Source organism: Actinomycetes bacterium (assembly GCA_024222295.1).
Lineage (GTDB): Bacteria > Actinomycetota > Acidimicrobiia > Acidimicrobiales > Microtrichaceae > JAAEPF01.
The window spans coordinates 1-57,671 of sequence record JAAEPF010000025.1 but is presented as its reverse complement, the minus strand read 5'-3'; the positions used below and the strand labels follow the sequence as shown (position 1 = coordinate 57,671).

General features: G+C 67.5%; 50 protein-coding genes and 5 tRNA genes. 38 read left to right on the top strand and 17 right to left on the bottom strand.

Annotation, left to right across the window (positions count from 1 at the left end):
- Positions 1-787: 787 nt before the first annotated feature.
- Complete coding sequence (locus tag GY812_09915) at positions 788-1,705, top strand: glycosyltransferase family 2 protein (protein ID MCP4435791.1); 918 nt, start codon at positions 788-790, stop codon at positions 1,703-1,705.
- Here the strand turns inward: GY812_09915 and GY812_09910 are convergent.
- Complete coding sequence (locus tag GY812_09910) at positions 1,695-4,670, bottom strand: DUF1349 domain-containing protein (protein ID MCP4435790.1); 2,976 nt, start codon at positions 4,668-4,670, stop codon at positions 1,695-1,697. The genes GY812_09915 and GY812_09910 overlap by 11 nt on opposite strands.
- Before the next feature lie 365 nt (positions 4,671-5,035).
- Here GY812_09910 and GY812_09905 point away from each other — a divergent pair, with 365 nt between their 5' ends.
- Positions 5,036-6,544 carry a lipopolysaccharide biosynthesis protein gene (locus GY812_09905; GenBank protein MCP4435789.1) on the top strand — a complete coding sequence of 503 codons (1,509 nt, stop codon included), beginning with the start codon at positions 5,036-5,038 and terminating at the stop codon, positions 6,542-6,544.
- Between the two features lie 163 nt (positions 6,545-6,707).
- Positions 6,708-8,177: a hypothetical protein gene (locus GY812_09900; protein MCP4435788.1), complete on the top strand. Its 1,470-nt coding sequence runs from the start codon at positions 6,708-6,710 to the stop codon at positions 8,175-8,177.
- 9 nt (positions 8,178-8,186) lie between these two features.
- Here the strand turns inward: GY812_09900 and GY812_09895 are convergent, their stop codons facing one another.
- Positions 8,187-9,098: a glycosyltransferase family 2 protein gene (locus tag GY812_09895; protein MCP4435787.1), complete on the bottom strand. Its 912-nt coding sequence runs from the start codon at positions 9,096-9,098 to the stop codon at positions 8,187-8,189.
- A gap of 40 nt (positions 9,099-9,138) precedes the next feature.
- The gene (locus GY812_09890) at positions 9,139-10,086 is read right to left on the bottom strand and encodes a glycosyltransferase (GenBank protein MCP4435786.1); all 948 of its coding nucleotides are present in this window, start codon (positions 10,084-10,086) and stop codon (positions 9,139-9,141) included.
- 105 nt (positions 10,087-10,191) lie between these two features.
- Here GY812_09890 and GY812_09885 point away from each other — a divergent pair, with 105 nt between their 5' ends.
- Positions 10,192-11,370 carry a glycosyltransferase family 1 protein gene (locus GY812_09885; GenBank protein ID MCP4435785.1) on the top strand — a complete coding sequence of 393 codons (1,179 nt, stop codon included), beginning with the start codon at positions 10,192-10,194 and terminating at the stop codon, positions 11,368-11,370.
- 1 nt (position 11,371) lies between these two features.
- Here GY812_09885 and GY812_09880 read toward each other — a convergent pair whose 3' ends face one another.
- Entirely contained in the window at positions 11,372-12,244 is an 873-nt protein-coding gene (locus GY812_09880) for a glycosyltransferase family 2 protein (protein MCP4435784.1), read from the bottom strand.
- 26 nt (positions 12,245-12,270) lie between these two features.
- Positions 12,271-12,993 (bottom strand): class I SAM-dependent methyltransferase, encoded by a 723-nt coding sequence (locus GY812_09875; protein MCP4435783.1) that lies wholly within the window; start codon positions 12,991-12,993, stop codon positions 12,271-12,273.
- Between the two features lie 186 nt (positions 12,994-13,179).
- Between GY812_09875 and GY812_09870 the strand changes: the two genes are divergently transcribed.
- The 3 genes from GY812_09870 to GY812_09860 all read left to right on the top strand — a co-directional run bounded on the left by GY812_09870 (position 13,180) and on the right by GY812_09860 (position 16,234).
- Positions 13,180-14,340, top strand: a complete 1,161-nt coding sequence (locus GY812_09870; protein ID MCP4435782.1) for a methyltransferase domain-containing protein — start codon at positions 13,180-13,182, stop codon at positions 14,338-14,340.
- Positions 14,341-14,386: 46 nt separating this feature from the next.
- Entirely contained in the window at positions 14,387-15,520 is a 1,134-nt protein-coding gene (locus tag GY812_09865) for a glycosyltransferase family 4 protein (GenBank protein MCP4435781.1), read from the top strand.
- 117 nt (positions 15,521-15,637) lie between these two features.
- Positions 15,638-16,234 carry a hypothetical protein gene (locus GY812_09860; GenBank protein MCP4435780.1) on the top strand — a complete coding sequence of 199 codons (597 nt, stop codon included), beginning with the start codon at positions 15,638-15,640 and terminating at the stop codon, positions 16,232-16,234.
- Positions 16,235-16,375: 141 nt separating this feature from the next.
- Here the strand turns inward: GY812_09860 and GY812_09855 are convergent.
- Positions 16,376-16,448, bottom strand: a tRNA-Lys gene (locus GY812_09855).
- 70 nt (positions 16,449-16,518) lie between these two features.
- Positions 16,519-16,596 (bottom strand) — tRNA-His (locus tag GY812_09850).
- A 37-nt stretch (positions 16,597-16,633) separates the two neighbouring features.
- On the opposite strand from GY812_09850, the gene GY812_09845 reads away from it, so the two are divergent.
- The 4 genes from GY812_09845 (at position 16,634) to GY812_09830 (ending at position 19,879) form a co-directional block, all read left to right on the top strand.
- Positions 16,634-16,707: transfer RNA gene (locus tag GY812_09845), tRNA-Arg, on the top strand.
- A 1-nt stretch (position 16,708) separates the two neighbouring features.
- Entirely contained in the window at positions 16,709-17,827 is a 1,119-nt protein-coding gene (locus GY812_09840; protein ID MCP4435779.1) for a hypothetical protein, read from the top strand.
- A gap of 7 nt (positions 17,828-17,834) precedes the next feature.
- A complete protein-coding gene (yaaA, locus tag GY812_09835) occupies positions 17,835-18,632 on the top strand; it encodes a peroxide stress protein YaaA (GenBank protein MCP4435778.1) in 798 nt (265 codons plus the stop codon).
- 44 nt (positions 18,633-18,676) lie between these two features.
- Positions 18,677-19,879 (top strand): site-2 protease family protein, encoded by a 1,203-nt coding sequence (locus tag GY812_09830; GenBank protein ID MCP4435777.1) that lies wholly within the window; start codon positions 18,677-18,679, stop codon positions 19,877-19,879.
- Between the two features lie 13 nt (positions 19,880-19,892).
- Here GY812_09830 and GY812_09825 read toward each other — a convergent pair whose 3' ends face one another.
- Positions 19,893-20,666, bottom strand: coding sequence for an SDR family NAD(P)-dependent oxidoreductase (locus tag GY812_09825; GenBank protein ID MCP4435776.1), 774 nt, complete (start codon positions 20,664-20,666; stop codon positions 19,893-19,895).
- A gap of 61 nt (positions 20,667-20,727) precedes the next feature.
- Here GY812_09825 and GY812_09820 point away from each other — a divergent pair, with 61 nt between their 5' ends.
- Genes GY812_09820 through GY812_09795 form a run of 6 tightly spaced genes read left to right on the top strand, consistent with a single transcriptional unit; the run spans position 20,728 to position 26,634 of the window.
- Positions 20,728-21,813 carry a hypothetical protein gene (locus GY812_09820; protein ID MCP4435775.1) on the top strand — a complete coding sequence of 362 codons (1,086 nt, stop codon included), beginning with the start codon at positions 20,728-20,730 and terminating at the stop codon, positions 21,811-21,813.
- A gap of 39 nt (positions 21,814-21,852) precedes the next feature.
- A complete protein-coding gene (locus GY812_09815) occupies positions 21,853-23,325 on the top strand; it encodes a dihydroorotase family protein (GenBank protein ID MCP4435774.1) in 1,473 nt (490 codons plus the stop codon).
- Positions 23,326-23,341: 16 nt separating this feature from the next.
- A complete protein-coding gene (gene msrB / locus GY812_09810) occupies positions 23,342-23,737 on the top strand; it encodes a peptide-methionine (R)-S-oxide reductase MsrB (GenBank protein MCP4435773.1) in 396 nt (131 codons plus the stop codon).
- A 4-nt stretch (positions 23,738-23,741) separates the two neighbouring features.
- Positions 23,742-24,494 (top strand): hypothetical protein, encoded by a 753-nt coding sequence (locus GY812_09805; GenBank protein MCP4435772.1) that lies wholly within the window; start codon positions 23,742-23,744, stop codon positions 24,492-24,494.
- Positions 24,495-25,634, top strand: coding sequence for a DUF1214 domain-containing protein (locus GY812_09800; protein MCP4435771.1), 1,140 nt, complete (start codon positions 24,495-24,497; stop codon positions 25,632-25,634).
- 16 nt (positions 25,635-25,650) lie between these two features.
- Complete coding sequence (locus tag GY812_09795) at positions 25,651-26,634, top strand: sulfotransferase (GenBank protein ID MCP4435770.1); 984 nt, start codon at positions 25,651-25,653, stop codon at positions 26,632-26,634.
- Here GY812_09795 and GY812_09790 read toward each other — a convergent pair.
- Positions 26,621-28,939, bottom strand: a complete 2,319-nt coding sequence (locus GY812_09790; protein ID MCP4435769.1) for an alpha-L-rhamnosidase — start codon at positions 28,937-28,939, stop codon at positions 26,621-26,623. The genes GY812_09795 and GY812_09790 overlap by 14 nt on opposite strands.
- Positions 28,940-29,036: 97 nt before the next feature.
- Here GY812_09790 and GY812_09785 point away from each other — a divergent pair, with 97 nt between their 5' ends.
- Both GY812_09785 and GY812_09780 read left to right on the top strand, forming a co-directional pair.
- The gene (locus GY812_09785) at positions 29,037-30,191 is read left to right on the top strand and encodes an epoxide hydrolase 1 (GenBank protein ID MCP4435768.1); all 1,155 of its coding nucleotides are present in this window, start codon (positions 29,037-29,039) and stop codon (positions 30,189-30,191) included.
- A gap of 13 nt (positions 30,192-30,204) precedes the next feature.
- Entirely contained in the window at positions 30,205-30,678 is a 474-nt protein-coding gene (locus tag GY812_09780; protein ID MCP4435767.1) for a YceI family protein, read from the top strand.
- A gap of 9 nt (positions 30,679-30,687) precedes the next feature.
- Here GY812_09780 and GY812_09775 read toward each other — a convergent pair whose 3' ends face one another.
- Both GY812_09775 and GY812_09770 read right to left on the bottom strand, forming a co-directional pair.
- The gene (locus GY812_09775) at positions 30,688-31,902 is read right to left on the bottom strand and encodes an acyl-CoA dehydrogenase (protein MCP4435766.1); all 1,215 of its coding nucleotides are present in this window, start codon (positions 31,900-31,902) and stop codon (positions 30,688-30,690) included.
- 1 nt (position 31,903) lies between these two features.
- A tRNA-Gly gene (locus GY812_09770) sits at positions 31,904-31,977 on the bottom strand.
- Between the two features lie 27 nt (positions 31,978-32,004).
- Here GY812_09770 and GY812_09765 point away from each other — a divergent pair.
- Complete coding sequence (locus GY812_09765) at positions 32,005-32,454, top strand: hypothetical protein (protein ID MCP4435765.1); 450 nt, start codon at positions 32,005-32,007, stop codon at positions 32,452-32,454.
- 18 nt (positions 32,455-32,472) lie between these two features.
- On the opposite strand, the gene GY812_09760 is transcribed toward GY812_09765, so the two are convergent.
- Together GY812_09760 and GY812_09755 are read right to left on the bottom strand one after the other, a co-directional pair.
- Positions 32,473-33,426, bottom strand: coding sequence for a DUF1996 domain-containing protein (locus GY812_09760; GenBank protein ID MCP4435764.1), 954 nt, complete (start codon positions 33,424-33,426; stop codon positions 32,473-32,475).
- Positions 33,426-34,898, bottom strand: coding sequence for a hypothetical protein (locus GY812_09755; GenBank protein ID MCP4435763.1), 1,473 nt, complete (start codon positions 34,896-34,898; stop codon positions 33,426-33,428). Before GY812_09755 ends, GY812_09760 begins: the two co-directional genes overlap by 1 nt.
- A gap of 223 nt (positions 34,899-35,121) precedes the next feature.
- On the opposite strand from GY812_09755, the gene GY812_09750 reads away from it, so the two are divergent.
- On the top strand, positions 35,122-35,823 hold the full coding sequence (locus GY812_09750) for a hypothetical protein (protein ID MCP4435762.1): 702 nt from the start codon (positions 35,122-35,124) through the stop codon (positions 35,821-35,823).
- A gap of 19 nt (positions 35,824-35,842) precedes the next feature.
- On the opposite strand, the gene GY812_09745 is transcribed toward GY812_09750, so the two are convergent.
- Positions 35,843-35,916 (bottom strand) — tRNA-Pro (locus GY812_09745).
- Positions 35,917-36,038: 122 nt separating this feature from the next.
- Here GY812_09745 and tig point away from each other — a divergent pair.
- The 15 genes from tig to rpmA all read left to right on the top strand — a co-directional run bounded on the left by tig (position 36,039) and on the right by rpmA (position 51,909).
- A complete protein-coding gene (tig, locus tag GY812_09740) occupies positions 36,039-37,400 on the top strand; it encodes a trigger factor (GenBank protein MCP4435761.1) in 1,362 nt (453 codons plus the stop codon).
- A 34-nt stretch (positions 37,401-37,434) separates the two neighbouring features.
- Entirely contained in the window at positions 37,435-38,052 is a 618-nt protein-coding gene (locus GY812_09735) for an ATP-dependent Clp protease proteolytic subunit (protein MCP4435760.1), read from the top strand.
- Between the two features lie 66 nt (positions 38,053-38,118).
- Positions 38,119-39,393 carry an ATP-dependent Clp protease ATP-binding subunit ClpX gene (gene clpX, locus GY812_09730; GenBank protein ID MCP4435759.1) on the top strand — a complete coding sequence of 425 codons (1,275 nt, stop codon included), beginning with the start codon at positions 38,119-38,121 and terminating at the stop codon, positions 39,391-39,393.
- A gap of 5 nt (positions 39,394-39,398) precedes the next feature.
- Positions 39,399-40,706 carry a bifunctional folylpolyglutamate synthase/dihydrofolate synthase gene (locus tag GY812_09725; protein MCP4435758.1) on the top strand — a complete coding sequence of 436 codons (1,308 nt, stop codon included), beginning with the start codon at positions 39,399-39,401 and terminating at the stop codon, positions 40,704-40,706.
- Between the two features lie 9 nt (positions 40,707-40,715).
- Positions 40,716-41,123, top strand: coding sequence for a nucleoside-diphosphate kinase (gene ndk / locus GY812_09720; GenBank protein MCP4435757.1), 408 nt, complete (start codon positions 40,716-40,718; stop codon positions 41,121-41,123).
- Between the two features lie 115 nt (positions 41,124-41,238).
- Positions 41,239-42,273, top strand: a complete 1,035-nt coding sequence (locus GY812_09715; GenBank protein MCP4435756.1) for a rod shape-determining protein — start codon at positions 41,239-41,241, stop codon at positions 42,271-42,273.
- Positions 42,274-42,329: 56 nt separating this feature from the next.
- Positions 42,330-43,130, top strand: coding sequence for a rod shape-determining protein MreC (locus GY812_09710; protein MCP4435755.1), 801 nt, complete (start codon positions 42,330-42,332; stop codon positions 43,128-43,130).
- A gap of 10 nt (positions 43,131-43,140) precedes the next feature.
- Entirely contained in the window at positions 43,141-43,653 is a 513-nt protein-coding gene (gene mreD, locus GY812_09705) for a rod shape-determining protein MreD (GenBank protein ID MCP4435754.1), read from the top strand.
- Positions 43,654-45,792, top strand: a complete 2,139-nt coding sequence (locus GY812_09700; GenBank protein ID MCP4435753.1) for a hypothetical protein — start codon at positions 43,654-43,656, stop codon at positions 45,790-45,792.
- Complete coding sequence (locus tag GY812_09695) at positions 45,792-46,916, top strand: rod shape-determining protein RodA (GenBank protein MCP4435752.1); 1,125 nt, start codon at positions 45,792-45,794, stop codon at positions 46,914-46,916. Before GY812_09700 ends, GY812_09695 begins: the two co-directional genes overlap by 1 nt.
- A 31-nt stretch (positions 46,917-46,947) precedes the next feature.
- The gene (locus GY812_09690) at positions 46,948-48,879 is read left to right on the top strand and encodes a TIGR03960 family B12-binding radical SAM protein (GenBank protein ID MCP4435751.1); all 1,932 of its coding nucleotides are present in this window, start codon (positions 46,948-46,950) and stop codon (positions 48,877-48,879) included.
- Positions 48,876-49,685, top strand: a complete 810-nt coding sequence (locus GY812_09685; protein MCP4435750.1) for a DUF2344 domain-containing protein — start codon at positions 48,876-48,878, stop codon at positions 49,683-49,685. The genes GY812_09690 and GY812_09685 overlap by 4 nt, the downstream gene beginning before the upstream one ends.
- Positions 49,600-51,321, top strand: a complete 1,722-nt coding sequence (locus GY812_09680; protein MCP4435749.1) for an Rne/Rng family ribonuclease — start codon at positions 49,600-49,602, stop codon at positions 51,319-51,321. Before GY812_09685 ends, GY812_09680 begins: the two co-directional genes overlap by 86 nt.
- Before the next feature lie 12 nt (positions 51,322-51,333).
- A complete protein-coding gene (gene rplU, locus GY812_09675; GenBank protein ID MCP4435748.1) occupies positions 51,334-51,639 on the top strand; it encodes a 50S ribosomal protein L21 in 306 nt (101 codons plus the stop codon).
- Between the two features lie 9 nt (positions 51,640-51,648).
- A complete protein-coding gene (rpmA, locus tag GY812_09670; GenBank protein ID MCP4435747.1) occupies positions 51,649-51,909 on the top strand; it encodes a 50S ribosomal protein L27 in 261 nt (86 codons plus the stop codon).
- Here rpmA and GY812_09665 read toward each other — a convergent pair.
- Positions 51,892-52,968 carry an HD domain-containing protein gene (locus GY812_09665; GenBank protein MCP4435746.1) on the bottom strand — a complete coding sequence of 359 codons (1,077 nt, stop codon included), beginning with the start codon at positions 52,966-52,968 and terminating at the stop codon, positions 51,892-51,894. The two genes, rpmA and GY812_09665, sit on opposite strands and share 18 nt — an antisense overlap.
- A gap of 103 nt (positions 52,969-53,071) precedes the next feature.
- Between GY812_09665 and obgE the strand changes: the two genes are divergently transcribed.
- A complete protein-coding gene (gene obgE, locus GY812_09660) occupies positions 53,072-54,385 on the top strand; it encodes a GTPase ObgE (protein ID MCP4435745.1) in 1,314 nt (437 codons plus the stop codon).
- Positions 54,382-55,476 carry a glutamate 5-kinase gene (gene proB, locus GY812_09655; GenBank protein MCP4435744.1) on the top strand — a complete coding sequence of 365 codons (1,095 nt, stop codon included), beginning with the start codon at positions 54,382-54,384 and terminating at the stop codon, positions 55,474-55,476. The genes obgE and proB overlap by 4 nt, the downstream gene beginning before the upstream one ends.
- Here proB and GY812_09650 read toward each other — a convergent pair whose 3' ends face one another.
- Together GY812_09650 and murJ are read right to left on the bottom strand one after the other, a co-directional pair.
- The gene (locus tag GY812_09650; protein MCP4435743.1) at positions 55,477-56,259 is read right to left on the bottom strand and encodes a PspA/IM30 family protein; all 783 of its coding nucleotides are present in this window, start codon (positions 56,257-56,259) and stop codon (positions 55,477-55,479) included.
- Positions 56,260-56,269: 10 nt separating this feature from the next.
- On the bottom strand, positions 56,270-57,671 hold a 1,402-nt coding region (murJ, locus tag GY812_09645), incomplete at its 5' end, for a murein biosynthesis integral membrane protein MurJ (GenBank protein ID MCP4435742.1).

The window sequence follows — 57,671 nt, the reverse complement described above, 5'->3', positions numbered from 1 at the left end:
CCAACGACCACTGCGCCGCCCACCACGGCTGCGCCGACCACAACGCCTGGTCCGACCACCACCCTGCTTCCCGGCTCGGGCTCGGCCCCGCGGTCGAAGGAGGAAGCGGTCGACATGTCGAAGCTGTCCGGCTACGTCGACTGGACCGACGTGAAGTCAGGCCAGACACGGGTCTTCAAGGACACCACCATCCGGATCCTCTACGTGCGCTCCGGAGCCGACGTGACGCTCGACAACGTCGTGGTCAACGGTGGCATCTGGATCTACCAGACGCCCGGCCAGCCCTCGGCAAGGATTCGCATCAACAACTCTGCGTTCATGTCGGAATCACGACTCCAGATCGGCAGCACCCCCCGCTACGACCTCGACTACCCGATGGACATGGTTGTCAACGACTCCTTCTTCTACTCGCCGCAGGGTGAGCCGCCGGCACACACCGATGCCTTCCAGTCGCTCGGCTGGCCCACGGGTGTCGTGTTCAACCGTGTCGGCTTCGGACTCGGTGGCCCCTACAACGGTGCGGGCACCGCCCCGCTCAACTGGAAGGGCCGCGACACCACCTTCAACGAGATCTGGGTCGGCTTCCTGCCCGCAGGCACCCGGGGCTCCTACTACGCCATCTACGAGGATGGCACGAACAACGTCTACCGCTGCATGACGGCCAACCCCGGCATGTCAGGTGTGTTCTACCCGAGCCACGGCAATCCGGTCATCGAGGGTTGCTGATCTGGGACGAGCGCTCGTCACTGCCTAAGTTCTAGGGGATCCCCGAGTCCCGAGGGCGGTGATGAGCGAAGACGTCGAATCAGCCACGGCATGCGAAGTGGCTGTCGTGATCGTGACCCACAACAGCAGAGACACCATCGGTGCGTGCCTCGACTCGCTGGATGAGGGCATGAAGGGGATCGCCGGCTGGAAGGTCGTCGTCGTCGACAACAACTCATCCGATGACACCCTCAACGTCACCCGGGAAGCCCGGACGGATGTAGAAGTGGTGCAGACGGGACGCAATGCCGGCTACGCAGCCGCCATCAACATGGGGACTGCCCATTGCGCCGACTCATCCGCGGTGCTCATCCTCAACCCCGATGTGCAGCTCGGCGCCGGCTGCGCAGTGGCGCTGCTCGATGTCCTGGAGCCGCCGGGCGTGGGGATCGCGGTTCCACCACTGCTCGATGCGGACGGCTCGCTGTCCATGTCACAACGGAGACGGCCGACCGTGGTCCGTGCGCTTGCGGAGTCGCTCATCGGAGCGACGCGTGTGTCGGGCGTGGGCACGCTTGGCGAGATCGTTGGCGACGCCGCCCAGTACGAGGCGCGTAGACCCGTGGACTGGGCCACGGGCGCCCTGATGATGGTGTCGCGGCGCTGTCTCGATGAGGTGGGCGATTGGGACGAGTCGTTCTTCCTCTACTCCGAGGAGACCGACTTCTGCCTGCGGGCCTCCGACCACGGCTACGCGACCTGGTTCACACCCGAGGGTGCATCGGTGCACATCGGTGGCGACTCGACCGTCTCGCCGTACCTGTGGAGCCTCGTGGCCTCCAACCGGGTGCTCGCCTACCGCAAGCGCCATGGCAGGGTGGCGACCCTGCTGTTCCGGCTTGCCCTGCTTCTGGGCGAGCTCCTTCGCTCGGTGGGCGGATCGCCCCGCCACCGGGCAGCCGTGGCCGCCCTGTGCGGGCGCCCGGTGATCAGGGTGTGACCGGCGTGACCTCGACGGTGCCGAAGCTCACGTCGGCTTCGTGCGCCACCAGCTGGAGCGACCCGTTGGCCGGCTGATGGTCGTCGGTGCCCGCCACGAACTCGACGGACCAGACGCCGGGCTCCGGAGTGCCCTGTGGCCACACACGGAACTTGTACTCGGTGTCGCCGCCGGGCAGCGTCTTCACGCTGGCCTTGAACATGTAGGTGGACCCGACCTGGAGCTGCAGGCCCGGGTTGGTGTCCATGTTGGCGGTGCGGTGGTTCCACACGTGGATCGGGGTTGAACCGTCGGAGTGCCAGCGCACGAGTGCCATCGCCCCCAACGGGGTGGGGTTGACCGTATCTGGCAGCCAGCCCTGCTGTGGCTGGCGGCCGGTCTCGATCGTGTCGTTGTGGCCGTTCCAGCGCAGGATGTAGCCGATCAGCGGCGGGCCGCTCTGGAACCCGTTGTCGAAGTCGAGCGAGTGCACGGTGACGGGGGCGCTGACCTCGTAGTCGGTCCACGTCTGGTTGCCGATGTTGATGAGCCGGTCGTAGCCCATGTCGGTGGTGCGCACCTCGTCGCCCTCGATGTGCCACTTGCCGTCGACAACGACTGCACGGTCCGTCGGTGAGGAGGCACCGCTCCAGTCCACGGTTGCGGGCAGCGGCCAGCTCGCAGCGCCTGCAACCGGCTCCTCGAGGGTACCCACAGTCACGGCGACCGGATCGATCGCTCCGCCGGCCAGCGGCGAGACATCGCCGAAGCCCACGCCGTCGGTGAGACCCACGGTGAAGGATGCAGGTACCGCGTCGAGGAACGGGTTGATGCCATCGCGGCCGAAGCCGAGCACGGTCATCTCGGAGTTGAGCGACGAGTAAGAGTCGACCGCAGTGTCGTCGTTGTGGTTGACAACGAACAGGGACCGGTCGACGCCGGGGTCGGCGAAGTAGACCCACTCGTCACCCGCCAGGTCGCCGTTCCACGATGCACCTGCGGCGCCCTGCGTCCCGTCGGAGCGCACAACCAGGTCCGTGGCGGTGTCGAGAGTCCCGCCGGGCGTGCCCTCGTAGAGGAACCAGTAGTCGTGTGCCGCCGCCTCGATGGTCATGCGGGCCCGGTCGGGCAAGATGTCCCAACGCGTGACCCAACCCTCGCCGGCGCTGGCCGAGCGGAAGCTGGTGCGCAGCGGGCCGTCGGCGAGCAGCGTGGTCGTGATGCCCTCGGCGCCCGGGTGCATGATCCCCTCGGGGAACACCATGTTGGGGATGCCTCGGTACTGGCCGGCAGAGCCTGCCGCCGGGCCGTAGCTCACCCAGTCGTTGCCGTCGGCGTCGAGGACGCTGGTGAACCCGCCGCCGTCCTTGTCGAAGAACCATGTCGTCGAGGCGGTTGCGACCTGGAGCGTGTTCTCGCCCGCGTCGGCAACGTTGTCGGTGACGGTGACCTGGTCTGCGAACGACACGACAGTGTGGCCGGCTGCGACGTCGTCGAAGTAGATGTCGAAGGTGCGCTCGGTGCCTGCGGGGGTGTTGCCTCCCATCAGGACCATGACCGTGCCGGCCGCGTTGGTGGAGCCGTCGAACCCGTCGTCCGGATCGAACTGGAACGGCACCGAGGCGTCGAGCACGGAACCGTCGGGAGCGGTCTCGATCACCCGGATGGAGTTGGTGTCTATGTTGGCGGTTTCGCCAGCGGATGCGAGCTGGGCGGTGAAGTCGACTGGCGCCTCGACCACGGCGTCGGTGCGATCGACGGAGCCGGCGGAGAGGGTCACGGCTGTGCGCCAGCTCCAGGCCTGGTCCCACCAGGTCGGGTCGCTGAAGCCCACGTGGTTGGTGATTGTGACCTCTTCGGTCACCTGGGCCCCGGTCGAGTCAACAGCGGTGATGTCGACCGTGTTGGGTCCCGGCAGCAGGTCGGTGACCAGGATGTCGATGTTGAAGTCGCCGGGCATGACGAGCCGGCGGAGGTTGGGGCCCATCGAGAGCGGGCGTGCCGAGCCGCCGTTGAGGCTGTAGGTCAGCGAGGTGACCGGGTTGGGGCCGTTGGCCCGGCCGAGCACGTTGGCCCAACGCTGGGTGATGCCGAACGCCCCGACCGACTGCTGGCTGCCGTACCAGACGTCCACCGCGAGTGTCGCCGGAACCGTCGTGGTTGTGGTGGTTGGCGCGGTGGTTGTGGTGGTCGAGCCTGGGGTGGTCGTTGTGGTGCCGGTGGGCTCTGTGGTGGTTGTGGTGGTTGGAGTGGTGCCTTCGGGGTCTTCGGGGTTGATGGGGCTGTTGGTGTTGAAGATGTAGTCGACTTCGGCGGTGAAGGCGGGGGAGCTGGAACCGAGTGCGTTGCCGGCGAACACGCCCATCTCGTTCGCGTTGAGGTTCCAGCTGAACGCGGCGCGGCCGGTGAAGCCGGAGCCGTCGGTGGAGGTGGATGCGGTCCAGTTGTTGCCGCTGCGTGCGAGGCGGATCCAAAGCGAGGAGCCGTTGGGTACCACGACGTTGGCGCGCACTGTGGGGGAGCCGTTCGTGAAGGTGGCTACGAAGAACCGCAGGTTGGAGCCGTCGTGGTAGTAGTCGGCGCGGATCCAGTTGGAGTCGTCTTCGCGCGCTGTGAGGCCCTGCATCTGGTACTTGGCGGTGGGCGCTGTGTCGAACTTGGCTTCGGTGGAGAAGTCGCCGTTGGAGATGGCCTGGGTGACTGCCAGTGAGTCGTTGGTGGTCCATGCGTCGTGGCCGACACCGCCGGGTACCGACAGGGAGAGCACGGCGTCTGAGGTGCCGGTGCCGGACAGTTCCACGGTGCCGTCACCGCGGGGATCGTCCACGCTCCAAACCCCCGCCAGAGACCCCGCCGAGAAGTCATCGGAGGCGAAGCCTGCATCACCGGGGTCGGCCGAGGCCGGCGACGCCGTGATCGCCCCGAAGGACGCGACGACCGACAACACGGCCACGAGACCGATGCTGCGTCGTGTCCTCTTCGGCATTCCTTCTCCCGGTTCCGGTGGGGTACGCGTGGTAGGGGGCGTCATGACACCTCGTGCCATTGACTCCCCTGTCGCGTGGGGTCATTCTCGTGCGCGGAGGCCGCACTGTCCAGTGGGCAATACTACTCTGAGTGGGAACTTCGGACCCTTGCGTGCCGCCGTACTCACCATCTAACGCAAGGGTTGCAGAGCTGCCCGTCATCTTGTGGCAGATCTCAATGTGAATCATGTTTAGGCCACGTTGAGTGACCGGCTGGTGAGCCAGCTCAGTCCAGTTCCCGGCGTTGCTGCCAGGATCCCCGCAATGGGGAGTCACGGGGCCCGAATCGTCGGAGTCAGGCGAACCAGCTTGTAGCGTGCGACTGGTGAGCGAAGCCCCCGATCCCGACGAGGGCCGCGCCGAGCCACGGGACCCGACCATCCGCCGGACAACCGTCGCGGTGAGCGCTCGCTGGAGCCTGGTCGGCCTTGTCAGCAAGCAGGCCGCCCGCATCGGGTTCAGCATCCTTCTGGCTCGGATCCTGGGGCCCACCAACTTCGGCATCGTTGGCCAGGCCACGATCTACCTCGCGTTCAGCACCGTCTTCCTCGACATGGGGCTGGCCTCGGCGCTCATCCAGCGAAAGGAGATCGACGACGAGACGATCGGCACGGCAACCTGGCTGAACCTCGGTGCAGTGGGCCTGCTGGTCGCGGTCACCCAGGTCGTGGCCGGGCCATGGGCGAGGTTGTTCGACACGCCCGAACTCGAGAACGTGCTCAGGGTTCTGTCAATCGACTTCGTGCTGATCGGGTTCGCAGTCATCCCGACTGCCCTGCTGACACGGCGGCTCAACTTCCGCATGCTGGCCATGGCCGAGGTGGCAGGTGTGTTCGTCGGTGGCGCCGCCGGTGTGGCCGCCGCCTGGATGGGTGCCGAGTACTGGGCCCTCGTGGTGCAAAGGCTGCTGACCGATCTGGTCTACGCGATCTTCGTCATCGCAGCGGTGGGCCGGGTGGTGCTTTCTTGGTCCCGCACCGCCCTCAGGGCGATCCTGGGGTTCAGCGCCCGGGTGTTCGGAAGCGAGGTGATGCGCTTCCTCAGCCAGAACGCTGACAACACGCTGATTGCGCTCCGGCTCGGCCCAACGGCGCTGGCCAACTACGCGCTGAGCTACCGGGTCCTACTGCTGCCGGTGCAGATCCTGTCCCAGACCGCCAACCGACTGGTGTTTCCCATCTTCTCGCGTCTCAACGACGAGCCCGAGCGACAGGCCGACCTCTTCCTGCGCGTGAGTGCGACCCTCGCGCTGGTGGTCACCCCGCCCATGTTCCTGGTTGCGCTCTGCGCGCCGCGCGGGGTGCCGATCGTGTTCGGTGACGACTGGGACGCGGCTGTGCGTCCCATGCAGATCCTCGCGGTCGTGTCGATCATGAGCGCCGTGGTGGGCGTTGCCGGAGGAGTGATGCTCGCGAAGGGTCGCGCCGACTGGTCACTGCGGTGGGGCATTGTGACGACCACGGCGCTCATCGGCGGTTTCGTGGTCGGGCTCCAGTGGGGCATTGACGGTGTTGCCTGGTCGTACCTGATCGTGGGCACGCCACTTGCGGTGATCCAGATCGGGTTCGTGCAGTACCTGATCCCCTACAGCTGGGGCGGCTACCTGAAGGCCATCCGGCCGGCTGGAATCGGCGGTGCCGCGATGGTCGTTCTCTGGCTGGCAACCGAGCGCTTGCTGGAGGGCACCCTCGGGGACTTCTGGCTTCTCGTGACAGCTTCCTTGCTGGCCCTGGGGCTCTACGCTGCGATGCTCCGGTTCGTGTGGCCGAAGGTGCTCGCGGACCAGATCGACTTCGCCCGCCTCATGGTGAAGCGCAAGCTCGGCAGCGAATGAGAAATCGACTCGTCGAGCAGGCGTGATGGCCTTGTGTCCGAGAGGCGGTGATAACTTGAGCGCTGAATAGGCGGGATGGCTACCCGCGCGTGGATCGGTCTCCGGGCTGAAGGTGGTGTGGAGAATGCCGGCTGATGCTCCTTTGACGACGAAGGGCAACCGGATGAGGAACGGGCTCGCGCTAATTGCGCTGCTTGTGTGGTCGTTGGTGGTCACGGCCTGCTCGGCCTCACCGGCCAACCTCGAGTTCATCCGATCGTTCAACCTCCTGGAACCCCAACAGCGCTCGATGGAGCTGATCGTCGAGAAGCCTGCGCCCGATGCCACCACCAGTGGCTGGATCACGCAGGGCAACGCGGCAATCAAGGTCACCTCGGAGCACGCATCTGTCGGCGATCGTTCACTGAGGGTCGTGGGCTCCACGTCGGACCCGGTGTGGGTCGACGGTGAGGACACCATCCGCGTCGCCACTGTGCCGGGTGTGTCGGTGCGCGAGGGCCGCATGTACGGCGGTGGCGCTCATGTACTCATGGACGACCGGGCGGTGCCGGTGCGATGCGAGATCCGCTTCTACGGCTCCGACGGCCGGATCGTCGAGACCGTCCCGGGCCCCCAGAAGGACACCGAGCCGGGGGAGTGGGTCATGCCCGCATGCTTCGGTGCGGCCCCGGCGGGAGCTGTGACTGCGGCGCTGCGTGTCCATGCTTCCGGTGTCGGCCCAGGTGATGTGTTCTATGTCGACGATGCGATCCTCGTCGACATAGAAGAGATCCGCGCCGCGCTCGATGCAGCATCTGCGAGCCCGACTCCGGCCATTGGCCCGGCATCACCCTCGACCACCGAGCCCCCCACGACTACCGGTCCGGCTCCGACCACGACTGCCGTGCCGACAACGACCGCCGCACCGCCGCCCACCGCAACGTCGCCCACCGATATGTCGCCGCCTACCAGCTCCGCGCCGACCACGACCCCCGCAGACTCATCGGCCGCCCCCCGCACGAAGGAGCAGGCAGTCGACATGTCGAGGCTGTCCGGCTACGTCGACTGGACTGACGTGGGCGCGGGGGAGACCAAGGTCTTGCGGGACACCACCGTGCGGATCCTCTACGTGCGCTCCGGGGCCGACGTGACACTCGACAACGTTGTGGTCAACGGCGGCATCTGGATCTACCAGACCCCCGGCGAGCCGCCCGCGAAGATCCGCATCAACAACTCGGCGTTCATGTCGGAGTCGCGGCTGCAGATCGGCCGCTCGCCCCGATACGACGTCGACTACCGGATGGACATGGTCGTCAACGACTCGTTCTTCTACTCGCCCGCCGGCGTCAAGCCGCAGCACATGGATGCTTTCCAGTCGCTGGGCTGGCCGACCGGCGTGGTGTTCAACCGGGTCGGCTTCGCGATGGGTGGCCCCTACAACGGCACCCAGACCGCACCTCTGAACTGGAAGGGCAAGAACACCTCCTTCAACGAGATCTGGGTCGGGTTCCTGCCTGGCAATTCCGCCGCCTCCTATTACTCGATCTACGAGGACGGCACGAACAACGTCTACAGCTGCATGACGGCCACGCCGGGCCTGACGGGGGCCGTGTTCTACCCGAGCACCGGCAATCCGGTTGTCAAGGGGTGCTGAGCAGCCTGGTCAGGACGCGGGACTGACACGCTTTCGCGCCGCGTTGCGGAGTTCGGAACCCGCCACGCGCCAGCGCCGCTGCCTGAACAACCATCTCGTCACCTCGAAGGTGCACCTTGCCCGCTCGGCTGCGGTCAGGTCGTCCCGCCAGACGGCGCTCAGGTGCGACCGCGTGAGCCTGCTGACCGGCATGGGGTCGCGGCCGGCGTTGTCCGGGTCGTACCAGAGGTCGAACTCCTCACCCGTGGTGTGGGCCCGCATGCTGGTGTTGTCGTGGAGTCGCTTCAGGTAGAGCGGTTCGGGCACCTCGATGAAGTCGCCCATGAGTGCCAATTCCATGAGCATCGCCTTGTCGGACCCCTTGAAGGCCTGGATGCCTCGGGTCCCTACGGCGGCCTGCCGGCGCATCACCCCCATCACCGGGTAGCAGAGGTGCAGGTAGCTCCAGTGGTCGTCCACGAGGAGGTCGTGAAGGCGGCCCGATGGCGAGGTGGCGTGTGTCCACACGATGGGATGCTCGTAGTCGTCGGTGGGCTTGCCCTCGGCGTCTATGTAGCGGGTGCGGGGGAACGACAGCACGGCCTCGGGGTGCGCCTCGAGCGCGTCGGCGCACAGCCGCAGGAAGCCCTGACCGACGACGTCGTCGTGGGCCGCGACCTTGTAGAGCGACCCATTGCTGTGGGTCATCACGTAGTTGTAGTTGCCGGCCGCGCCGAGGTTCTGCGGCTGGCACACGTAGCGGAACCGCGTGTCGCGCTCCACGAACTCCATCGAGATGTCTCGCGTTGCATCCGATGACGCATTGTCGGAGATGAGGACGTCGAGGGGCTCGTAGTCCTGTGCGGCGATGGAATCGAGGCACTCGGCGAGGTAGTCCTCGCCGTTGAAGACCGGAACTCCGATCCCGATCGATTGGGTCACCGGTCACCCCCGCTCTCTTCGGGGCGCCACTGTACCGGGATCAACGTTTAGGGCCTCGCACGGCCGCTGACAGTCTGCGCATGGTCGTGGCCGGCGAGAGCCTCAGCGCCCTCGCCAGGGGCCGCAGGCCCGCCGGGTCCCGGCGGCGGAGGGCGACTGAGGCCGAGGCCAGGTAGCCGTCGAGCAACCGCGACTCCAGCTCCCGGCGGTGCTGTGAGGTGAGGTCGGGGTTGCGCTCGAGCAGGTCGCGGTAGAGCAGGACCGTGTAGTTGGCATACGAGCTCGTGGCCGCGCCCTCCGACTCGGTGAGGCGCTGGCCCGAGTCGTCGTCGGCGGTCACTTCTAGCCCGACGCCGGCCACCGCGCAGAACGGTCCGCCCAGCCCGAGTTCGAAGAAGAGGTGGGTGTCCTCGCGCCCGCGCAGCTCCGGCCACATGCCTCCGACACCCAGATAGCGGCTGCGCCGCATCACGGTGGCCGGCAGCCGGAACGGGTGAAGCGGCTTCATCACCCAGTCGGTGGCGTCGGGTTCCAGCTTGTACGGCCCCTCGATTCCGAACCCGCACCTATCCCACCAGGTCGTTCCCTGCGGCAGCTCCGCCGACGACGAGTCGCAGAAGTACAGGTCGGCGGCGGCATCGGTGCCCCGGATGGCTGCCTCCATGTTCTCGAGGTGGGCTGTCCTCCAGTGGTCGTCTGAGTCGAGGAATGCGACCCATTCGGTTCCGAGCGCGGCCACGCCCATGTTGCGGGCCACCGCCGCGCCCTGGTTGGCCTGTTCGACCAGTTCGACCTGCGGGGTGAACTGCCCGACGACGTCGGCGGTGCGGTCGGTGGAGCCGTCGTCCACCACCACCACCTGGTTCGGCCGCCTGGACTGGCCGAGGACGCTGGCGAGTGCGCGTTCGATGGTCTCCTGCCTGTTGAAGGCAGGGATCACAACACCGATGGTCGGGCCGTTGCCCTGCACTTCGGTTGGGTCAGACATGCTCGGCCGGGGTGACTCTCCGATTGCTGTGCAGGGTGGTCCAAGGCGACCCTACTGCCCGGCGCAGGGGCCGCAACGCGGAATGCGTCTGGTAGCGTGCGCTCCGTGAGCAGCTCGGTTTCGGAGTTGGCGAAACCGAGCGAGCTGGTGGTCGTGCTCTCCTTCGAGACGGTCGATGACATCGTGGAGCGCGGCTTCTTCCGTCCGCCCGACCGACTGATCCGGGCACTCGCGGCCGACCCGGCCACGGCCAAGTTGATGGTCGTCGACCCGCTGCGCAGCTATGCCGGCGCGGTGGTTCGGCGGCTCAGGGGTCGACCACCGGCCAGGCTGCCTGCCGGGGTTGACTTTGCGCGGCTGAGCCCCCGGCGGCTCGCCCGCCACGACCCGAAGGACAGCCGGTCGCTCGTGCGGGGATACCAGCGTTATGACCGGATGATCGAGGCCGCAGCCCGGCGCCTGGGCCTTGCCGATCCCACACTGATCAGCTTCAATCCGCTGTACAGCGGATTCGCGTCTTCCGACTGGACCAAGTCCTCGGTGTACTACGGCAGGGACGACTGGGCGAGCCACCCTTCGTTGCAGCAGCGGTGGGAGGCCCTGGAGGAGGCATACGTCCGCATGCGCGACCGGGCACGTCCGACGGTGGCCGTTTCGCAGGTGCTGCTCGACCGGCTGGCTCCCACCGGCCCAGGCCTGGTGCTGCCGAACGGGGTGGATGCCTCCGAGTGGCTCGAGCCAACTCAGCCACCCGAGTGGTTCGAGAGCCTGCCGCGCCCCAGGCTCCTCTACCTTGGCACGCTGGATGACCGACTCGACACCGAGGCGCTCGAGTCGGTCGCCGCGGCGGTTCCGGAGGGTTCGGTCGTCCTCGTTGGGCCAACACCCGACGGCTCGCCGGTGACATCGCTCGAGGCCCCTAACGTGCACCGTGTTCCACACCAGCAGCGCGAGGCGGTGGTGGCCGCGACGTGCGCGGCGGATGTGTGTCTGTTGCTCCACCGGCGCTCGCCGTTGACGGAGGCCATGAGCCCGCTGAAGTTGTACGAGTACCTCGCTGGTGGCTGCCCGGTGGTGGCGACCGACCTGGAGCCCGTGCGCGGGATCTCGGACCGGGTTCTACTGGTCGGCGACCCGGCGGACGCCCCGCAGGTCACACGTGCAGCGATCGAGATGGGTAAGGCCACCGAGGAGTCACGCGAGGAGTTCGTGCTCGCCAACAGTTGGGATCAGCGCCACGAAGTGCTCCTGGGCTTTGCGGCTACCGCTGCGCGCGAGCGCTGACCTAGCGGGATGAGTCGGCACGCGCCCACGAGTCGTCGCCGCGTCGCCTGGCCCGTCTCAGCTGCAGCTTCCCCAGCGCGTAGACCGCGATGAACACGGGTGCGCGAAGCCATAGCTCGGGGTTGTCGACGATCGTCCGCACCGCGACGCGTCCGCGCGGTTCGTCCTGTTCCATTAGTGACGGGTAGCGGGCCCTCAGTTCGTCGAGCCCCCTGAACTTCCTGCCCCTGACCGCAATCAGCTCCGAGATGGACGATGCGAAGCGGACTTCGACCTCTGCCTCCTCGGCGATGAGGGCCTCGGAGCGGTCGAAGTGCAGTCGGACGAACGTGTCGTCTGCGGTGATGTGCGGGAACTCCGTCCAGCGGCTCCGGCCTTCGGGGCTCACCGCATACAGCCCCCGGCCCGGTCCGCCCTGCTTCACGTAGGGCATCTGCGACCAGACGTCTATGTATGCACGGACCAGCGGGGACTCCGGGGGCACCGGCACCATCGCCGGAGCCGCGAAATGGATTCCTTCGCGGTCAAGCGCGTCGAGGACGGCGGACACCGTGTTGGCAGAGATCGACACGTCGGCGTCCATGTAGATGCGTGTGTCGGAATGCGCCAGTGAGTCGCCGTGGTTCAGTGCTGCCGTCTTGCTGCCTTCGGACAACTCCGAAACGCGGAGCTCCCAGCCCTGCTCCCGGGCCCGCTCGACGAAGTGGGCGGCTACCGCGGCCGTGTCGTCGCTGCACCCGTTGGGCACGACGATCACGTCGAGAGGGGCGACCACGTCCTGGGCCAGAACACCGTCGAGCGTGCGCGACAGCACCGTCGACTCGTTGTGGGCGGGAATGACCAGGCTGGCGGCTGGCGTCGGCGCGCGTTCCAAGGTTCAGAAGGTACCGGGGCCCGGCGTCAGGAGAACGCCGGGTCCGCCGAGTTGTGACCGACCTCGTAGAGGATCGACTCGCAGAACGCTTCGGGTGTCATCTTCACGAGTCCCAGGCCGGAGGCCTTGTAAGCGAGCTGCGCCTTCCAGCCGACCGGGTTGGGGCCGATGCCCCGGAAGGAGAGCAGCCCCAGTCCCGCGCGGTCTGCGAGTTCGGTCATGCCCCAGGGGTTGATCAGCAGCGCATGGTCGAGGTTCTCAGAGGTGCGGTCGCTGAGATTCTGGGCCACGCGCCACAGCGCGTAGGGGTTCGGGGTCGTGAGCACCAAAGTGCCGGCGGGTGCGAGGAGCTTCGCTGCGGCATCGAAGAGGCCGCCGGGGCTGGAGAGGTGCTCGAGCAGCTCGCCAGCCACGATCAGGTCCCACTGGCCGGGCGGCAGCTCGCCTGCTGTGACGTCCATGCACTCGACGTTGTAGCCCTGTTCCTTCAGGCGCTCGATCTCCCCAGCGACGATGTCGACACCCAGGAGCTCACTGGCCGTGCCTGCAAGGGCGCCGTGCAGCCAATTGTCGCGGCGGTCGGTGTCGGAGCTGTGGTCGACCACGCCGATGTCGAGGACTCTCTTGTCGCGGGCGAGGTCGCGGAGGTACTCGACGCGGCTGGCGACCGGGGCCCGGCGAGTTCGGCCGAGGTGCTGGGACCGCGCCTGAATAGCAGCGGGGTCCATCGGGTCATCAGTTGATGCCATCCAGTGAGTTGGCGATACTCCTGCCGTGGTCATGGCACTGCAATCATACAGGTATGTCATCAGGTAATCGGAAATGAATGACTGCGGGTGGAGATGGCGCGTGCGGCATTCATGTCAGACCTGCCCTGTCTCTCAGAACACCGGGGAGGTCCGGCAAATGCGTTCAATCCCGGTACCGTGCCCCGGATGGCCCCCTGCCTGGTGTGTGCAGAGAACGACACAGTGGCGTTCTTGGACGCCGACTCGGTGCCTGTGCAGTGCACCGAGATGTTCGCGACCCGCGAGGCAGCCCGGGCCGCTCCCGTCGGGGAGATGCGACTCGTGTTGTGCAGGCGCTGCTCGGCGGTCACGAACTCAGGGTTCGACCCCGAACTCGTGCCCTACGAAGGGGACTACGAGAACTCGCAGCTGTTCTCGGGGTCGTTCCGGGCGTGGGCAAGTGACTTGGCGCAACGACTGGTCAAGGATCATGGCCTGGCCGGGAGCCCGGTTGTTGAGGTCGGAAGTGGAAAAGGGGAGTTCCTGGCCATGCTCGCCGAGGCGGGTGCGGGCAGGGCGACCGGCTACGACCCCACCTACGAAGGCGAGATAGACCACCTCGACGGCCTCGATGTGCACCTCGTGCGAACCATGTTCGACAGCTCCACGGTGACTGGCGACGTGGGGCTCGTGTGCTCCCGTCACGTGCTCGAACACCTCGTGGACCCGGTGGAGATGCTTTCGGGCATCCGCTCCGCGGTCGACACCAGCCCGCGGTGTGCGCTCTACGTGGAGGTGCCCAACTCGGCGTTCACCTTCACCGAGTCAGGCGTTTGGGACGTGATCTATCAGCACTGCACCTACTTCTCGTCGGTGTCACTCGAATGGGCGGCCCGCGCGGCCGGGTTCCGGGTCACATCGGTCGAACCGAGCTTCGGCGGCCAGTTCCTGTCGCTCGAGGCCATCGCCGACGGGGAGACCGGCACCCCCGAAGATCTGAAGGACAGGGCTGACTCGACCGCGGCGGAGTTGGCGCGGTTCGTGCCCGGCTACGGGTCGATCATTGAGGGGTGGCGGGACAGGATCGCCTCGTGGAAAGGATCGGGCAAGAGAATCGCGCTGTGGGGCGGCGGAGCCAAGGGCGTGACCTTCCTCACCCTGGCAGGGCAGGGGGTCGACACCGTGATCGACGTGAACCCGCGAAAGCACGGCCGGTTCCTGCCGGGAACGGGTCACGAGGTCGCCCCGGCTGAGAGCCTTGCCGAGGCGGGCGTCGACGTGGTCGTGATCATGAACGGCGCCTATGAGTCGGAGATCCGGGCCGACCTGAAGGAAATGGGTCTCGAGCCCGAGGTTGCGGTTGTCTGACTCCGTCGGCCCGCCCAGGCCGCGCGTGCTGTACAGCTTTCCCCACGTGTTGGGCGCGCCCGGGATAGGGACCACAGCGGCCAACCAGGTCAGGGGGCTCGTAAATCGCGGGCTGGAGGTGACCGTTTGCACCGCCAGCGTGGCCGGTTCCCGCGACGGCCTGGGGGGCGACGTGATCGAGACCCTGAGCGTGGCGGGCCGGCGCATTCCGCACCGAGCACTTGGGGGCGACAGGGCGCTGCGCTACCACGACTGGCGCGCGAGCCGGCTGCTCAGTGAGGGCTTCGAGGTGGTCCACGGCTGGCCAATCGCCTCGGTTCGCACGTTCGAGGCGGCCCGCTCGGCCGGGGTGGCGGGGCTGCGCGAGTCGCCCAACACGTACACGAGGGTTGCCTACCGTCGGGTGGCTGAGGAGGTGGCACGCCTCGGTCTCGAGCTCCCGGCCGGAGCATCTCACCAGCACAACTCCGAGCGGCTTGCCCGCGAGGAGCGGGAGTACGATCTGTGCTCCTTCGTGCTGGCGCCGTCGCACGCCGTGGCCGAGTCGTACATGGAACGTGAATCGGGTCCGCCACCGATCCTGCGGCATCGCTACGGATTCGATCCGAAGCGGTTCGAGTTGCCCGCGCAGGAGCGCTCCGATGGGCCCTTCCGGCTCTTGTTCGTGGGCAGCTGCGACCCACGCAAGGGAGTGCACTACGCACTCGAGGCCTGGAAGGCGTCCGGACTCGGCGAGAGAGGAGCCACCTTCGTCATAGCGGGCCGGTGGGAGTCGGCTTACCGGAAGCTTCTGGCCCCGATGCTCTCCCTGCCGGGAGTCGAACTGTGTGAGTTCACCGACGACCCGGGGGCATTGATGCGAAGCGCCGACGCCTTCGTGCTGCCATCGATCGAGGAGGGCTCGGCGCTCGTCACCTACGAGGCGCAAGCGTGCGGCTGCGTTCTGCTCGTGTCCGATGCCGCCGGCGCGCTGATGGCCGACGACACCCACGGCTTCGTCCATGCCGTCGGCGATACCGACACCCTCACCGCTCAGCTCTCGGAACTGGCAGGTGACCCCGTGGGGTTGGCCGGGATGCGCCACGCGGTGATCGCCCATCGCGACCAGCTCACGTGGGCCGCCGCGGCCGCCCGCCTTGAGGACGTCTACCTCGAGGCCATCGGCCGGGGTCCGGGGTAGGGGTAGACCCCCCGGACCTGGCGCGACTCGGCACCTCTGCCGACACCGTGCTACAAAGTCCGCTGCTGAGTTAAGGGCCATGGCCCGCGTGTTGATCGTCTTGGAGGGGGATCCGCCGTGTTCAAGTGGATGTTGGCAGTAGTTGCGTTTTGTGGTGTGATCGCCGCGTCCTGTGTCACCACGCCGGGGGGCACACCGCCCACGCCCGACCATCCGCTGTGGGCCTGTGGCGACTCCGTCGCGTTCGAGATGGCTGTTGCCATGGCTTCCAAGCCGTACACCTGCGGTGGTGGCGGTACCGGCTTCAACGACTACGCACCGCTGGGCAAGACGGTCGACTTCGTGATCGACCAGCTCGACGACGGCGGCCCATGGACGCCCGAGCTCATGATCGTGATGGGCGGCACCAACGGCGCTGTACACACCACCGTGGCCGACCAGATCAACGGCATGCTCGAGTTCGAAACGGCCGTGCAGTCGCGCGGTATCCCGGTGCGCTGGGTTGCCAACCCCGCCCAGGGCTGGGCACACCTGATCGATCCGTTGAGCGACTGGCTGTTGGCGAACCGCCCCGACACGATCGACTGCCGCGGCCAGGCGGTGGGTTTCCGCGACGGCGTGCACATGACCAAGACGGCCAATCAGTGGTTCGCCAACTGCGTCAACGATGCGCTGCCCGAGCACCTGCAGGTGCGGCCTCCGATCCAGCCCTGAGCACCACCGGCACGCCGGTATTCACTCGTGCTCGCCTCGGTCGTTAACGGCGGCCGCGCCACCAGCGATGGCATTGTCACCTGCCCGGAGACAGCAAAGAGCCAGACCCCTTGGTGTTGCTGGGATCTGGCTCTTGTGTTGTACGCCCCCTGGGACTTGAGCCCAGAACCTGCGGATTAAGAGTCCGATGCTCTGCCAATTGAGCTAGAGGCGCAGGATGATGAATTGCAGTTGGATTGTAGCGACGCGGCGGAGGACCGACCCAAGCGGTTCCGCCGCTCGCATGGGGTGACCGAGGGGACTTGAACCCCCGACCTCCAGGGCCACAACCTGGCGCTCTAACCGGACTGAGCTACGGCCACCATGACAAGGTCGGAAATCATATACCGTGCGCTGCTCGCCCCCGTAGCTCAGCTGGACAGAGCATCGGACTTCTAATCCGACGGTCGCAGGTTCGAATCCTGCCGGGGGCGCGTGGACCAGAACGACATCACCGGCCCGGCGGAGGTCATGTTGCCCGGCTCCCAGCAGTTCCTGTTGGGCATGGCGGTGCTCCTGGGCGCTCTCGCGGTCACGATCCTGGTCGTGTCGGTCGTGCTGAGGGTCCGGCGACGCCGTCGCGACAAGCCGCGCCGTCGACCGGTCGGGTTGCTCGCCAGTGCGGTGCTCATCGTGGTGGCCCTGCTCGTCGGCTGGGTGAACTGGCCGCCACAGTTCACCGTGCCGGAGTTCCCGCCGTTGCCCCGGCTGTTCGCGGATGAGGCGTTCTTCTACCGCACCGTGGGGGACCTGCCCGTGGCTGCGGAGTCCAACGCCAACATCGACGCGCTCGGCTCTCTGCCCCTGCAGCCCTACGCCGCTTCGAAGGTGAGTAACGGCCGGGTTGCCGGCAAGCCATTCAACCTCGTGTCGGCCGACACGCCGACCCATGAGGTCCGCTTCACACTTCCTGCCGGCAGCGATGAGGGCAGCTACCCGATCACCGACCCGGCCTACATCCAGTCGATGCCCTGGTACGGGATCGACGAGCACTACATCGGAATCGACCTCGAGCAGCGTCGCATGTGGGAGATGTGGGCGACGCGCAAGTGGTTCGGCTCGTGGCGCGCCGGTTCGGGTGCCATCTGGAATCTCGATTCCCTGCAGTACCCCAAGGGCCGCACCACGGCTTCGGGATTCCCGATGCAGCCGATGACCATCACCTACGAGCAGGTGGCCGCAGGATCGGTGGACCATGCGATCTTCGTGGGCAGCCCGGTCGTCGGCGGGGCGCACGTCTGGCCTGCCCGGGCGTCCGACGGACCCAGCGAGGACCCCGATGCGCCGCCGATGGGCACCTGGTTCCGGTTGCGCAAGGACGTCGATCTGTCCGCGCTCGGACCACAGGCGCAGGTTGTCGCCCGGGCCATGCAGACCCACGGTGTGATCCTCGGAGACACCGGAGGATCCTTCTCGCTGTCCGGCACCCCCGACGCGCGTTGGGACGACGACGACCTGGCCACACTCAAGACCCTGACAACCGATGACCTGGAGGTGGTCGACACCTCCAGGCTCATGGTGCGCGAGGGCTCGATGGAGGCGGTCCAGCCGTGAGCCGACCATGAGCCGAAGGCTGATCCTGATCCCGCCGTCGGAAGGCAAGGCGTTCGGCGGGGAGGGTCCGCCATGGGAGTCGTTGCCAGGGGCACGTGATCATCCGCTGCACGCAAGCCGGCGCGAAGTGATCGACGCGCTCGACTCCACGCTGGCCGCACGCTCCATGACCCGAGCGGCGGCGGCGAAGCTTCTCGGCGTGAAGGGGGACGCGCTGCAACGCGCCATCGGCGCAGACCTCGACATCGATGAAGCCGCTACGCTGCCCGCCATCGAGCGCTACGACGGCGTTCTCTACCAGCACCTCGACGCCGCGTCGCTGGACGCGAGGTCGCGCAGGCGTCTGGTGCGTTCGGTGCGGATCTTCTCCGGGCTGTGGGGGGTCGTGGCACCCGACGAGGCCATCCCCGACTACCGGCTCAAGATGTCGGCGTCGCTGCGCGGGCTGGGCAAGCTGTCCACCTGGTGGCGCGATTCCATCGCCGAAGCGCTGGCGCGCGACCTGAAGGGCGCGGAGCTCTGGAACCTCCTGCCACAGGAGCACGCGGCAGCCTTCCGCGCGCCCCTCGGGTCGGTTGAGTGCACGGCGACCTTCCTGAAGCCCGGCCGCGGCGGCGAACCGGTGGCGGTGAGCCACTGGAACAAGGCGCTCAAGGGGGCACTGGTGGCACACCTGGTTCGCAACCCGTCGGCCGAGCCCGGCGACCTCGTAGGCTGGCAACACCCGGCCGGCTACCGGCTCGACCCGAAGTCGCTGGTCGAGGCCGACGGTCGTATGCAGCTGCGCTTCCTCTCAGCTGACTAGGTGATCCGCCGCGGCCAGTCGGGCCGCCGTGGGATCATGGAGACATGCGAGGGCGTGGGATCTCACTCGGCCGGATGTTCGGGGTCGACGTGTCAGCCGACCTGACGGTGCTGATCATCGGTGGGCTGCTGGCGTGGTCGTTCTCGTCGAGCCTGCTCCCGAGCGTCGTGCCCGGACTCGTGCCCGCCGTCTACTGGAGCATCGGCATCGTCGGCGCGCTCGTGTTCCTCGCGTCGCTTCTCGGCCACGAGCTCGCCCACTCGATCGTCGCCCGTCGCAACGACGTGGGCGTGAAGGGCATCACACTTTGGTTGTTCGGCGGTGTCGCCGAACTCGAGGGCGATCCGCCGGGCCCGGGAGCGGAGTTCCGCATCGCTGCGGCCGGCCCCGTCGCCAGCGTCGTGATCGGCATCTTCATGTGGGGAGCATCTGTCGGCCTCTCCGCGGTGGGCGGACCCGAGCCGTGGGTCGTGATGCTCGGTTGGCTCGCCTTCATCAACGTATTCCTCGCAGCTTTCAATCTGCTGCCGGGCGCTCCGCTCGACGGCGGGCGCATCCTCGGATCGATCCTCTGGAAGGTGCGCGGCGACCGCGCGACGGGCCTTGAGGGTGCCGCCCAGGTCGGCAAGGGCATCGCCGTGCTGCTCATGGGCGTCGGCGTGCTCGAGATGTGGCGCCTCGAGTCCATCGGTGGACTCTGGACCATCATGATCGGCTTCTTCCTGTTCAACGCGGCCCGGTCCGAGGCGGCCTACTACGGCGCCGAACGCGCCCTTTCCGGGCTCACCGCCGCGGGGGCGATGCTCAGCCCGGTCCAGGTGACCACCACCTGGACGACCGTCGCGAAGGCGGTCGAGGGTCCGTTCTCGCACACATCGCAGACCGCCCTGCCGGTGGTCGACGCGGCCGGCCAGGTGCGCGGCCTGCTGCTGATGGAGCACATCAAGCGTCTGCCTGCCCAACGCTGGGCCCAGGTGCAGGCGGCCGAGTTGATGCAGCCGGTCGGTTCCATGGCCCTGCTCGACCCCACCGAGCCCATGAACGAGGTGATCGGCCGTATGGGCCCATGGGGCTACGCACTCGTGCTCGATGGGGACCGTCTGCTCGGTATGATCGGCCCCGCCGAGGTGCAACGTTCGGTGGAGCTCGCACGTGCCCGGCGCACCGGGTCACGCACAATGGCGGGCCCGCCGCCACCGCCGGGCGAGACGCCCTCGCAACACTGGCAGCCGCCCACCCAGGGCTGACTGGCGGGCTTACTCAGCGGTCGCCGGCGATCCGGCGCCAGAGGCCGCGCGGCGCGTTTCGGAGCAGCGCGAAGGCCGGCCCCAGCGACCGCGGCACCGACACGACCTCGCGGCCCGCAGCGATGCCGTCCGCGACTGCAGTCGCAACCGTGGCCGGGTCCGTGGCCAGGGGAGCGGGGTCGAGTCCTTCGGTCATCTTCGAGGTGACGAAGCCGGGCCTCACCACGCAGACCTTCACGCCGGAGCCGACCAGCGCATCGCCGAGGCCCTGGGCGAACACGTCGAGGCCGGCCTTCGAGGATCCGTACACGTAGTTGGAGCGGCGGGCGCGCTGGCCGGCGACCGAGGACAGCACGACGATGGTTCCCGACCCCTGGTCGCGCAGCCGTTGGGCTGCGGCGGCCAATACCGAGGCCGGGCCGGCGAAGTTGGCGCGGACCATGTCGTCGACCCCGGACGGTGGCATGCAGAGCCCGGCGTGGTGGCCGAGCATGCCCACCGCGCAGAGCACCACGTCGACCCGGCCGAGTTCGGCGAACGCGCCATCGAGCATCCGGTCATGTGACTCCACGTCCGTGGCATCCCAACGGGTGGAATACACCTCAAGATCCTGGCCCACCCGGCCGGCGAGCAGTTCCTCTGCGGCCGCGGGGGAGCGGGCCGCCAGGTAGGCGGCATCGAGGCCGCGCCGGGCCAACTCGCTGACAGTTGCCGCAGCGATCTCGCTTCCCCCGCCGAGGACCAGCACCGTGGAGGGGTGAGACGAATCGGCATTTCGTGCAGCCATCAGGTGAGTCTCGCCCGGATATGCACCAACTGCCATCCCGGGCGAACCAGAATCGGCAACGGTGAGTCCGACCATCATCGCCCTCGTAGCTGCCGCGGCCGTTGCCGTGCTCGTCGCTGCGGTCGGCGTCATGCTCGTGCGGAAGTCGCGCAAGCCTCGTCCCCAGGACGAACTCGTGAGCTCTGCGAGCCGGCTCGCGGAGGTGCAGGTGTCCCCGTTCGGAGGGCCGGACCCTTCGCCGGTCGAACCAGGGCCGTTCGAACCAGGGCCGGTCGAGCCCGAGCACGTCGAGGCTTCGGAGCTGATCGCGCCGAACGGCAGCACCGCAGTGCTTCGTGACGCGCCGGTGTGGGCATCACCGTCGGAGTCACAGGCTCCATCGCCGCCGATGCCGCCGGCGGACTTCCCGATAGACGAGCCGGCAGCGGATGCAGCAGAGGTCGAGCGCGAACGAAAGCCTCTGTTCGATCCCGACGTGGTGTTCGACACCCCGCACGAGCCCCACCCGGCGCCCGATTCCATGCTGCTGTCCGAACCCGAACCCGAACCCGTGCCCGTACCGCTGCCCGAACCCGAACCCGAGCACCCGGCAGCCGATGCCCGACCGGAGTTCGGAACCACGTTCACCACTCCATTGCCCCCGATTGTGACTCCGCAGGAGCCCCCGCCCACCGAATTCGTGAAGGCCCCCGAGCCCGTGATGCAGCCCGAACCGGAGGTGCCCGTCTGGGCTCCACCGGCGTCGCATGGTCACCTGCCGAAGGTGCTGCACGTGTCGTCCTTGCCGGCGGAGTTGGCGGTCGGGGTGGAAACGGAGTGGTTCCTGCTGATTCCGATCGAGGCGCTGGGCGACTGGCCCTCCGGTGGTTCGTCGGTGCCCGCACCCGCACCGACACCCGCGCCCGCACCGGTTGCGCCAATGTTCCCGGCGCCTCCAACGGCACCCCCACCTGCTCCGGCCCCGACCGTGCCAACTGCCCCGACCGTGCCACCCGCCCCTGTCCCTGCTTCCGGTCCACCGCCCGCTCCCGCGCCGGTGGAGCAGCCTGCGTCGCTGGAGCTCCCCGATTCCCTGCTCTCGGACCTGCTCGGGGGATTCGACTTCGACTCCGGCGGGGACGGCGGCAGCGGGGACGACGGCGTTTGACGCTTTTAGCGGAACGCTGTTCCGCTGTACGATCGCCCGATGGAACCAAGCTCGTGGGTGCTCACCGGATCCCGGCTCGTCCGGCCCGAACTCGACCGTGTGGACGACGGACTCGACCTGGCGGTCACCGACGGCAAGGTCACCGCGATCGGCGCAGGATTGGCCGACGCTGCCAGGGCCACCGGCACCGAGGTGGTCGACGCCGGCGGCAAGCTGGCCTTCCCCGGCTCGGTCGACGCTCACACCCACATGGGTATCTACTCGCCACTCGATGAGGACGCCGCCAGTGAGAGCCAGGCGGCGGCGGTCGGCGGTACCACCACGGTCCTCAACTACATGCGCACCGGGCAGTACTACCTCAACAAGGGCGGCCCCTACGCCGACTTCTTTCCCGAGGTGCTGGACCTCATCGATGGCCAGAGCCACGTCGACTATGCGTTTCATCTCGCTCCGATGCAGGCGAGTCACATCGAGGAGATTCCCGACCTGATCGACACCCACGGTGTCAGCAGCTTCAAGATCTTCATGTTCTACGGCTCGCACGGGCTGCACGGCCGCTCCGATGACCAGTCGAGCTTCCTGATGACACCCGAGGGGGAGCGCTACGACTACGCGCATTTCGAGTTCATCATGCGTGGCATCGCCGCGGCACGCGAGCAGTACCCGGAGCGCGCCGATCACATATCGCTGTCGCTGCACTGCGAGACCGCAGAGATCATGGCCGCCTACACCAAGATGGTGGAGGAGGCGGGCGAGCTGTCCGGCCTCGCCGCCTACAGCGCAGCGCGGCCGCCCCACTCCGAAGGCCTCGCTGTCACCATCGCGTCGTACCTCGCACACGAGACCGAGGTGACCAACATCAACCTGTTGCACCTGTCCGGAGCGAAGGCAATGGACGCGGCGCTGCGCATGGAAGCGGCATTCCCCAACGTGGACTTCCGCCGCGAGGTCACCATCGGCCACCTCCTGGCCGACATCGACACGGCGAACGGTTCCTACGGCAAGGTCAACCCGCCGATCAGGCCCCGCGAGGACGTCGAGGCGCTCTGGGAGCACGTGCTGGCCGGCAACGTCAGCTGGGTGGTCTCGGACCACGCCTGCTGCAAGGCCGAGCAGAAGGTGTCCGCGGAGAACCCTGACGACATCTGGCTCGCCAAGTCGGGTTTCGGCGGCACGGAGTACCTGCTGTCGGGCCTCTACAGCGAAGGCACCAAGCGGGGGCTGTCGCCGGCGGCGGTGGCCCGCCTCGTCAGCACCAACCCCGCGAGACGTTACGGACTCGAGGGCAAGGGCAGCCTCGAAGTGGGCTCGGATGCCGACATTGCGCTGCTCGATCCATCGGTCACCTACACCGTGCGTGCCGAGGAGTCGCCGTCCTCCCAGGGCTACACACCCTTCGAAGGCCACGAGCTGAGCGGTCGCGTGACCGACGTGTGGCTGCGCGGCGGCCGCATCCTCGACGCCGGCAAGGTCGTGGGCGAACCCCGGGGCGAGTACCGGCCGCGTCACTGACCGGTATCCTGCGCTCATGAACGCACCGATCCGACCGAGCGACGACGAACTGCGGGCACGCCTCGACGATCTCCAGTGGGTCGTCACCCAGGAGGCAGGTACCGAACCTGCATTCACCGGCAAGTACTGGGACCACCACGACGACGGCACGTACCACTGCGTCGTGTGCGACATCGAGCTGTTCTCCAGCGACACCAAATTCGACTCCGGCACCGGCTGGCCGAGCTTCTGGGAGCCGCTCAGTGACGACCGCGTGAAGACGGTGGAGGACCGTTCACTCGGCATGGTGCGGGTGGAGGTGCGTTGTGGGAACTGTGACTCGCACCTCGGCCACGTGTTTCCCGACGGCCCCAACCCGACTGGCCAGCGGTTCTGCATGAACAGCGCCTCACTGGACCACAAGCCCGGCTGAAGAGGTGGCCACCTCCGTCGAGCTCGACGCACGCGGGGCCGTGCTGGTCATCTCGATGTCGGACCCCGAGCGCCTCAACGCCTACGACGGCGCGACGCTGAAGGCCATCGGCGCCGCCGGTGAGGAACTCGATGGCAACGACGACCTCCGAGCCGGTGTGATCACCGGAGCCGGCGGCAACTTCTGTGCGGGAGCCGATGCGGCCGCAGTGGCGGCCGGCGGATTCGACGATCCGCCGTACCCGGAGCTGGCTGAGGGGATCGCGGCCAAGCCGGTGCTGGCGGCGATCGAGGGTGTGTGCGTCGGCGGGGGCATGATGATCGCCTGCGGGGCAGACCTGCGCCTCGCCGGGGCGGGCTCGTCGTTCGGACTGCCCGAGGGCCGCTGGAACTACCCGGCGCAGTGGCTCGGAGCGCTCGGCCGCCAGGTACTGGCCGCACATGCTATGGAGCTGGCGCTGCTCGCCGACGAGCGACTCGGGGCGGATCGCCTCGTGGAGATGGGCTGGCTCAACCGCGCCGTGGCGGATGGCACCGCGCTGTCGGAGTCGCTCGCCTGGGCCGAACGGCTGGCCGTCCTGGCGCCGCGGGCCATGCGCAACTTCAAGGAACTGCTTCGACAGGCCTCGTGGGCACCTCCGGACCGTGCGCTCGAGCTCGGCCATCGCCAGGCCATCGAACAGATCTCCATGGCAGACACTGCGGAGGGCGCTGCGGCCTTTGCCGAGTCGCGCCCCGCTCGATTCGAGGACCGCTGAGTGGCAACCGATGACCCCACCGCGATGTGGCGGGACTTCGTCGGCCAGGTGGAAGGGCTCTGGGGCCGCGTCATGGAGGGTCGTCCCCCGGGCCAGGACGCCGAGGGACTGCGCTACATGTTGCGGTACCTGGCGGCGGGGATCGCCGCGTGCGTGGAGTTCGACGACGCGGTGCACCCCGAGTTCGGCGTCCTCATCGAGAATCGCCGCTCGTGGGGGCTCGACTGCCCCGACTCGAAGTACGCCTTCACGCGTGTCGAGCCGGGCGCGACCTACCGGGTGACGGGGAATCCGGGAACCGCCACGGATCTCGACATGCAGATCGACAGTGACCACCTCGCAGACGGCCGGACCACAGACTGGAAGTGCCTCGAGCGCTGGAGGCGTGGCAACGGTTCGCTGCCCGTCGACGCCAGCGGCGATGTGTCGGTCACCTTCACGGCCCCGCCCGATGCCAGCTACCTGCACCTGCGGGAGTACTTCGGCGACTGGGAGGCTGAACAGCCTGCGTTGCTGCACGTCGAACGGATGGATGCGCCGCTGCCACCCCCGCCGCTGGCCTTGGGGGACATGAAGGCCCGGATGGAGCTCCTCGGGCTGTGGCTCACCGCCGGCGCCAGCTGCTGGGCGGAGCTGGGGCGCTCGCTCGCGTCGGGGGAGCCGGGCCCGATCCAACCGTTCCAGCCGCCCGAGGATGCAACGGCGATGGGGGGCCAGGCCTATGGCTTTGGCGGCTACAGGTGCGGGGCCGACGAGGCGGTGATCCTCGAGTTCACGCCGCCGGCGTGCCGGTACTGGTCGGTGAGCCTCGCCACATGGTTCTGGGAGTCCGCCGACATCGCCAACCGGCAGTGCTCGCTCAATCACACCCAGGCAAGTGTGGACGCCGACGGAGTGGTGCGGATAGCGCTGGCACACCCGGACCCGGGAACGGCGAACTGGCTCGACGCGGCAGGCCATGAGCGCGGCACGATCGCCATCCGGCTCATCGACGCCGACTTCCTCCCGGAGGTCGGCTACCGCACGGTTCCGCTGACAGCGGTTGCCGACGAACTGGGCGCAGGCACCGTGACGGCCCGCCAACGCGCCGAGACGCTCGCCAGGCGCCGCCGGGCGCTGGTCGGGCGCTACAGGCGCTGAGGTCGGCGGCGCAGCGGTGGACCGCTTCGTGGTGGGCACGGGTCGTTGCGGCTCGACCCTGCTCACCCGCATGCTGTCGTGTCACCGCGACCTGGTCGGCGTCAACGAGGTGTTCACCGGCCTCGACTGGGGCATCCGGTTCACCGGCGACGAGGTCGACGGCGCCACAGTCGCAGAAATCCTCGGTACTCCAAACGACGTCGTAACCATGGTCGTCGCCCGCGGCCATGAAGCCGAGGAGGTGACCTACCCCTTCGGGACGGGTCGCTACTCCCGTGGTGATGAACTGCCGTGGATCCTGACCTCGACACTGGGCCACCTCAGTGGGAACCCCGATGAGCTATGGGACGACGTGTCTTCCTGGCTGGCCGCGAGACCGCCCGCGCCCATCGCAGAGCAATACCGCGCATTGTTCGAACACCTGGCGCACCTGCAGGGTGCGAGTTGCTGGGTGGAGCGTTCCGGCTCGTCGATCGACTACCTCGGTGACTTGCTCGATTGCTTCGCGCCGGCACCGAGAAAGGTCGTGCACATCCACCGCGACGGTGTAGAGGTCGCGTTGTCGATGCGCAACCACGCGTTCTACCGGCTGGCAGTGCAGCTCTACTACGGGGTGATTCCCGACGGCGTCGACCCGCAGGACGAGGAGGCCGTCGTGGACGCCTGGCTGGGCGGGGACCCGCCGCTCGAGCTGTTCGGTCGCTACTGGTCAGAGCAGATCGCAAATGGAGTCGATCCGCTCGGGTCCCTCTCGGAGCAGGAGCTGCTCACCGTCGGGTTCAGTGACCTCGTCGCCGATCCCGCCACTGTCATGACGGAACTGGAAGGCTTCTTCGAGCTGGCCCCGGATGACGGATTCGTCGACCGGGCGGCCTCGTTGGTCAGGGGCATCCCGCCGATGCGCGCCGCTGGCCTCGCAGCCGATGAACTCAGCCGTGTTCAGGAGGCGTGCGCTCCCGGGCGTCAGTGCCTGCTGGACCTCGATCTCAAGCGGTCGTGACAGGCACCGGGCTGTCGATGTCGAGGCTTCCGTCGCCACGCGCCTCCACCGTGACCGGACCGTGTGGGGTCGGCACCGTGGCACGCGCCCAGTCGAGTTCGCCGAGCGCAGGCTCCACGCTCACCGCCGCATAGCCCGGCTCGGCCGGCCTGATCCCGAGCGTGTGCACCACGAGGTCGCGCGTCGGAGTGGATGACCAGCCGTGGCACCTCGTGCCGCCGCGCCAGCACTCTGGCCAGGTGGATTCCCCGGCGTCGAGGAACACCTGCCAGTCGCGGCAGAGCTCCGCCACCAGGTCTGCACGCCCGGCACGGGCCAGGCCGTCGTGCAGCACGTAGCGGAAGAACGGCTCCGCTTCCACCATCTCGTCCTCGACGTCCCACGTCGGATCCGGGTAGCCGGTCACCAGGTGCATCATTCCCGAGGAGTCCCCGCCCACCTCGACGGTGTCCATCACGAAGCTGTGCCTCACCAACCGGTCTCGGTCGGTGAGGCGGCCGATGATCCGGTCGGTCCGCCCGGCCGGTACGATGCCTGCCGCCAGGGCGGCGGCCCCGCCGTGCTGGGCGGCCGGGCGTCCCTGTTGCCCGTCGACGATGTGGTCGACGTACACGCCGCGTCCGTCATCCCAGAACGCCTCGAAAGCACCGGCGACACCATCGCGTCGTCTGTCCGCCCAGCCCGCAGCGCCGTGGTTCCCGAGCCACCGGGCCATGTCCGCATAGTCCTCGAGACCGCGGGCCCACAGGGCGTTGAGGACCGACGAGCAGCCGGTCGAGTAGACGCTCGCCCAGTCGATGAGCGTCCAGCCGCCGATGTCGTGCAGCAGCCCGTCGTCGGCCAGGTACTGCTCGAACCACCGAAGTGTCCGCTCCGCCACCGGGAGCAACTCCGCCACGAGTTCCCGGTCGCCGGTGTAGAGGTGCAGGTTGTGCAGTGATCGCACCCAGTGCAGCGACCAGTCCGGGATGTAGGTGCGGTCATCCGCCGCGAAGTCCGATGCGGCAGCCATCACGAGCATCCCGTCGGCTCTGGCCTCGGCCGCCAGCTGCGGGTGCCACGTCGGCATCGACCAGTCCGGGTTGGACACCAGGTCGACCATCTGGTGTACGACCGAGTCCCCGGTCCACGCTCGCTGCTCGCGGGTGGGGCAATCCAGGTAGGCGTCGGTGGCACACAGGTCGACGGTGCGCAGCCCCACGGCGTGTATCCGCTCGAGCTGTGGGTCAGAGCAGGCGAACGATGCACCTTCGGGCCGCGGCCGCACCCGGTCCGCAACGGCGAGCGACAGCGACGGGGGCGGTACGCCCGATGGAGTGCGCACCGAAGCGTGGAGGTATCGCGCCCCGATTGTCTCGAGGGACTCGTGGGCTTCATGGTCGTCGCCGTTGCACACATAGCGCAGGCCGGTGTGCTGGCCGAGGGTGACCAGGTGGCCGTCTTCGTCCTCGTGCTCCGCGGCCGCTATGTCGATCGTCGTGCCGGCCTCCGGATGCTCCACACTCAGAGAGAGCGTTCCGGCGGCAATGGCGCCGAGGTCGAAGCGCATCCAGGCCAGCGTGTCGCCGGACGGGTCCGACCCGCCCGACTCGTCTGCCAGGACTGTGGCCACCGGGTCGCCGGTCGCCTGCGGGCCAACCCGCCCGCTCGACTCGACCAGCACTGCGTGGTGGGTGTCGCCGGCAGGGAAGGCATCGCGCACGGGTGGCGCCAGCATGGCGAACGGTTCGCTCGGTGCACCGGCGGTACCGTCGGCTCCCGTGTGCATCGGCGTGACCTCCACAGCCGCCGCCCAGTGTGAGTCGTCGAAGCCCGCCAGCTTCCAGCCGGCCGGGTGGTCACGCGCATCGAAGCTCTCGAGCGGCAGCGACGCCACGTCGCCCGGTACCGGCACGGGTCTCCACCCGGTGTGGTCGGTGCACGTCCACGACGAGTCGCTGACCAGCCAGTCGTCGTCGACGGCCGCCTCGAACAGCACTGAACCGGCCCCGAGCGAATAGCTCGGCGGAACCGGCATCCACCACGACCGGGCGGTGCCGAAGTGGCGCGCCAGTATCGCGAGTGAGTTCGTGCCCACGTGCAGGTGCGGGGCGAGGTCCACCACGTCGTAGTGGCTCCGGCGAGGGTTGGAGCGAACCGGCCCACGGGCCACCTCGGTGCCGTTGACCCACAGCACATATCGCCCGTCGGCGAACACACGGGCCGGCACGGCCGATGGCACCCGGGTCAGGTCCACCTCACGGCGAAACATGGCCAGCTGCTCCGTGTCGTCGGCAACGACCGGCCGGGTCGCGGTCTGCGCCACGATGTCGGGGCGACGGTGCCAAATCCAGCGGCCATGCCAGCGGGCCGTGAACGGATGATGGTGTCGCAAGCGCATTGGCGGAGCCTAGGCTCACGCCGTGAGCGACGAGATCCAGCCCTTCACCATCAGTCACCCCGACGAGCAGTTGGAGGACCTCGCCAACCGAATCCGTCATGCCCGGTGGCCCGAACAGGAGACGGTGGCAGGTGCCGACGAGCGGTGGTCACAAGGCATGCCGCTGCGGTACGCGATGGAGATGGCTCGCCACTGGCTCGAGGACTACGACTGGCGTCGCGCCGAGGCCCGACTCAATGCCCGCGACAACTACCGCACGGTCATCGACGACCTGGCGATCCACTTCATGCATGTGCGTTCGCCACATGAGGATGCTCTCCCGGTCGTCATGACCCATGGCTGGCCCGGATCGGTTGTGGAGTTCCTCGAGGTCATCGACCCGCTCACCAACCCCACTGCACACGGCGGCTCCGCGCAGGACGCATTCCACCTCGTGATCCCGTCACTTCCCGGATTCGGCTGGTCGGACAAGCCCGAGCATCCCGGTTGGGGCGTGAGGCGCACCGCGGCCGCGTGGGAGCAGCTGATGCTGCGGCTCGGCTATGACCGCTTCGGGGCGCAGGGAGGCGACTGGGGGGCCATGGTTACCACGATGATCGGGATCCACCACCAGTCCCACCTCGTGGGGATACACACGAACATGCCGATCGTGGCGCCGGACATGGAGACGATGGACTCGATGACCGAGGCCGAGGCGGCGGCCATGGCCGGCCTCGACAACTACATGACCAACGAGCACGGCTACTCCGCCCAGCAGTCCACGCGACCGCAGACGGTCGGATACGGCCTCGCGGACTCGGCTGTGGGCCAGATGGCGTGGGTGGCGGAGAAGTTCTGGGCATGGGTTGACCACGACGGCGACCCCCGTGACGTGATCAGTGCGGACCGCCAGCTCGACAACGTGATGACGTACTGGCTCACCAATTCGGCGGCGAGCTCGGCAAGGCTCTACTGGGAGTCCTTCAAGGACGTCGACATGAGCGAGGTCACCTGCCCCTCCGCCATCTCGGTGTTCCCCCGGGAGATCTTCCGAACCTCCCGGCGTTGGGCCGAGAAGCGGTTCACCGACCTGCGCCACTTCAACACCCTGGAGCGTGGCGGCCACTTCGCAGCCTTCGAGCAGCCCGAGCTGTTCGTGCAAGAGGTCCGCAGCGGGTTCCGCGCCATGCGGGGCTGAGTCGGGCCCGCACATGTCGCGCTACGAGATCGATCCCGAGGAGTCGAAGGTCTGGATCGAAGGGAGCTCCTCGGTGTACCCGATCCGCGCCCATGCATCCGGGCTGCGTGGCTGGGTCGAGGTGGTGGCTGACGAGATTGATGGTGAGGTCCGAATCGACGTGTCACTGCTGCGATCCGGGAACCCGCTGGTCGACCGCGAGACCAAGCGCCGTATCTCCGCTGACCAACATCCGGAGATCATCGGCACCGTGATCGGCTCACGTCGGCACGACGAGGACACCTACGACGTGCACGGCGAGATCGCATTCAAGGGCCACGTGGGACCGGTCAGAGGCGAAGTCGTCGCCTCGGTTGGCAACGACCGTGTCGAGGTCACCGGCACCGAGCGCTTCGACGTGCGCGACTGGGGACTGCGGCTGCCCCGTCTCGGGCTGCTCAAGGTCCATCCCCAAGTGGACGTGAGGATCCACCTCGTTGCCCACTGAGCCTGCGCGCTAGCTGCGGGGCACGTCCTTCCAGGGGATTCCCTTGTCAACCCTTGGTTCGCCCGGAAGCCCGAGCACCTGCTCGCCGAGGATGTTGCGCATGACCTCGCTCGAGCCGCCCTCGATCGTGTTGGCACGGGACCGCAGGAAGGCATAGCCCGGGCTGTGGCCCTCTCCGGTGATCGACATGCTCTCCGGGCGGCGAAAGGTGAAGTCGTAGTCGATCAGCCCGGCCGGGCCGAGCAGGTCGACTTCGGCCTCGGTGATCTGCTGGTTGAGCTTCGTGAACGCCAACTTGGCGATCGAACCCTCGGGGCCGGGATTGCCGGCCTTGCGGGCCGACGCCGCACGGATGTTGGTGAGCCGCAGTACCTCGGCCCGCACCCACAGGTCCATCATCCGGTCCTTCGCCACGGGGTCGCGCTGGTCGGCCGGGAGCGCCTTCCACATCTCCACCAGGCCGCTGACCGGTCCGGAGCCACGCTTGGGTTCGGAGGACTGCACTCCGCCGATCGCGTTGCGTTCGTTGCCGAGTGTGGTCAGTGCCACCCGCCAGCCTTCGCCACGTTCGCCGATGCGGTTGGCGTCGGGGATGCGGGCGTCGGTGAGGTAGACCTCGTTGAATTCGGCCTCGCCCGTGATCTGGCGCAGTGGACGTACTTCCACGCCGGCCGCGTGCATGTCCAGCGCGAAGTAGGTCATGCCCTTGTGCTTCGGGGCGTCCGGGTCGGAGCGGGTGACCAGCATGCCCCAGTCCGCCAGGTGGGCCAGGGTGTTCCACACCTTCTGCCCATCCACCGTCCACTCGTCGCCGTCCTCGACGGCCCGGCACGCGAGACCGGCGAAGTCGCTGCCGGCGCCCGGTTCGCTGAACAGCTGGCACCACAGTTCCTCGCCGGTGAACATCGGGCGCAGGAAGCGGTCCTTCTGCGCCTGGGTGCCGTGGGTGGCAATCGTGGGTCCGGCGAGGTGGATGAAGAACTCCACCGGCTCGCGGGGCGCAAGACCGGCAGCGCGCAACCCGCGTTCGAGAGGTGCCTGCAACTCCGGGCGCACGCCCATGCCGCCCGCGCCTTCGTCGAAGTACACCCAGGCGAGCCCGGCGTCGTACTGGTGGCCACGGAACTCTGCGGGTGATTCCGCAGCCGGGTCATGCTCGTCGAGCAGGGCCCGGAGGGCCTTTTCGACCCGCTGTCCGTCTGTGTCAGTCGGAAACTCAGTCATCTGGAGCGGCCAGCGGGAATCGAACCCGCATCATCAGGATGGAAGCCTGGAGTTCTACCATTGAACTATGGCCGCGTGAACGGGCGAGTGTAGCGTCCACCCATGGCCAGCCGAACTCTGACCACATTCGTAGCAGCCACGTTGCTCCTCGTCGCGGGCTGCAGCAGCGACGACTCTGGTGGCGACAGCAGCTCTGGTGACGATGGCGCCGCAGCGGAGACCGCCGAGGCCCTCGCACTGATGGACGAAGGCGACATCAAGGACGAGACCGGCGAGTCAGAGGTCACCGTCGACTCCCGCGACAATGTGTTCAAGCCCAAGTACATCGAGGTGACCGCCGGTACCACAGTCACCTTCGACAACGTGGGCCGCAACGTGCACAACGTGCTTCCCGTCGAAGAGGGCGCCTTCACGCCGATCGAAGCCGATGAGTTCGACCCGGGCGACGTGGGCACCATCACCTTCGACGAGGTTGGTGACTACCCGTACTACTGCTCCCTGCACGGTACGAAGACCAAGGGGATGATCGGCGGCGTGCGGGTCGTCGAGTAGCGCGCCCCGGCGGGTTCGTCAGCTGGCGAAGAACGGACCGTCCTCCTGGCGATTCGACACCAGGTCGCACAACACGTCGCGGTTGATGCACTGGGTGACCTCGCGCTCGAGTCCCTCCGGGTCCCACGAGTTCAGGAAGTCGCCATGGGCCGAGTGGACGTTGCCCGACGCCAGGCTGAACTCGTGGCCGATCCCCGAGACCGGGTACTTGACCGACATCATGAGCTGCGGCACGTTCACCGGGTGGGACTCCGGGCACTCTCCGTCAGTGGAGTAGGCGGCGTGTGAGCGGAAGTCGTCGCTGCGCAGGTGCTCGCCGTCCCAGCAATCCGGGAAGGTGAGCAGCATGTGCAGCGGAGCGGTGACAGGGCAGTTCGGCGGCTCGGTGTGCATCCGTGACGAGCTGCCGCACACCCACCCGGCTGCCTCGTCCATCTGCGATGCCTCGGTGAACGTGGGGTCGCCTGCGATCAGCTCCAGGCCGAACGGGTACGGCACGACTTCGGTGTGATCCACGCCGGGCGCCGCCCGGTAGTACGCACGGATCTCGGTGGGGACCACGACCTCGCCGTCCATGTAGAGGGCGGGCTGCCAGTACGCGGCCTTGTCGGCGGGCTTGTCGCAGGTGGTCGCGTCCTCGACGAGTTCCTCGGCGCTCGAGAACGCGTCCGTGGTCTCGGCGCCGTAGAAGTCGTGGAGGTGCGAGCGGCCGGGATGGCCTTGGTGGACTATCGGATCGTCGGGGGCCGAATGGCTGTACTCGCATTTGGCGACGAACTGGCCGACGCGGCCCTGCGGGCCGGTGTGGCGAGTCGGGCTGCCGATGACGTCGGCAGGCTCGTGGACATGGAGGGTGTGTTCGTCGACAGCACCACCCGTTGCGGGCTCGTCGCCCGCGCCAAGGGCCAGGCCGCCGGCTGTGGCCGCAGCCACAACCAGCGCCAGCGCCGCGACCCCGCCAGCCGCCCGCATCAGGCGGGTTTTTCGGGCACCGTGATGCTGTCGATGTCGGGCTTGGTCGGCCCCTCGAACTTCTCCGGCGCCTGGGTCGTGGCGTCCGGCATGTTGTCCTGTTCCGGCGGCACCGGAGTGGTCTTGTAGGAGTCCTTCGGCGGCGCCTCGGCAGGGTTGCCGAGCAGGCCGAGCAGGTCGAGCGCACCGTCATCCCAGCTGCCGCCGCTGCCCTCACCCTCACAGGGCGCAAGGGCCTCGAGGTTGTTGGGGGCAGTGGTGCTGAAGGTGTTGCCCGAGAAGCAGTTGCCGAGCGTGTCGGTGGTCTCACCGGTGCCGAGCAGGTCGACGGTGGAAACGGCGATGTCCACGGCGCCGGAAGCCTCCACGACGTTGTCGGTCACCGTGTTCTCATAGGGGTTCCAGATGACCACGCAGCCTTCGAGGAGTCCCTCGACGGCGACGCACTGGTCATCGGGGATCGGCGGGATCTCGTTGTCGCGCACGTCGTTGCAGGGGGTGTCCCAGGTGTCCTTGCCCGGCGCCAGGTCGTTGGCGTCCTCTTCGGGGAATGGCACCAGAGCGATCCCCACGCGGTCGTGGTTGTACACGAGGTTCTTCGTGATCAGGTTCCTGACACCGCCGGCGGGGAGTATGCCGTTGCCCTGGGCCAGCAGCGACACGCTGATTCCGGGGCCATCGACGAGGTTGTTGTCGTGCACGAGGTTGCCCACGAGGGTCGAGTCGCGTTCGGGGTAGCAGAGCTCATATGAACCCGAGTTGGGCACGATGCCGGCCCGGTTGTTCGAGAAGCTCGAGTTGATTATGTACAGGTCGCCGCCAGAGTTGGTGCCCGAGTAGCCGAGTCCGTTGTACTGCGAGTCGACGTTGTCGATCACGGCGTCACACGGGAAGCACTCGCCGATGTAGAAGCCGGCGTCGGGGCTGCCCCAGCCCAGGCTGTTGTCGAGTTGCCCGTGGTAGGCGTCGAAGCTGTAGATGCCGTAGTCACCGTTGCGGTAGGCGGTCAGGTAGGACCCCCGGTAGTAGTCCGAGCCGGTCCAGAAGAAGCCGTTGGACACGTAGCTGTGGGCCGTCATGTTCTCGACAACGACTCCGTCCGTGTCGAGCACGCGGATGCCGTTCTCGAGTTCGAAGCCGCCGTCGAGGATGACCTTGTTGCGGTCGGTGCCGCGGATCGTGATGTCGGCCGTGGTGACGTCGACCGCTTCCTTGTAGGTCCCCTCGTCCACGAGCACGAGGTCACCCTCGGATGCGGCGTCCACCGCCTCCTGGATGGTGGCGCAGTTCTGGGGCACCTGGAGCGCTTCCAGCCCGTCGTCGGTCTCTTCCACTTTGCAGGAAGACTCACTGTCGCCCCCGGCGGAGGACTCCTCGCCGGAATCTGCGTCGTCGTCGCTGCTGCAGGCCGAAGCCACGAGAGTCAGCGCTGCCAGTACCGCGAGCAGGAGGCGGATGGTCCGTTTCGACATTGGGTCCCCTTCTTCGATCAACCCGGAGAGTCTGCCCCAAAAAGGCACCCGAGCGGTACGTAGTGCCCTCAGGATGGGCCCAGAGGTGCCGATGTAGTCCCCATGGCGCGGGCCGCATCGATCCTCGTGGTGGTAGCAGGACTGCTGGTCCTGGGGGGCCTGCGACGCCATCGACTCCGCGGGTACCCAGGCGCCGGCCCTCGGTGAGGAGGCGGCCGCCACGGTGGTCCAGCTGGCCGACATCGACCCCAACAACGTCGTGTACGCGTCGGCGTGCGGGCTCCACATGGTCGACGTCGAGGCGGGCTTCGGCGAGTCGAGCGCTTTCAGTGAGGTGTTCGGCATCGAGGTGATCGACACCGCCACCGGGGACCTCGACGGTTCGCCGGGCGATGAAGTGGCGGTGCTGGTCGACTGCCTCGGTGCGGACAGCTACGTGCCGCACCTACTCGTGTTCGACGCCCGCAGCGTCCTTGCTGGGACCAACACCGACACGCCCGCGCTGGCAGCGGTGTCGGGCGGCTCGGTTGCCCCGGGAGCCCGTCCGGTCTCCCTTCGGCACACCGCCGACGGCCTTCAGGTGACGGTTGCCGAGCGCAACCGCCAGGAGGAGGTGCCGGCCACCCACGAGGTTTCGTGGGCGCCCCATGTGCTGCTCGGCGCAGAGTTGGTGGCACCGCCCTCCCAGACCATCTGGGGTGTGGTTGCAGCGATCGAGCCCGGAGCCGATGGAGTCATGGTGGTGGTCGCCCTGGCACCCGATGACGGCTACCGGATCCCCGCACCCGATGCCATGACGGCAGTAGATCCCGACACCGGTGAATCACTGGCGCTCGCCGACCTGGTCGGCCGTCCCGTCGAGGTGGCCACCGACGCCCACGGTGTGGCCACCGCTTTGACGGTCATGCCCGCCGGTGGCGTCTGAGCGCGAGGCCACCTCAGAGTCGGGACGGGGAGATTTGAACTCCCGACCCCCTGCTCCCAAAGCAGGTGCGCTGCCAGGCTGCGCCACGTCCCGTGAGCGCCACAGTACCGGTGCTACCCGATGCGGCAGAACCCGCCGGCAGATCCGATGCACAGGATCGATCCGGTGGACCCGATGGGGAGCGCCGCTGCAGCACCCTCTAACCTCTTCCGATTGTGAAGAGCACAGTCGAGCCCGTTGAGGGCAACAAGGTCAGGCTGGTCGTCGACGTCGAGGAAGCCGAGCTCGAACCGGCCCTCGATGCCGCATGGAAGGAGATCTCCAAGGAGGTCCGCCTGCCCGGATTCCGCCCGGGCAAGGCGCCGCGCAAGCTGCTCGAGAAGCAGATCGAGCCGGGTTATGCGCGCAGCGAGGCGCTGCGCAACGCCCTGCCCGAGCACTACACGAAGGCCGTCATCGAACACGACGTCGATGTCGTGGCTCCTCCGGAGCTGGACATCACCGAGGGCGAAGAGGACGGCGACATCACCTTCGAGGCGATCGTGGAGATCCGCCCGGTAATCAACGTCGCCGGCTACGGCGGACTGCGCGTTGAGGTGCCCTCGCCCGAGGTGGGCGACGACGAGATCGAGGAGCAGGTGGACCGCCTCCGCTCCCAGTACGGCGAACTGGCCGACGTCGAGCGTGCCGCCGGCGAAAGCGACTACGTGACCATCGACATCTCCGGCACCCGGGACGGCGAGCCCGTCGAGGGCCTCGAGACCGAGGGCTACAGCTACCTCGTTGGCAGCGGTGCGATCACCGCAGAGTTCGACGAGAACCTGACCGGTGCCTCGGCCGGGGACGAGTTGAGCTTCGACGCCGACCACCCGGACCCCGACGAGGACCCGGTGCACTTCGAGATCAAGGTCTCGGCGGTGCAGGAACGCGAGTTGCCCGAGTTGACCGACGAGTGGGTCGGCGACGCCACCGAGTTCGACACCGTCGACGACTTCCGTGCCGATGTGCGCGAGCGCCTCGAGTCGGGCCGCGAGGAAGCCACGCGCTCCTCGGTGCGGTCCCGCATCGGAGCCGAGCTCGCCAAGCTCGTCGAGGACGAAGTGCCCGAGTCGATGGTCGGTGCCGACCTGCAGGCCCGAATCCAGTCGATGACCGGCCAGCTCGCCCAGTCGGGCATCGGCATGGAGGACTACCTGCGGATCATGGGCAAGGACCCCGAGAGCTTCACCGCCGAGCTGCGCGAGGCCGCCGAGGAAGGCGTCAGGGTCGACCTGGCGCTGCGGGCGGTTGTTGCAGCGGAGGGGCTCGACGCGTCCGACGAGGAGATCGAGGAGGAGGTCGCCTCCATGATCGGTGGTGCCGGCATCTCGATCGAGGACGGCATGACCCAGCTGCGCGACGCAGGCCAGTTGTCGGCGGTACGCTCGGAGATCGCCAACCGCAAGGCGATGGAGTGGCTGGTCGAGCGCTCCGAGGTGGTGGACCCGGACGGGAACGCAATCCCCGAGGAACTCCTCGCCGCCCCGGAACCGCACGATCACAGCCACGACGATCACGCAGATCACGATCACGACTGAGCAACCAGGAGTCCGAGTGAACCCACAGAGCTACATGGTCCCCAACGTCATCGAGACGACCAGCCGGGGCGAGCGGTACTCGGACCTCTACTCGCGGCTGCTGCGCGAGAACATCATCTTCCTGGGCACACCCATCGACGACACCGTCGCCAACCTGATCTGTGCCCAGATGCTCTTCCTCGAGTCGGAGAACCCCGACAAGGACATCAGCATCTACATCAACTCGCCCGGTGGCGACATCAACGCCCTGATGGCCATCTACGACACGATGCAGTACATCCGCCCGGAGATCTCCACGATCTGCCTGGGCCAGGCGGCATCCGCGGCCGCAGTTCTGCTGGCCGCGGGCACGCCGGGCAAGCGCCTGGCGCTTCCCAACTCGCGGGTCCTGATCCACCAGCCTTACGCCCAGTCCGGCTATGCGCAGGTCTCCGACCTCGAGATCGCCGCCAACGAGATCATTCGGCTCAAGGAGACCCTCGAGGAAGTACTGGCCCGCCACACCGGCCAGGACCAGGAGCGGATCGCCAAGGACACCGACCGTGACTACGTGATGACTGCTGCTGAGGCCAAGGAATACGGGGTCGTCGACGAGGTGATCGACACCCGAGACAAGGTCGATTCGGCCGGGCCGATCGCCCCGGTGCGATAACGATCGCACCTCAGGCAGCGGCGGTGTGGTTCCATGTACACCTGGTCCAAGCGATAGGGGAACCCGTTGGCCAAGTTCGGTGAAGGCGGCGAGCTGCTCAAGTGCTCCTTCTGCGGCAAGACGCAGCGCCAGGTCAAGAAGCTGATCGCCGGCCCCGGCGTCTACATCTGCGACGAGTGCATCGATCTCTGCAATGAGATCATCGAAGAGGAACTCGCCGAGCAGAGTGACTTCGAGGTCACCGACCTGCCGCGGCCCAAGGAGATCTTCGAGTTCCTCGACGACTACATCGTCGGACAGGAAACTGCCAAGAAGATCCTGTCCGTAGCGGTCTACAACCACTACAAGCGGATCCAGCACGAGCCCCGTGGCACCGACGAGGTCGAGCTGTCCAAGAGCAACATCCTGCTCATCGGCCCCACCGGCTCGGGCAAGACGCTGCTGGCCCAGACACTGGCCCGCATGCTCAATGTGCCCTTTGCGATCGCCGATGCCACGGCACTGACCGAAGCCGGCTACGTGGGCGAGGATGTGGAGAACATCCTGCTGAAGCTGATCCAGGCAGCCGACTTCGACGTGAAGAAGGCCGAGCAGGGGATCATCTACATCGACGAGATCGACAAGGTGGCCCGCAAGTCGGAGAACCCTTCGATCACCCGCGACGTGTCCGGCGAGGGCGTGCAGCAGGCGTTGCTGAAGATTCTCGAGGGCACCCAGGCTGCGGTGCCGCCCCAGGGAGGGCGCAAGCATCCCCACCAGGAGTTCATCCAGATCGACACAACCAACGTGTTGTTCATCTGCGGTGGAGCGTTCGCAGGCCTCGACAAGATCATCGAGCAACGGGTGGGCCGCCAGGGGATGGGCTTCGGTGCCGAGGTGCGCTCGGTGGCGGAGCGCAACGAAGGCGAGCTCTTCGCCGACGTGTTGCCCGAGGACCTCCTCAAGTTCGGCCTGATCCCCGAGTTCGTTGGCCGACTGCCGGTGCTCGGCGTGGTGGAGAACCTCGACCGCGAGACGCTGGTGCAGATCCTTTCGGAGCCGAAGAACGCCCTCGTGCGCCAGTACGCCAAGATCTTCGAACTGGAGGACGTGGAGCTCGAGTTCACCCACGATGCCCTCGAAGCCGTCGCCGACCAGGCGATTGCCCGCGGTACCGGGGCACGAGGGCTGCGGGCGATCCTCGAAGAGGTGTTGCTCGGAGTCATGTACGAGCTTCCCTCGCGCGACGACGTGGGCAGGGTGGTCGTCGATGCCGATGTGGTCGTCGACAACGTCAATCCCACGCTGGTGCCCCGCGACGCCAAGTCCACGGGCGACCGTCCGCGCCGCGCCGCCAGCTGAACCAGTTGGACATCACGTCGGCCCTCGACTGGCTCGGGGAGCACATCGATCACGAGTCGGGCACAGCGGGCATCGCCGCTGGAGCGATCGACGGGCTCTCGCTCGAGCCGATGGCCGAGCTGATGCATGTACTCGGCGATCCGCAGCACGCCATGCCCGTCATCCACGTGACCGGCACCAACGGCAAGGGTTCGACCGTGGCGATGCTGCGGTCGTTGCTGATGGCCAACGGTCTGTCCGTCGGCACGTTCACGAGCCCGCACCTGGAGCGGGTCAACGAGCGAATCGCCCGCGATGGCGTGCCGATACCCGATACCGAGCTCGCCGAGGTGCTGGAAGGCATCGCGTCGGTCGAGTCGATGCTCTCTGCGCCGCCGACCTGGTTCGAGATCCTCACCGCAGCCGCGCTGCGGTGGTTCGCCGAGGCGCCCGTTGACGTGGCAGTTGTCGAGGTCGGGCTGCTCGGTCGCTATGACGCCACCAACATCGTCACCGCCGACGTGGCAGTGATCACCAACGTGGGTGGGGACCACACCGACTTCTCGCCGGGGTGGCAGGCCCGGGTGGCGGGGGAGAAGGCCGGGATAATCACGCCCGGACGCCCCGCGGTGCTCGGAATGGTCGCATCCGACCTGCTGGCGGTGTTCGAGGCCGAAGGTGCCGAGCCGCTCATCGCCGAGGCGCGTGACTTCGAGCTCACCGATGCCCGCCTGGCCGTGGGTGGCCGGATGATCGACGTGGACGGGCCCGAGGGGTCCCACCACGATGTGCTGGTGGGTATCCACGGGGCGCACCAGGCGGACAACGCGGCGATCGCCCTCACGGCGGCCGAGGCCTTCTTCGGCCGGCGGCTCGACGACGAAGTCGTCACCCAGGCCTTCGCCGAGCTCGAGCTGCCCGGTCGCCTCGAGGTGGTCGGCCACCAGCCGCTCGTGGTGCTCGACACCGCACACAACGCGGATGCGCTGTCGGCGGTCGCGTCCACCATCGACGAGGACTTCGCGGTCGTCGGCAGCCGCGTCGTGGTCATCGGCATGCTTGCGGGCCGCGACCCCGCGGCCGCGGCCGAGGCCCTCTCGGTGGCCCGCCCCGACCTGGTGATCTGCACCGACGTCGCGCAGGGCGACCGCGCCCTGCCGGGCGCCGTGCTCGCCGCCGCGTGCGAGACCGCAGGGTTGCCGGCGGAGGTGGTGGCCGACCCCGCGGCGGCACTCGCCCGGGCGCTCACCTCGGCCGGCGAGGAGGACCTCGTGCTGGTCACCGGCTCGTTCCGGCTGCCGGCGCTTGTGCGTTCTGCCATCGATCAGCCATAGATTGACCGTGTGAACCAGACATTCATCATGTGCAAGCCCGACGCCGTGGAACGCGGCCTCGTGGGCGAGATCATCAGCCGCATCGAGCGCAAGGGCCTCCGCATCGTTCAGATGGACATGCGTACGCCCGACCGTGCCCTGGCCGAGGCCCACTACGACGAGCATGCCGACAAGCCGTTCTTCGGTGACCTGGTGGACTTCCTCACCCGCGGTCCCGTGGTGGCGATGGTGGTCGAGGGCCCCGACGACAACACGTTCTCGCTGATGCGCACGATGATCGGCAAGACGAACGTGGATGATGCCCAGCCGGGTTCGATTCGTGGCGACTTCGCAACGATCACCAACGAGAACCTGGTTCACGGCTCCGACGCCCACGACTCGGCCGCACGCGAGATTGGCCTCTGGTTCCCCAACTGAGTGGACCGCAGGGGTCCCGGTGAGTCACAATGTTACGGTTCGGTGTCGATTGTTTCGCCGCGTTCGCGCAGCAGGCAGCGACTAGCCTCTGGGTCACTACTCCTCGGATCAGCACATGCCTCGGATCAACTCCAACCTCCTCGGCCGCGACATGGCGGTCGATCTGGGCACTGCCAACACCCTCGTGTACGTGCGCGGTGAGGGGATCGTGCTCAGCGAGCCCTCAGTGGTCGCCGTTCGCACCACCGACGGTCGCGCCCTGGCAGTCGGTGCCGATGCCAAGCGGATGATCGGCCGCACCCCGTCGCACATCGAAGCGGTCCGACCTCTCAAGGACGGTGTCATCTCGGACTTCGAGATCTGCGAGACGATGCTGCGCTACTTCATCCAACAGGTGCACCAGAGTCGGTTCTCCAAGCCGCGAATGGTGATCTGTGTGCCGTCCGGCGTGACCGGTGTGGAGAAACGCGCTGTGCAGGACGCAGCAGAGTACGCGGGTGCGCGCAAGCCGGTGCGCATCATCGAAGAGCCAATGGCTGCCGCGATCGGATCCGGCCTTCCCGTTCAGGACCCCACCGGATCGATGATCGTCGACATCGGCGGCGGTACCACCGAGGTTGCAGTGATCTCCCTCGGCGGGGGCGTCACCTCGCAGTCGGTGAGGGTGGGTGGCGACGAGCTCGACGAGGCGATCATCCAGTTCATCAAGAAGGAGTTCAGCCTCGCGTTGGGCGAGCGGACCGCCGAGATGGTGAAGGTGGAGCTCGGCTCCGCATGCGAGCTCGAACAGGAACTCCAGGCCGAGGTGCGCGGTCGCGACCTCGTGACCGGGTTGCCCAAGACGGTAGTGACCTCGACCCACGAGATCCGCGAGGCGATAGCCGAGCCGGTCACCTCAGTGATCGATGCCGTGAAGGTCACCCTCGACCGCACTCCGCCGGAGCTCGCGGCCGACATCATGGAACGCGGAATCATGCTCGCTGGTGGCGGCGCCCTGCTCAAGGGTCTGCCGGAGCGGCTCGCAGCGGAAACGGGCATGCCGATCCTGATCGCCCCGCGTCCGCTCGATGCGGTGGCACTGGGATCGGGCCAGATCCTCGAGGAGTTCGACGCACTCGAGGGCCTGCTTCCCACCTCTGAACGAGAGTAGGAACCCTGCGTCCCGTCAGGCCGACGCAAACCGGCCCCAAACGCCGCTCCCGGCGCGTGTTGCTGATCATCACGTTGCTGGCAGTCACGCTCGTGACCGTCGACGCTCTCGGGGGGAACTTCTTCGACCCCGTGCGCAACGCCACCTCGGACGTGGTGTCACCTCTGTCCGGCGCCGTGCGCTGGGTGACCACACCGCTCCGCAACGCCTGGAAGGGCATCAGCGGCTACGAGGAACTGGAGGCGGAGAACGAGGAGCTACGCGCCCAGCTCGACGATGTCGCCGGAGAGGAGATCCGCGACCGCAACGCGACCGAACAGCTGGAGAAGCTTCGAGCGGAGCTCAACATCGGCTCCATCGGTGACATCCCGAGCGAGATCGCCCGCGTGGCAACGGGCCCCCGCAACAACTTCACCGACCACCGAATCGAGCTCGACAAGGGAGCCAACTCGGGCATCGAGGTGGGCATGCCGGTGATGACCGGTGGGGGGCTGCTCGGCCGGGTCGAGCGCGTGTCCTCGAACCGCTCGATCGTGCAGCTGATCACCGACCCGAGTTTCGAGCTGGGGGTGCGCATCGCCGACACCCAGGACCTGGGCATCGGCCACGGGTCCGGCGAAGGCCGGCCGTTCATCGTCTACAAGGGCATCGAGCTGACCGACCCGGTCGAGGAAGGCGACGTAGTGCTCACCAGCGGCCTTCTGCGCGCCATCATGCCGCCGGACGTGCCGATCGGCACCGTCACCGAGGTGCAGCCCGACCAGGCGGCGGGGAGCCTGATTCTCGATGTGGAGCTGGCCGCCAAGCTGAGCCAGATCGACGTCGTCCAGGTGCTGAAGTGGGTGCCACCCGCGTGAGGGTTGCGCCGTGACCGAGGAAATCCGCATGGTCGCCCGCACCGCGCTGGTGTTGTTCGTGGCGCTGGTGCTGCAGGTGGGCCTGTTCGACGAACTGAGGGTCTTCTCGGTTCACCCCGAGTTGCTGCTGGCCGTCGGGATCGCCACGGCCGTAGCGTGGGGTCCTGAACGCGGTGTCGTGGTCTGCTTCGTAGCTGGACTGCTGGCCGATCTCATCCTTTCCGGACGCTTCGGCGTGACCGCCCTGGCCTGGGGCGTCGCGGGCTACGGGGTGGGTCGGCTGTCGGATGCGGTCGCGAGGCGCAGCCACTTCATCGACGCCGGACTCATGGCGCTCGGAAGTGCCGCCGCAGTGATGCTCTATGCGGTGGTGGCGGCGTTGTTCGGAGAATCGACCCTCGGAGACGACCACCTGTGGCGCATCATCGGAATCGTGACTGCATGGAACGTGCTGCTCAGCCCGATCGTGCTGCCCGTCGCCCGCTGGGCCGGCCGGGAACCCGAGTTGAGGCCGGTCAGGTAGATGGACACTGATTCGAGCCAGGTGCGCCTGGGAGCCATCGGGATCGTGGCGATCTCACTGTTCCTGGCCCTGTTCGCGCGCCTCTGGTTCCTGCAGGGCATCGAGCGCCAGGAGTTCGAGGCGACTTCGGTCTCCAACCGCCTGCGCGTGATCCAGACCGAGGGTCCGCGGGGTCGCATCCTCGACCGCAACGGCAAGGTGCTGGTCGACAACCGCACGACGATCGTGGTCGGCCTCGACCGCGAGCCGTTGCGCGAGAAGATCCGCGGCCTCGACGACTCCGTGGAATCGGACCTGCCCGAGATCCGTGAGCGACTGTCACCCGATTTCGAGGCGATCGCCTCCGCACTGTCCTCGCTGGGGGTGGCCACCACACCCGACGACGTGTGGGAGCGCTTCATGGACAAGCGGTACTCGCCCCAGGAGCCGGTGCCCGTCGCCGAGGACGTGTCGGTGGAGGTGGAGCAGTTCCTCACCGAGCGTGCACAGGACTACCCCGGCGTGGTGGTGGACAGGCGAACGGTCCGGGAGTACCCGTACGGCCCGCTGGCCGCCCACATCATCGGCTACGTCGGCGAGATCAGCGACGAGGAGCTGTTGGCCCGCGGCGGCGAGGTGCCGGGCTCGGACGAAGTGGCGGAGACGACCACGACCGTGCCGGGGGTCGAGCCCAAGCCCTATGAAGCCGGTGACAGCATCGGCAAGACCGGCGTGGAGCGCGCCTACGAGGCCGACCTGCGCGGCGTTCCGGGCGAGCGCACCATCGAGGTGAACGCCAAGGGTGAGTTGCTCGACGTGGTGTCGGACACGCCGCCGCAGGCAGGTGACGACCTGTGGCTGACCCTCGACATCGACTTGCAGGCCCACGCCGAGGCGGAGCTGGCCAACACCCTCGAGGGGCTGCGTGATCCGTCGCCTGACCAGCCGGGTCGCCAGGGGGCGGTCGTCGTCACCGATCCCACGACCGCCGGCGTGCTGGCCATGGCCAGCTACCCGACATATGACCTGCGGCTGATCGTCAACGGCATCCCCACCGCGTTGTGGGACCAGTTCCAGGATCCGGCATCCGGGCTGCCACTGAACAACTGGGCCACCCAGGGCCAGTATGCGCCGGGCTCAACGTTCAAGCCGATAACCGCGCTGGCGGGGATCCAGTCGGGGTTCCTGCGCCCCGGCAACGACAGCTACGCCGATGCCGGCGTGTACACGATCGAGGGCTGCAGGGGCGGCAAGTGCGAGTTCAGCAACTCCGGTGGTGCCGCGAATGGGCGGGTCAATCTGGCCCGCTCGCTCACGGTATCCTCCAACGTCTACTACTACTGGATCTCCGACCAGCTGTGGCGCGGTCGCGACACCTACGGCGAGACGCCGATCCAGGACGCGGCGAAGGGCTTCGGGCTCGGAACCCGCACCGGCATCGACTTGCCGGGTGAGGCGGGCGGGCGCGTGCCGACCCCCCAAGGGCGCAAGGAGGCCTACGAAGCCAACCCCGACCTGTTTCTCACCGGCGACTGGTTCGTGGGCGACAACCTCAACACCGGGGTTGGTCAGGGCGACGTGCTGATGACCCCGCTGCAGCTCAACAGCGTGTACTCGACGATCGCCAACGGTGGCTCTGTGCTGCAGCCGCACGTGGGCCTGCAGACCACGAGGGCGATCGACCCCACCGTCGACCCCGGGTCGAAGGGCAACTACGAGGTGGTGCGCACGATCGAACCGGTCGAAACCGGCCGGGTCGAGATTGCGCCCGACCGATACATCCAGATATTCGAAGGCCTGCTCGGGGTCACCCAGAGCGGCGAGGGCACCGCTGTTGAGGCATGGCAGGCCAACCGCACCGCGTGGCCGTTCGCCGGCAAGACGGGCACCGGCGAGGTCAACGGCCAGGAGGACACGTCGGTGTTCGCAGGCTGGGGCCCGGCCGTGGGCGACCAGGCGCCCACGCATTCGATCTCGGTGATCCTGCCCAACTCCGGGTTCGGTGGAACCTATGCGGCTCCGCTGGCGTTCGAGGTGCTCGCGCCCGCCTCGAACGGTGAGCTGCCACTGGCCTGTCCGGTGACCGAACCCGAGCGCACGGAGTGCGAGGAATACAACGCCGAGGCGGCTGCCGTCGCGGCAGGCGAGGAGGTCGGCTGATGCTGAGCTCCTCCACCCGCACACCCGGCGCCAGCCTCTCAGCCCGTGACCTGACGGCACCCTGGCGCCACATCGACGGGATCCTCCTCGCCGCTGTATCGGTCGTGACGGTCATGGGCGCGGTGATGGTGTTCGGTGCCACGCGCTACACCGAGGACAACACAGGGCTGATCTACCGTCACGTCTTCTTCGTGGTGGTCGGCTTCGGGCTGATGGCCGCCGCATCGCTGATCGACTATCGGCGGATCGCCGACTGGTGGCAGATCATCTACGGCGTCTCGATCCTGGCGCTGCTCGGGGTGCTGACACCCCTCGGCGCGACCATCAACGGCACCACCGGCTGGTACCGCCTGGGCCCGCTGTCGTTCCAGCCGGCCGAGCTCGCCAAGCTCGCCACGATCCTGGCCGTCGGTGCCTACCTGGGCTCGGTCGACCGAGTGGACCTGCGGCGACTCGGTGTGGCACTCGGGTTGCTGTCGGTTCCGCTCGGACTCCTGCTCCTGCAGCCCGACCTCGGCTCGGCGCTGGTGTTCGCTGCGATCGCACTGGGGATGCTCGTGGTCGGTGGCGTACAGATGCGCCACCTGGCCGGCCTGGCCGTTGTGGGTGTGGCGGCCGTGGCGCTGCTGCTCGGCTCCGGCATGCTCGATGAGTACCAGCAGGACCGCCTGAGCGACTTCCTGTCCACCGACGGCCAGTCCTACAACGTCACCCAGGCACAGACCGCGATCTCATCTGGCGGGCTGACCGGGTACGGGTTCGGTGACGGGCCCCAGACGCGGGGCGGGTTCGTGCCCGTGCAGGAGTCGGACTTCATATTCACGGTGGTGGGCGAGGAGTTCGGATTCCTCGGCTCGGCGCTGCTCGTGGGCCTGCTCGGTGTGATCATCTGGCGGATCTGGCGGGCGGCGCAGCTGGCGCCGGACAAGCTCGGAACCCTGCTGTGCGTCGGGATCCTGTCGATGTTCCTGTTCCACATGTTCGAGAACATCGGTATGACGCTGGGGATCATGCCCGTGACCGGCATCCCTCTGCCTTTCGTTTCCTACGGCGGATCGTCGATCATGGCCAGCTTCGTCGCCGTCGGCGTGGTCCAGTCGGTGCACATGCACCGGTTCTCCTGAGAACCCGCCCGACCGGTAGAGTAGATCGATCATGGCTGGACCGCCCGAGCCGATTTTCGACCGGCTGGAACCCCTCCTTCACAGGGTGCAGCGGCCCGCGCGCTACATCGGCTGCGAAATGGGCGTAGTGGAGCCCGAATGGTCAGCCGATGCGGTCTCGTGGCTGCTGACCTACCCCGACACCTATGAGATCGGCCAGCCCAACCAGGGTCTGCAGATCCTCTTCGAGATCATCAACGAGCGGCCCGACGCGGTGGCCGAGCGGGCCTATGCCCCATGGGTCGACCTCGAGGAACAGCTGCGCGCCGAAGGCCTGCCGCTGTTCAGCGTCGACACACACCGACCGGCCGGTGCCTTCGACATATTGGCGTTCAATCTGTCCGCCGAGCTGACCTACACCAACCTGCTCAACTGCGTTGACCTCGCAGGCGCGCCCGTGCGTGCCGCGGATCGCGGTCCGGAGCACCCGCTGGTGATTGCGGGTGGGCACTGCACCTACAACCCCGAACCGCTGGCCGACTTCCTCGACGCAGCGGTGCTGGGCGACGGCGAGGAAGTGGTCGCCCACATCACCGAGGCCGTGGCTGCCCACAAGGCAGGTTCCGGTACACGCGAAGACCTCCTGCGCAGCCTTGCCGGCATCGAGGGCGTGTACGTGCCGGCCGCCTACGAGGTCACCGAGGCGGGCACCACGGAGCCGGTGTGGCCCGAGGCCCCCGAAGTCGTGTCGCGCTGCACGATCACCGACCTGGCGGAATGGCCGTACCCGGCCAGCCAGATGGTGCCCGTCACCGAAGTCGTGCACGACCGGCTCAACGTCGAGGTCTTCCGCGGCTGCACCCGGGGATGCAGGTTCTGCCAGGCGGGCATGATCACGCGACCGGTGCGCGAGCGACCCGCCGAGCAGGTCTCCCAGATGGTCCGTGACGGCATCGAGCGCACCGGCTACGACGAAGTCGCGCTCACCTCGCTCAGCACCGCCGACTTCTCCGGCATTGCCGACGTGGTGGGCGAGGTGGTGGCCAACGACACCGAAGGCCGGATCTCGGTCTCGCTTCCATCGTTGCGGGTCGATGCCTTCGGCGTCGACATCGCGGCCCAGATACAGAAAGGCCGCCGAACCGGGCTCACCTTCGCACCAGAGGCGGGCACCTGGCGGATGCGGCAGGTCATCAACAAGCTGATCCGCGAGGAAGACCTGTACTCGGCGGTGGATGCCGCCTACTCACAGGGTTGGCGCCGGGTGAAGCTCTACTTCCTCATCGGCCTGCCGAGCGAGACCGACGAGGACACCCTCGGAATCGCAGCCATGGCGGAGAACTGCATCGAGATCGGGCGTCGCCATCTCAAGAGCCCCTCGGTGACGGTGAGCGTCGGCGGCTTCGTGCCGAAGCCTTTCACGCCGTTCCAGTGGTTCGGCCAGAACACCGAGGTCGAGTTGCATCGCAAGGTGTCCCTGCTGCGCGACGCCCTGCGCAAGAACCGCAACGTCCAGCTCAAGTGGCACGACACCCGTGCCAGCGTGATCGAAGGCGTGTTGAGCCGCGGTGACCGCCGGCTCGGCCCGGTCATCGAAGATGCCTGGCGCAACGGCGCCACGTTCCAGGAGTGGTCCGAGCGATTCGAACTCGACACCTGGACAGAGGCACTGGGGGCCCATGGTCTCGACGTGGAGCAGTTCGCCCACCGGCACCGCACCGAAGACGAGCCGCTGCCCTGGGACCACCTCGACGCCGGCCTGCACAAGGACTTCCTGTGGCAGGACTGGCAGGACGCCCTCGAGGAAGTGGGCCTGCCCGATTGCCGCTGGACGCCCTGCTACGACTGTGGCGCGTGCACCGGCTACGGCGTCGAGCATGTCGTCGCCTCGGCCGTGCCGCCCGCCGGTGGAAGCCAGGGCACCGGCCAGGATCTGGACGCCGTGCCGGTGTCGGTGCCGGTGCAGATCGGAGCGGCGCGGTGAGTGTCGTGCCCAACGACCGTGTGCGGATCCGCTACCGCGTGGGTGGAAAGATCCGCTTTCTGTCACACCGTGACGTCGCACGGGTCATCGAGCGTGCCATCAGGCGCGCCGGGGTACCGGTTGCCTACAGCCAGGGTTACTCGCCCCGGCCGAAGCTGCAGTACGGGCTCGCCCTTTCCACGGGCTATGAGTCCGACGGCGAATACATCGAAGTGGAGCTCGACGCCGATCGTGTCGGGATCCGCAACCCGGAGGCAATCGCATCGGCGCTCGCCGAATGCATGCCCAAGGGACTGGACATCACCGCGGGATCCGCGGTGCCGACCGGATCACCTTCGTTGCAGGACTCCGTGGAGTCCACGACGTGGGAGATCCACCTGGCCGCGGGTGAGCCTGCGGCCGATGTGCTGGCGCAACGGGTGGGGGATCTGCTCGCCGCCGAAGAATACGGAATCGAGATCGTCCGCAAGGGAAAGCAGATACGCGAGGACCTGCGCCCCCTTCTGCGCGAACTGGTGGTGATCCCACCGGGTCGCTCGGCACGAACTGTGCTCAGAGCAGAGCTCGGAACCAAACCTCGCAGCGTCCGACCCGCAGAACTCCTGGAAACGCTCGGTGTGACCGAGCCGCTCCTCGTGAGGCGGACACACCAATGGATTTACAGCGACGGCGAGCGCCGCGAGCCAATCGGGCTCGCCCAGCCGTCGAAAGGACTCAACAATGACCGAAGACAACAGCAACAAGACTCCCCAGACGGAGCCCCGCAAGCCGAAGATCGGCGACAGCCGGCCGGCACCCAACACTGACAAGCCCAACACTGACAAGGGGTCCAATCCTGACAGGGCCAAGCCCGAGGGCAAGGGCGGCTCCGGTTCCCGCAACCGCCGCCGGCGCAAGCGCGGCGGATCCGGCCAGGGCAATCAGAGCCAGGGCAATCAGAACCAGGGCCAGAAGCAGGGCCAGAAGCAGAACAGCAACCAGAACGGCCAGAACAGCAACCAGAACGGCCAGACCAGGCAGGGCGGCGGTCGCAACCGCAAGCGTCGCCGCAAGGCACCGGCTCCGGTGTCGGTGAAGGTCGACGATCTCGAGGCGGTCGAACTCGACGAGGAGCAGCTGGCCAAGCGCCGCGGCGCATACAAGGACGGCAAGGCGCTCGGCCGCTACCAGATGATGGTGCACGTCACCGACGGAGTGACGTACATAGCTGTGCTCGAGGGTCGGTCACTCGCCGAGGTCTACGTGGCACGCCCGAGCGACGACGTCGCCCAGATCCACGGCAACATCTACGTGGGTCGCGTCGAGAACGTGCTTCCGGGCATGGAAGCGGCGTTCGTGGACATCGCCACGCCGAAGAACGCGGTCCTGTACCGCTCCGACATCACCTGGGACCCCTCGGAGATCGAGGGCGTCAAGAAGGGCGAGAAACCCCGCATCGAGCAGGTGCTCAAGGACCGCCAGACGATCCTGTGCCAGGTCACCAAGAACCCGATTGCCCACAAGGGCGCCCGGCTCACCCAGGAAGTGTCGATTCCGGGCCGATTCGTGGTGTTTGTGCCCAACTCCAACACGATCGGCATCTCCAAGCGCCTTGCGGACCAGGAACGCAAACGCCTGCGCAAGATCCTCGACAAGGCCCGCCCCGAGGGGCACGGCCTGATCGTGCGCACCGCCGCCGAGGGCGTCACCGCCGAGGAGATCCAGCGCGACGTGCGGCACCTCGCCGCCCAGTGGGAGGAGATCAACAAGATCGCACAGGGCCAGAACTCGCCGCGGCTGATCTACCGCGAGCCGCCGATGGCGGTGAGGATGATCCGCGAGGAGTTCAACGCCGACTTCCGCTCGGTGATGATCGATGATCCCGAGCTCTTCGAGGAGATCCGCTCCTACGCCGAGACCGTGGCTCCGGCACTCGCGGAACGGGTCGAGCTCTATGACAACGCGGACCCGCTTGCGATGTTCGAGCGCTACCACGTGTCCGAACAGCTGGCGAAGGCACTCGACCGCAAGGTGTGGCTTCCTTCCGGTGGCTCGCTGATCATCGAGGCCACCGAAGCCCTCACGGTCATCGACGTCAACACGGGCAAGAACGTGGGCTCCTCGAGCCTCGAGGAAACCGTGCTCCACAACAACCTGGAGGCCGCCGAAGAGATCGCCCGTCAGCTCCGCCTGCGTGACATCGGTGGCATCATCGTGGTCGACTTCGTTGACATGGAGGTTCGCGAGAACCGCGATCAGGTCGTTCGCAAGCTCAAAGAAGCACTGCGCCGCGACAAGACCCGCACCCAGGTGTTCCCGATTTCGGAGCTCGGGCTGGTCGAAATGACCCGCAAGCGCATCGGTGAGGGACTGCTCGAGACCGTTGCCCACCGCTGTGAGGACTGTGGGGGTCGCGGGCTGGTCGTGGAGGATGCTTTGCTCACGGGAAAGTCCGACAAGTAGCATGGTCAAGCTATGTATGCAGTCGTGAAGACCGGTGGAAAGCAGTACCGAGTGGAGCAGGGCCAGCGTCTGCGCGTCGAGCGCGTCGGTGAGCCCGATTCCACAGTCGAGTTGCCCGCAGTGCTGCTCGTCGACGGGGACAACGTGATCGCAGGCGACGATGCCGCCAAGGCAACCGTCTCGGCTCGGGTCGTCGACGAGGGTCGGGGCCGCAAGATCCAGGGCTTCACCTACAAGAACAAGTCGAACCAGCGCCGTCGGTGGGGTCACCGCCAGGCGTACTCCACCATCGAGATCACCGGCATCAGCGCCGGCTGAGGTAACGAGATGTCGAAGACAAAGGGCGGCGGCTCAACACGCAACGGGCGCGACTCAAACGCACAGCGCCTCGGCGTCAAGGTCTACGACGGCGGCACAGTGACCGCCGGGTCGATCCTGGTTCGCCAGCGCGGAACCCGGATCCACCCCGGCGACAACGTCGGCAAGGGTGGCGACGACACGCTGTTCGCGCTCGCTGATGGCACCGTGCGCTACGGCACTCGCCGCAACCGCAAGGTCGTCAGCATCCAGTCAGACACCGACGGGTAGGTCCTCCGAGCGCCACCCGAGCCGCGCCTTCGCTTCGGCGAAGGCATATCGGTCTGTCATGCCACCGACCCATGTGACTGCCTCGCGCAGGGCTTCGTCGCTGCCTGGCTCCACACCGGTCGCACCCAGCACGTTGGGTCGGTCCGCGTAGTACTCCACGAGTGCCCGCAGCACCCGGATCACCGACTCCGACTGCCTCAGCGACGCCGGGCGCATGTAGATGTGCTCGTAGTTGAAGGCGCGGAAAGCGGCGAGCGCCTCGGCGAGCGGCTCGGCCATGCCCACCGTGGAGGTGTCTCGAATGGCATCGACCACGCCGCGTATGAACGCATCCAGACGTCGGCTGCGCCGCGTGCCGCACCGCTCGCGGACCACCTCGGGCAGCATGTCGTCGCTCACGATGCCCACATGTGATGCGTCTTCCATGTCGTGGCACACGTAGGCAATGCGATCCGCCCAGGACACGATCTCGCCCTCCGGTGTGGAGGGCAGCGGCCGTGACCAGGAATGATTGGCAATGCCGTCGAGGGTCTCGGCGCAAAGGTTCAGTGGCTCCAGCACCACCTCGGCACCCCACACCGCATGGTCGTAGCCGCCGTCGACATATGGCGAGAACGCGTCCTCGGAAGCGTGTCCACCCGGGCCGTGGCCGCAATCGTGGCCCAGCGCGATCGCCTCGGTGAGCGTGACGTTGGCTCCGACGGCACCAGCGATTGCTGTGGCCACCTGGGCCACCTCGAGCGCATGGGTCAGCCGGGTGCGTTGGTGGTCCTCGGGGAACACGAACACCTGGGTCTTCCCCGCCAGGCGCCGAAACGCATTGGCATGCAGGATCCGGTCACGGTCACGCTCGAAGCAGGTCCTGTCCGGATCCGGTTCCTCGTCGCGTGCGCGTCTACCTGCTCCCACCGCAAGGGTTGCACCGGCCGCCAGGGTCGCGGCCTCCCGTTCCTCGCGCTGCTCCCGACCTGAAGGTGCGCCGGCAAGCGAGTTGGCCCCACCCTCATGGGCATGGCGCAGCGGAGTGGCCGCGAACTCCCCACCGGAGTGCCCACCCATGGTGGAAGCCCAACGCTCTGTTCTCTCGTTCACGACAAGGTCCCGTCCACACAAGAGAGAATAGGTATCGGGTGTGACAGTCGCGCGCCCCTATCCTGTGCGCGTGTCAGAGTTCGTCGACGAGTGTGGCCTGAATGTGCGCGGCGGTGACGGTGGCGCGGGCTCGGTGTCGTTCAGGCGCGAGGCACACACGCCCATGGGTGGTCCTGACGGCGGAGATGGCGGTGACGGTGGCGACGTGTGGCTGGTGGCCGACCGCAACACTGCCTCGCTGATCGCATTCAGGGACCATCCTCACCGCAAGGCCACATCCGGCACGCACGGGTCGGGCAAGAAGCGCCACGGCCACGCGGGCGACGACATCGAGGTGTTGGTGCCGATCGGCACCCAGGTGCGCACCCAGGAGGGGCGGCCGCTTGCCGACCTCACCCGCGAGGGCGACCGCTGGCTGGCCGCCGAGGGCGGTCGCGGCGGTCGGGGCAACGCGAAGTTCCTCTCCAACCGTCGTCGCGCCCCTGGCTTCGCCGAGCAGGGCGAAGAGGGCGAGGAGCACTGGATGGTGCTCGAGCTGAAGCTGCTGGCGGACGTGGCCCTCGTGGGGTTCCCCAACGTGGGCAAGTCCACGCTCATCTCCCGGGTGTCGGCTGCCAAGCCGAAGATCGCGGACTACCCGTTCACCACCCTGGTGCCCAACCTGGGAGTGGTGCGCACCGACGACGGATTCGAGATGGTGATCGCCGACATCCCCGGCCTCATCGAGGGCGCCGCCGAGGGCAGAGGGCTCGGTCACCAGTTCCTGCGCCACATCGAGCGCTCGCGGGTGCTGGTGGTGATGCTCGACCTGGCGGAGTTCGCAGAGGCAGCTCCGGCCGAGCAACTCGAGGTGCTACTGACCGAGCTCGGCGACTACCGCCCCGAGCTGCTGGCCCGCCCCCGGCTCGTCATCGGCTCGCGCGCCGACATGGCCACCGCCGAAACGCTCGCCTCACTCGAACAGCTGGATCCGCAGGCGCTGGTCGTATCGGCAGTGACGGGCCAGGGCACCGCCGAGCTGATCGGGTCCCTGCGCCAGCTCGTCGAGGAGGAACGCGAAACGGAGTCCGACGACGAAGGTTTCGTGACCCTGCGGCCCACTCCCGAGGGCGTCGACGTCGTGCGCCACTCCGACGGTTCGCTGGAGGTGCTCGGACGCGAGGCACGGCGTGCGGTGGCCCTGTCCGACCTCAACGACCCGGATGCGCTCGAGGAAGCCCGCCGCAGGCTGGATGCCCTCGGCGTTAACAGGGCACTACGGCGCGCCGGTGCCCGCGACGGTGACACCGTGGTGATCGGCGACTTCGCATTCGAGTTCGACGACAACCCCGTGGCCGACCTCGGTGGAAACCAGCGACGAACGGCAAGGGAGCGCAAGCAGTGAAGGTCGTGGTGAAGGTGGGCACCTCCAGCCTCACCGACGAACACGGGAGCATCGACTCGTCGAGCGTCGCCGCCCTCGCATCCGAGGTGGCTGCGATCCGCGCATCGGGCCACGAAGCGATCGTGGTGTCCTCCGGTGCCATCGCAGCGGGCCTGCCCGCGCTCGGCTGGAAGGCCGAGGACCGCCCGGGTGACACCCGTACCCTGCAGGCAGTGTCGGCGGTGGGCCAGGCCCACCTGCTGGGGGAGTGGAACGACGCCTTCGCCACCCACGGCCTCACCACAGGTCAGGTGCTGCTTGCGCCCCTCGACTTCGGCAACCGCGCCCAGTACCTGCAGGCCCGTTCCACGCTCGAGAGGCTGGCCGAGCTGGGTGTCGTGCCGGTGGTCAACGAGAACGACGCCATCGCGGATGACGAGATCCGCTTCGGTGACAACGACCGCATCGCCGCCCTGGTGGCCCAGCTGGTGGGCGCCGGGCTGCTGGTGCTTCTCACCGACACCGCGGGCCTCATGGACGCGGACCCCCGCCTGAAGCCCGAGGCATCGCTCATCGAGGAGATCGCCGAGATCGACCATGAACTCGAACGGGTCGGCACCGGGGCCGGTACCGCCCGCGGTAGTGGCGGCATGGCCTCCAAGCTGGCTGCCGCCAAGATGGCCTCGTGGTCGGGTGTGCGTTGCCTGATCGCCCACGCGAGGCGCCCACAGGTGCTCCAGGAAGCCGTGGCCGGTGCCAGCGGTGTGGGTACATGGGTACCCGCCCACAGCCGCAAGCTCAACGCACGCAAGCTCTGGATAGCCTTTGCCCTGCCGCCGAAGGGTCGCCTGGTCGTCGATGACGGTGCAGCCAAGGCCGTCACAGGCGGCGGTCGATCGCTGCTCGCAGCAGGGGTGACCAGCGTCGAAGGGTCCTTCCAACCCGAGGACGCGGTCGAAGTCGTCACCAAGAGCGGCCTGGTGATCGCCAAGGGACTTGCACGCACTGATTCCGAAACGGCGTCAGCTGCTGCGGGAAAGCACTCCCGCGAGTTGCCCGACGACGTCGACGAGCTCATCCACGCGGACGCCCTCGTCGTCGTGGCCGACTAGCTACTCACCGGTAGCGGTCTCGCCCGCGGCTTCACCCGGGTCGGCCGCATCAGCGGTGCCGCCCTCGAGGCCAAGCTTGGAGCGGATCTCGGAAAGGCGGGCCTGTGCCTCGGTGTGCATCGAAGCCTGCTCCACCTCGAGCATCTTGGACTCGACGCCCATCTCGCGTAGCTCCGAGGAGCCCATCGCCTTGGCATAGCGGCTCTCGATCTTCTCCTGCACCTCGGCGAGGGTGGGCACGTCCTGGCCGACTTCCTCGGTGAGGGTGTCCATCGCCGAGTTCATCTGCTCCTGCATCTTCGCCTGGTCGAGCTGGCTGAGGAGGCGCTGCTTCTCGGCGAGCTTCTGCTGGAGCAGTCGGGAGTTCTGCTGGACTGCCCCCTTCGCCTTGGCTGCGGCCTCGGTGGCCTGAAGCGACATCGCCTTGAGGTTGTCGACCTCGCGCTCCTTGGCGATCAGCTGGTTGGCGAAGGCCTCGGCGGCAGCGGTGAACTCGTCCATCTTCGCCGAGTCGCCGGTCTTGCCCGCCTCCTCGGCCATGAGAACTGCCTGGCTGGCGTTGCGGTTGAGCTTTTCGAGTTCCTCGAGTGACGCGTTGAGCCGCATCTCGTTCTGCTTCTGGTTGGCGATGACGTTGGCCGCCTGCTCCTTCAGGCGCCTGTGCTGCTCGCGCGCCTCGGTTATCGCCTGTTCGAGCTGGACCTTGGGGTCGGCCTTCTCGTTGAAGACGGACGACACCTTCGCGCCCATGTACTTCCACCACTTCTTCATCGACTTCCACATGGTGCGAAGACTAGCGGCGCATCCGGCTCCACCGTCCCCGCAGTCCCCGACGCAGGGTGTCGATGGTGTCCTCGAACCCGTGCGGGCGCAGCAGGAAGGTGCCACCCGAGAACACCACAGCCGCCACCAGGACGGCCATCACTATCTCCATAACCGGCCCGGCGTCGGTGTTGGTGCGCACCCACCAGATGGTCATGCCCACCGCTAGCAGCACCATCAAGGCGACCAGGAGGCCCCTGCCGAAGGCCGCCAGGCCCTGCCAGGTGAGCGTTCCCTTGACGTGGCGGTTGAGTATCACCACCGCTGTGATGGCTGCCACGAGATACGAGGCCGAGTACGCAAGCGAGAGCCCTGGCTGGTCCAGTACGGCCACGAAGGGGACCACGAGGGCCACGTTGAGGCCGTTCTGGAACACACTCAGCCAGAAAGGGGTCCTGGTGTTGCGGCGGGCGTGGAACGCGCGGATGCAATACAGGAAGATTGCGAAGAAGGGCAGACCGATGCTGAACCCGGCCAGCATCTCGGCCGTCTGGGCCGTGTCAGCCGCGGTGAACTCGCCGCGCTGTAGCAGGATCTCGATCAGCGGTGCCCCGAGGAAGAGGTAGGCGCCGGCAACGGGCAGCAGGAAGGTGAGCAGCACCGCCAGGCCCTCGCGGAACCGTTCCCGAAACGCAGGCACGTCATGGGCGCTGGCTGCCTCGGACAGGTCGGGCAGGATCACGGTCATGATCGACACGGCGATGAGGCCGTAGGGGAGCTGGAAGAAGATGAATGCGTACTGGTAGGCGGACACCGCACCTTCGCCGGCGCCGCGGGCAATGGTCAGCACGACGAGCAGGGCGATCTGGTTGGCCGCGGCGAACCCGACCGTCCAGCCGGAGAGCCGTACCAGCTTCTTCACCGCTGGATGGCGGGGTTGGAACCTCCAGCGCAGGTGTACCCCGGCCCGGCGCAAGGAGGGGAGCAGCGCCACTGCCATCGACGCAACGCCGGCCGTCGTGCCCAGGCCGAGCAGGTACACGGTCATCGTGGAGTCGGTGTCGGTCCGTCCCGTGGAGATCAGCCACCACACTGCCAGTGCGGCTGCAGATGTGACCACGTTGGTGAGCACCGGCGCGAAGGCCGGGGCGACGAACCGCCGCCGGGCGTGCAACTGGGCGGTCACAAGCGTGGTGATCCCGTAGAACAGGATCTGTGGCAGCAGCAGCGCCAGCAGGTCGTCACCGATCGCCAGCTGCTGGGCACGCTCGGCACCGTCCAGCGGAAGTGCGAACAGCCGGTTGATCAGCGGCGATGCCAGCACCGCCAGCACCGACAGCACGGTGACGGCAACGAACGACACGGTCATCAGCGCAGAGGCTGTGTCGCCGGGGTCATCGTCGCCGGGGTCATCGTCGCCGGGGGCATCGTCG

Coding starts and splice junctions, on each gene's coding strand:
- GY812_09915 (MCP4435791.1), top strand. CDS start 788: ATGAGCGAAGACGTCGAATCAGCCACGGCATGCGAAGTGGCTGTCGTG.
- GY812_09910 (MCP4435790.1), bottom strand. CDS start 4,670: ATGCCGAAGAGGACACGACGCAGCATCGGTCTCGTGGCCGTGTTGTCG.
- GY812_09900 (MCP4435788.1), top strand. CDS start 6,708: ATGAGGAACGGGCTCGCGCTAATTGCGCTGCTTGTGTGGTCGTTGGTG.
- GY812_09890 (MCP4435786.1), bottom strand. CDS start 10,086: ATGTCTGACCCAACCGAAGTGCAGGGCAACGGCCCGACCATCGGTGTT.
- GY812_09875 (MCP4435783.1), bottom strand. CDS start 12,993: ATGGCATCAACTGATGACCCGATGGACCCCGCTGCTATTCAGGCGCGG.
- GY812_09870 (MCP4435782.1), top strand. CDS start 13,180: ATGGCCCCCTGCCTGGTGTGTGCAGAGAACGACACAGTGGCGTTCTTG.
- yaaA (MCP4435778.1), top strand. CDS start 17,835: ATGAGCCGAAGGCTGATCCTGATCCCGCCGTCGGAAGGCAAGGCGTTC.
- GY812_09830 (MCP4435777.1), top strand. CDS start 18,677: ATGCGAGGGCGTGGGATCTCACTCGGCCGGATGTTCGGGGTCGACGTG.
- GY812_09825 (MCP4435776.1), bottom strand. CDS start 20,666: ATGGCTGCACGAAATGCCGATTCGTCTCACCCCTCCACGGTGCTGGTC.
- GY812_09815 (MCP4435774.1), top strand. CDS start 21,853: ATGGAACCAAGCTCGTGGGTGCTCACCGGATCCCGGCTCGTCCGGCCC.
- msrB (MCP4435773.1), top strand. CDS start 23,342: ATGAACGCACCGATCCGACCGAGCGACGACGAACTGCGGGCACGCCTC.
- GY812_09780 (MCP4435767.1), top strand. CDS start 30,205: ATGTCGCGCTACGAGATCGATCCCGAGGAGTCGAAGGTCTGGATCGAA.
- GY812_09775 (MCP4435766.1), bottom strand. CDS start 31,902: ATGACTGAGTTTCCGACTGACACAGACGGACAGCGGGTCGAAAAGGCC.
- GY812_09765 (MCP4435765.1), top strand. CDS start 32,005: ATGGCCAGCCGAACTCTGACCACATTCGTAGCAGCCACGTTGCTCCTC.
- GY812_09760 (MCP4435764.1), bottom strand. CDS start 33,426: ATGCGGGCGGCTGGCGGGGTCGCGGCGCTGGCGCTGGTTGTGGCTGCG.
- GY812_09755 (MCP4435763.1), bottom strand. CDS start 34,898: ATGTCGAAACGGACCATCCGCCTCCTGCTCGCGGTACTGGCAGCGCTG.
- GY812_09735 (MCP4435760.1), top strand. CDS start 37,435: ATGGTCCCCAACGTCATCGAGACGACCAGCCGGGGCGAGCGGTACTCG.
- GY812_09715 (MCP4435756.1), top strand. CDS start 41,239: ATGCCTCGGATCAACTCCAACCTCCTCGGCCGCGACATGGCGGTCGAT.
- GY812_09700 (MCP4435753.1), top strand. CDS start 43,654: ATGGACACTGATTCGAGCCAGGTGCGCCTGGGAGCCATCGGGATCGTG.
- GY812_09695 (MCP4435752.1), top strand. CDS start 45,792: ATGCTGAGCTCCTCCACCCGCACACCCGGCGCCAGCCTCTCAGCCCGT.
- GY812_09690 (MCP4435751.1), top strand. CDS start 46,948: ATGGCTGGACCGCCCGAGCCGATTTTCGACCGGCTGGAACCCCTCCTT.
- GY812_09680 (MCP4435749.1), top strand. CDS start 49,600: ATGACCGAAGACAACAGCAACAAGACTCCCCAGACGGAGCCCCGCAAG.
- rplU (MCP4435748.1), top strand. CDS start 51,334: ATGTATGCAGTCGTGAAGACCGGTGGAAAGCAGTACCGAGTGGAGCAG.
- rpmA (MCP4435747.1), top strand. CDS start 51,649: ATGTCGAAGACAAAGGGCGGCGGCTCAACACGCAACGGGCGCGACTCA.
- GY812_09665 (MCP4435746.1), bottom strand. CDS start 52,968: ATGGGTGGGCACTCCGGTGGGGAGTTCGCGGCCACTCCGCTGCGCCAT.
- GY812_09650 (MCP4435743.1), bottom strand. CDS start 56,259: ATGTGGAAGTCGATGAAGAAGTGGTGGAAGTACATGGGCGCGAAGGTG.